This window comes from Staphylococcus sp. HMSC061G12 (genome assembly GCF_001838465.1).
Classification (GTDB): Bacteria; Bacillota; Bacilli; order Staphylococcales; family Staphylococcaceae; genus Staphylococcus; species Staphylococcus simulans.
In genome coordinates this window covers 57,672-112,722 of the sequence record NZ_KV837068.1, presented here as the reverse complement: position 1 = coordinate 112,722, position 55,051 = coordinate 57,672, and the positions used below count along the sequence as shown (strand labels likewise).

At 36.3% G+C, this 55,051-nt stretch carries 52 protein-coding genes and 1 pseudogene (1 of these 53 running past the window's edge); 4 read left to right on the top strand and 49 right to left on the bottom strand.

Annotation, left to right across the window (positions count from 1 at the left end; genetic code table 11):
* Positions 1-25: 25 nt before the first annotated feature.
* The 13 genes from codY to HMPREF2937_RS06810 all read right to left on the bottom strand — a co-directional run bounded on the left by codY (position 26) and on the right by HMPREF2937_RS06810 (position 14,174).
* A complete protein-coding gene (gene codY / locus HMPREF2937_RS06870; RefSeq protein WP_002480693.1) occupies positions 26-799 on the bottom strand; it encodes a GTP-sensing pleiotropic transcriptional regulator CodY in 774 nt (257 codons plus the stop codon).
* A gap of 33 nt (positions 800-832) precedes the next feature.
* Positions 833-2,239: an ATP-dependent protease ATPase subunit HslU gene (gene hslU, locus HMPREF2937_RS06865; protein ID WP_002480692.1), complete on the bottom strand. Its 1,407-nt coding sequence runs from the start codon at positions 2,237-2,239 to the stop codon at positions 833-835.
* A gap of 78 nt (positions 2,240-2,317) precedes the next feature.
* Positions 2,318-2,857 (bottom strand): ATP-dependent protease subunit HslV, encoded by a 540-nt coding sequence (gene hslV, locus HMPREF2937_RS06860; protein ID WP_023015696.1) that lies wholly within the window; start codon positions 2,855-2,857, stop codon positions 2,318-2,320.
* 2 nt (positions 2,858-2,859) lie between these two features.
* On the bottom strand, positions 2,860-3,750 hold the full coding sequence (gene xerC, locus HMPREF2937_RS06855) for a tyrosine recombinase XerC (RefSeq protein WP_070864278.1): 891 nt from the start codon (positions 3,748-3,750) through the stop codon (positions 2,860-2,862).
* Between the two features lie 121 nt (positions 3,751-3,871).
* A complete protein-coding gene (gene trmFO, locus HMPREF2937_RS06850; RefSeq protein WP_070864277.1) occupies positions 3,872-5,179 on the bottom strand; it encodes an FADH(2)-oxidizing methylenetetrahydrofolate--tRNA-(uracil(54)-C(5))-methyltransferase TrmFO in 1,308 nt (435 codons plus the stop codon).
* An 83-nt stretch (positions 5,180-5,262) separates the two neighbouring features.
* The gene (gene topA / locus HMPREF2937_RS06845) at positions 5,263-7,329 is read right to left on the bottom strand and encodes a type I DNA topoisomerase (protein WP_023015697.1); all 2,067 of its coding nucleotides are present in this window, start codon (positions 7,327-7,329) and stop codon (positions 5,263-5,265) included.
* Positions 7,330-7,471: 142 nt separating this feature from the next.
* Entirely contained in the window at positions 7,472-8,362 is an 891-nt protein-coding gene (dprA, locus tag HMPREF2937_RS06840; protein ID WP_070864276.1) for a DNA-processing protein DprA, read from the bottom strand.
* 220 nt (positions 8,363-8,582) lie between these two features.
* Positions 8,583-9,497 (bottom strand): succinate--CoA ligase subunit alpha, encoded by a 915-nt coding sequence (gene sucD, locus HMPREF2937_RS06835; RefSeq protein ID WP_023015699.1) that lies wholly within the window; start codon positions 9,495-9,497, stop codon positions 8,583-8,585.
* 20 nt (positions 9,498-9,517) lie between these two features.
* Positions 9,518-10,684, bottom strand: a complete 1,167-nt coding sequence (gene sucC / locus HMPREF2937_RS06830) for an ADP-forming succinate--CoA ligase subunit beta (RefSeq protein WP_002480685.1) — start codon at positions 10,682-10,684, stop codon at positions 9,518-9,520.
* Positions 10,685-10,912: 228 nt separating this feature from the next.
* A complete protein-coding gene (locus HMPREF2937_RS06825; RefSeq protein WP_070847634.1) occupies positions 10,913-11,683 on the bottom strand; it encodes a ribonuclease HII in 771 nt (256 codons plus the stop codon).
* Positions 11,683-12,552: a ribosome biogenesis GTPase YlqF gene (ylqF, locus tag HMPREF2937_RS06820; protein ID WP_023015701.1), complete on the bottom strand. Its 870-nt coding sequence runs from the start codon at positions 12,550-12,552 to the stop codon at positions 11,683-11,685. The genes HMPREF2937_RS06825 and ylqF overlap by 1 nt, the downstream gene beginning before the upstream one ends.
* 145 nt (positions 12,553-12,697) lie before the next feature.
* Positions 12,698-13,186, bottom strand: coding sequence for a GyrI-like domain-containing protein (locus HMPREF2937_RS06815; protein WP_002480682.1), 489 nt, complete (start codon positions 13,184-13,186; stop codon positions 12,698-12,700).
* 133 nt (positions 13,187-13,319) lie between these two features.
* Entirely contained in the window at positions 13,320-14,174 is an 855-nt protein-coding gene (locus tag HMPREF2937_RS06810; protein ID WP_002480680.1) for an ABC transporter substrate-binding protein, read from the bottom strand.
* Positions 14,175-14,412: 238 nt separating this feature from the next.
* Between HMPREF2937_RS06810 and HMPREF2937_RS06805 the strand changes: the two genes are divergently transcribed.
* The gene (locus HMPREF2937_RS06805) at positions 14,413-17,025 is read left to right on the top strand and encodes a YfhO family protein (protein ID WP_070864275.1); all 2,613 of its coding nucleotides are present in this window, start codon (positions 14,413-14,415) and stop codon (positions 17,023-17,025) included.
* A gap of 192 nt (positions 17,026-17,217) precedes the next feature.
* On the top strand, positions 17,218-18,849 hold the full coding sequence (locus HMPREF2937_RS06800; RefSeq protein WP_070864274.1) for a hypothetical protein: 1,632 nt from the start codon (positions 17,218-17,220) through the stop codon (positions 18,847-18,849).
* Positions 18,850-18,905: 56 nt separating this feature from the next.
* Here HMPREF2937_RS06800 and HMPREF2937_RS06795 read toward each other — a convergent pair whose 3' ends face one another.
* The 20 genes from HMPREF2937_RS06795 to HMPREF2937_RS06700 all read right to left on the bottom strand — a co-directional run bounded on the left by HMPREF2937_RS06795 (position 18,906) and on the right by HMPREF2937_RS06700 (position 38,670).
* Positions 18,906-19,220 carry a YxeA family protein gene (locus HMPREF2937_RS06795; protein WP_070864273.1) on the bottom strand — a complete coding sequence of 105 codons (315 nt, stop codon included), beginning with the start codon at positions 19,218-19,220 and terminating at the stop codon, positions 18,906-18,908.
* Positions 19,221-19,399: 179 nt separating this feature from the next.
* Positions 19,400-19,750, bottom strand: a complete 351-nt coding sequence (gene rplS, locus HMPREF2937_RS06790; RefSeq protein WP_002480676.1) for a 50S ribosomal protein L19 — start codon at positions 19,748-19,750, stop codon at positions 19,400-19,402.
* Positions 19,751-19,855: 105 nt separating this feature from the next.
* Positions 19,856-20,593: a tRNA (guanosine(37)-N1)-methyltransferase TrmD gene (trmD, locus tag HMPREF2937_RS06785; protein ID WP_002480675.1), complete on the bottom strand. Its 738-nt coding sequence runs from the start codon at positions 20,591-20,593 to the stop codon at positions 19,856-19,858.
* Positions 20,590-21,093 carry a ribosome maturation factor RimM gene (gene rimM / locus HMPREF2937_RS06780; RefSeq protein ID WP_002480674.1) on the bottom strand — a complete coding sequence of 168 codons (504 nt, stop codon included), beginning with the start codon at positions 21,091-21,093 and terminating at the stop codon, positions 20,590-20,592. Before rimM ends, trmD begins: the two co-directional genes overlap by 4 nt.
* Positions 21,094-21,205: 112 nt before the next feature.
* Complete coding sequence (gene rpsP, locus HMPREF2937_RS06775) at positions 21,206-21,484, bottom strand: 30S ribosomal protein S16 (protein WP_002480673.1); 279 nt, start codon at positions 21,482-21,484, stop codon at positions 21,206-21,208.
* A gap of 161 nt (positions 21,485-21,645) precedes the next feature.
* Positions 21,646-23,013, bottom strand: coding sequence for a signal recognition particle protein (gene ffh / locus HMPREF2937_RS06770; protein WP_002480672.1), 1,368 nt, complete (start codon positions 23,011-23,013; stop codon positions 21,646-21,648).
* 13 nt (positions 23,014-23,026) lie between these two features.
* The gene (locus HMPREF2937_RS06765; RefSeq protein WP_002480671.1) at positions 23,027-23,359 is read right to left on the bottom strand and encodes a putative DNA-binding protein; all 333 of its coding nucleotides are present in this window, start codon (positions 23,357-23,359) and stop codon (positions 23,027-23,029) included.
* Positions 23,346-24,581, bottom strand: coding sequence for a signal recognition particle-docking protein FtsY (gene ftsY / locus HMPREF2937_RS06760; protein WP_002480670.1), 1,236 nt, complete (start codon positions 24,579-24,581; stop codon positions 23,346-23,348). The genes HMPREF2937_RS06765 and ftsY overlap by 14 nt, the downstream gene beginning before the upstream one ends.
* The gene (gene smc / locus HMPREF2937_RS06755) at positions 24,578-28,147 is read right to left on the bottom strand and encodes a chromosome segregation protein SMC (RefSeq protein WP_070864272.1); all 3,570 of its coding nucleotides are present in this window, start codon (positions 28,145-28,147) and stop codon (positions 24,578-24,580) included. Before smc ends, ftsY begins: the two co-directional genes overlap by 4 nt.
* A 40-nt stretch (positions 28,148-28,187) precedes the next feature.
* Complete coding sequence (gene rnc / locus HMPREF2937_RS06750; protein WP_371106790.1) at positions 28,188-28,895, bottom strand: ribonuclease III; 708 nt, start codon at positions 28,893-28,895, stop codon at positions 28,188-28,190.
* A 159-nt stretch (positions 28,896-29,054) separates the two neighbouring features.
* Positions 29,055-29,288 (bottom strand): acyl carrier protein, encoded by a 234-nt coding sequence (locus tag HMPREF2937_RS06745; RefSeq protein WP_002480667.1) that lies wholly within the window; start codon positions 29,286-29,288, stop codon positions 29,055-29,057.
* A 124-nt stretch (positions 29,289-29,412) separates the two neighbouring features.
* The gene (gene fabG, locus HMPREF2937_RS06740) at positions 29,413-30,150 is read right to left on the bottom strand and encodes a 3-oxoacyl-[acyl-carrier-protein] reductase (RefSeq protein WP_070864271.1); all 738 of its coding nucleotides are present in this window, start codon (positions 30,148-30,150) and stop codon (positions 29,413-29,415) included.
* Complete coding sequence (fabD, locus tag HMPREF2937_RS06735) at positions 30,143-31,069, bottom strand: ACP S-malonyltransferase (protein WP_070864270.1); 927 nt, start codon at positions 31,067-31,069, stop codon at positions 30,143-30,145. The genes fabG and fabD overlap by 8 nt, the downstream gene beginning before the upstream one ends.
* On the bottom strand, positions 31,062-32,048 hold the full coding sequence (gene plsX / locus HMPREF2937_RS06730; protein WP_070864269.1) for a phosphate acyltransferase PlsX: 987 nt from the start codon (positions 32,046-32,048) through the stop codon (positions 31,062-31,064). Before plsX ends, fabD begins: the two co-directional genes overlap by 8 nt.
* 7 nt (positions 32,049-32,055) lie before the next feature.
* Complete coding sequence (gene fapR, locus HMPREF2937_RS06725; RefSeq protein ID WP_002480663.1) at positions 32,056-32,613, bottom strand: transcription factor FapR; 558 nt, start codon at positions 32,611-32,613, stop codon at positions 32,056-32,058.
* Between the two features lie 177 nt (positions 32,614-32,790).
* A complete protein-coding gene (gene recG / locus HMPREF2937_RS06720; protein WP_070864268.1) occupies positions 32,791-34,845 on the bottom strand; it encodes an ATP-dependent DNA helicase RecG in 2,055 nt (684 codons plus the stop codon).
* Position 34,846: 1 nt separating this feature from the next.
* Positions 34,847-35,716, bottom strand: coding sequence for an L-serine ammonia-lyase, iron-sulfur-dependent, subunit alpha (gene sdaAA / locus HMPREF2937_RS06715; RefSeq protein WP_057511041.1), 870 nt, complete (start codon positions 35,714-35,716; stop codon positions 34,847-34,849).
* 19 nt (positions 35,717-35,735) lie between these two features.
* A complete protein-coding gene (sdaAB, locus tag HMPREF2937_RS06710) occupies positions 35,736-36,398 on the bottom strand; it encodes an L-serine ammonia-lyase, iron-sulfur-dependent subunit beta (RefSeq protein ID WP_023015722.1) in 663 nt (220 codons plus the stop codon).
* 238 nt (positions 36,399-36,636) lie between these two features.
* Positions 36,637-38,283: a fatty acid kinase catalytic subunit FakA gene (fakA, locus tag HMPREF2937_RS06705; RefSeq protein ID WP_070864267.1), complete on the bottom strand. Its 1,647-nt coding sequence runs from the start codon at positions 38,281-38,283 to the stop codon at positions 36,637-36,639.
* A 12-nt stretch (positions 38,284-38,295) separates the two neighbouring features.
* A complete protein-coding gene (locus HMPREF2937_RS06700) occupies positions 38,296-38,670 on the bottom strand; it encodes an Asp23/Gls24 family envelope stress response protein (RefSeq protein WP_002480658.1) in 375 nt (124 codons plus the stop codon).
* A gap of 347 nt (positions 38,671-39,017) precedes the next feature.
* Here HMPREF2937_RS06700 and rpmB point away from each other — a divergent pair, with 347 nt between their 5' ends.
* Positions 39,018-39,206, top strand: a complete 189-nt coding sequence (gene rpmB, locus HMPREF2937_RS06695) for a 50S ribosomal protein L28 (protein ID WP_000517908.1) — start codon at positions 39,018-39,020, stop codon at positions 39,204-39,206.
* A 209-nt stretch (positions 39,207-39,415) separates the two neighbouring features.
* On the opposite strand, the gene HMPREF2937_RS06690 is transcribed toward rpmB, so the two are convergent.
* The 9 genes and pseudogenes from HMPREF2937_RS06690 to HMPREF2937_RS06650 all read right to left on the bottom strand — a co-directional run bounded on the left by HMPREF2937_RS06690 (position 39,416) and on the right by HMPREF2937_RS06650 (position 48,312).
* A complete protein-coding gene (locus HMPREF2937_RS06690) occupies positions 39,416-40,066 on the bottom strand; it encodes a thiamine diphosphokinase (RefSeq protein ID WP_023015724.1) in 651 nt (216 codons plus the stop codon).
* A 14-nt stretch (positions 40,067-40,080) separates the two neighbouring features.
* Entirely contained in the window at positions 40,081-40,743 is a 663-nt protein-coding gene (gene rpe, locus HMPREF2937_RS06685; protein WP_023015725.1) for a ribulose-phosphate 3-epimerase, read from the bottom strand.
* The gene (gene rsgA, locus HMPREF2937_RS06680; RefSeq protein WP_002480655.1) at positions 40,743-41,618 is read right to left on the bottom strand and encodes a ribosome small subunit-dependent GTPase A; all 876 of its coding nucleotides are present in this window, start codon (positions 41,616-41,618) and stop codon (positions 40,743-40,745) included. The genes rpe and rsgA overlap by 1 nt, the downstream gene beginning before the upstream one ends.
* Positions 41,619-41,752: 134 nt before the next feature.
* Complete coding sequence (gene pknB / locus HMPREF2937_RS06675; protein WP_031262705.1) at positions 41,753-43,747, bottom strand: Stk1 family PASTA domain-containing Ser/Thr kinase; 1,995 nt, start codon at positions 43,745-43,747, stop codon at positions 41,753-41,755.
* A complete protein-coding gene (locus HMPREF2937_RS06670; protein ID WP_070864266.1) occupies positions 43,747-44,490 on the bottom strand; it encodes a Stp1/IreP family PP2C-type Ser/Thr phosphatase in 744 nt (247 codons plus the stop codon). The genes pknB and HMPREF2937_RS06670 overlap by 1 nt, the downstream gene beginning before the upstream one ends.
* 6 nt (positions 44,491-44,496) lie before the next feature.
* A pseudogene (gene rlmN / locus HMPREF2937_RS06665) lies at positions 44,497-45,591 on the bottom strand (23S rRNA (adenine(2503)-C(2))-methyltransferase RlmN).
* Between the two features lie 3 nt (positions 45,592-45,594).
* On the bottom strand, positions 45,595-46,899 hold the full coding sequence (gene rsmB / locus HMPREF2937_RS06660) for a 16S rRNA (cytosine(967)-C(5))-methyltransferase RsmB (protein ID WP_070864265.1): 1,305 nt from the start codon (positions 46,897-46,899) through the stop codon (positions 45,595-45,597).
* Positions 46,899-47,831, bottom strand: coding sequence for a methionyl-tRNA formyltransferase (gene fmt / locus HMPREF2937_RS06655; protein ID WP_070864264.1), 933 nt, complete (start codon positions 47,829-47,831; stop codon positions 46,899-46,901). Before fmt ends, rsmB begins: the two co-directional genes overlap by 1 nt.
* Complete coding sequence (locus HMPREF2937_RS06650) at positions 47,824-48,312, bottom strand: peptide deformylase (RefSeq protein ID WP_070864263.1); 489 nt, start codon at positions 48,310-48,312, stop codon at positions 47,824-47,826. Before HMPREF2937_RS06650 ends, fmt begins: the two co-directional genes overlap by 8 nt.
* 189 nt (positions 48,313-48,501) lie before the next feature.
* On the opposite strand from HMPREF2937_RS06650, the gene HMPREF2937_RS06645 reads away from it, so the two are divergent.
* A complete protein-coding gene (locus HMPREF2937_RS06645; protein WP_002480648.1) occupies positions 48,502-48,792 on the top strand; it encodes a hypothetical protein in 291 nt (96 codons plus the stop codon).
* A gap of 73 nt (positions 48,793-48,865) precedes the next feature.
* Here HMPREF2937_RS06645 and HMPREF2937_RS06640 read toward each other — a convergent pair whose 3' ends face one another.
* The 7 genes from HMPREF2937_RS06640 to HMPREF2937_RS06610 all read right to left on the bottom strand — a co-directional run.
* Positions 48,866-49,423, bottom strand: a complete 558-nt coding sequence (locus tag HMPREF2937_RS06640) for a sugar transferase (RefSeq protein WP_057511032.1) — start codon at positions 49,421-49,423, stop codon at positions 48,866-48,868.
* Between the two features lies 1 nt (position 49,424).
* The gene (locus tag HMPREF2937_RS06635) at positions 49,425-50,312 is read right to left on the bottom strand and encodes an NAD-dependent epimerase/dehydratase family protein (RefSeq protein ID WP_057511031.1); all 888 of its coding nucleotides are present in this window, start codon (positions 50,310-50,312) and stop codon (positions 49,425-49,427) included.
* Between the two features lie 3 nt (positions 50,313-50,315).
* Positions 50,316-51,470: a glycosyltransferase family 4 protein gene (locus HMPREF2937_RS06630; RefSeq protein ID WP_070864262.1), complete on the bottom strand. Its 1,155-nt coding sequence runs from the start codon at positions 51,468-51,470 to the stop codon at positions 50,316-50,318.
* Positions 51,467-52,435, bottom strand: coding sequence for an ATP-grasp fold amidoligase family protein (locus tag HMPREF2937_RS06625; RefSeq protein WP_070864261.1), 969 nt, complete (start codon positions 52,433-52,435; stop codon positions 51,467-51,469). The genes HMPREF2937_RS06630 and HMPREF2937_RS06625 overlap by 4 nt, the downstream gene beginning before the upstream one ends.
* Position 52,436: 1 nt before the next feature.
* Positions 52,437-53,711: a nucleotide sugar dehydrogenase gene (locus tag HMPREF2937_RS06620; protein WP_070864260.1), complete on the bottom strand. Its 1,275-nt coding sequence runs from the start codon at positions 53,709-53,711 to the stop codon at positions 52,437-52,439.
* A gap of 164 nt (positions 53,712-53,875) precedes the next feature.
* On the bottom strand, positions 53,876-54,889 hold the full coding sequence (locus tag HMPREF2937_RS06615; protein WP_070864259.1) for an NAD-dependent epimerase: 1,014 nt from the start codon (positions 54,887-54,889) through the stop codon (positions 53,876-53,878).
* Positions 54,886-55,051 carry the final stretch of a glycosyltransferase gene (locus HMPREF2937_RS06610; protein WP_070864258.1) on the bottom strand. It continues 893 nt past the right edge of the window, so only the last 166 of its 1,059 coding nucleotides appear in the window; the start codon falls outside the window, past its right edge; it ends in the stop codon at positions 54,886-54,888. Before HMPREF2937_RS06610 ends, HMPREF2937_RS06615 begins: the two co-directional genes overlap by 4 nt.

The window sequence follows — 55,051 nt, the reverse complement described above, 5'->3', positions numbered from 1 at the left end:
TTTAAGTTGTCAGCGTTCTATCGTCTTATTTTGTTTTTTCTAATTCGTCTAAGAATTGTTCTTTTTTAACTTTGATGAAAGTACCTTTCATACCAAGTGAACGTGACTCGATAACACCAGCACTTTCAAGTTTACGTAATGCATTTACGATAACTGAACGCGTGATGCCGACACGGTCAGCAACTTTAGATGCGATTAATAATCCTTCTTTACCGCCTAATTCTTCAAAGATATGCTCGATTGCTTCTCTTTCTGAGTATGATAAAGAATTGATCGCCATGTTGATTGCTGCTTTATCACGTGCTTCTTGTTCTACTTCACTGTGTTTTTCACGTAAGATTTCCATACCTAATACTGTTGCTGCATATTCACCTAGTACTAAGTCGTTTTCATTAAACTCATCAGATACACGGCCAAGTACTAAAGTACCTAAACGTTCTCCACCACCTAATACTGGGAAGATTGTTGTTTTACTATCAATGAACGCATCTCTGTTTTCTGGAGGGAATACAGATAAATCATCATCGATATCAATGTTTGATTCTGTTTGTTTAACGTCCATTAATTTTTCAGTATATTCACTTGGAATATGGCGGTCTTCCAACATTTGATTGATTCGACTGTTTTTCAACAATTCATTCAAGCTTGCTCCTAAGATTTTACCTCTGCGTGAAACGATAAATACATTAGTTACAGTTACCTCACTAATTTTACGCGCTACGTCTTTAAAATCTACAGCAATTCCTTTATGTTTTTGCAACAGTGTATTCAATTCTCTTGTTTTTGAAAGTAAACTCATTTTTCTTCTCCTTTTGTATTTGTAATTATAAGTTTATAAGATAAATGCACTTAAATCTTTGTTTGTAGAAATAGATTTCAATTTATCGTCAACATATTGTGCTGTTATCTCTACCACCGCATTCGGCATTCCAGGTGCTTCGTATGAAAGATCCTCCAGCATTTTTTCTAAAATCGTATGAAGTCGACGTGCACCGATATTATCAGTGTCTTGGTTAACTTGGAAAGCAATTTCAGCTAAGCGCGTAATCGCTTCGTCTGTGAAGTTAACCGTTACTTCTTCTGTTTGTAATAATGCTTCGTATTGTTTAATCAGTGAAAGTTTTGGTTCTTTAAGAATATTCACGAAATCTTCAACTGATAAACTTTCAAGTTCAACACGAATTGGGAAACGTCCTTGTAATTCAGGAATCAAATCACTTGGTTTTGACACATGGAAAGCACCTGCTCCGATAAAGAGCATGTGTTCAGTGTTGACACTACCATATTTCGTTTGAACGACACTGCCTTCGACAATCGGTAAGATGTCACGTTGTACACCTTGTCTTGATACGTCTTGGCCGCCTGCATGATTATTGCTGGCTACTTTATCAATTTCATCGATAAAGATAATGCCCATTTGTTCTGCTAATTCTAGCGCTTCTTGGTTTGCTGTTTCATGATCGATTAATTCATCTGCATAATCATCAGCTAGAATTTTACGTGCAGTTTTCACTGGAACTTCACGCTCCACTTTTTTCTTAGGCATCAATTGATTCATCATGTCTTGAACTTGTTGGTTTTGGTTTGTACCTAACATTCCCATTGCACCTGGGTCTTGTTCAACTTTGATACGAACTTTTTCTTCTTCTAATTCACCATTTAATAATTGACGGCGAATTTCAGAACGTTTTGTTTTAACGTCTTCTGTTGGCGGTTCTTCATCTTCATCATCTTGGTTGCCAAAGTTCGGCATCATTCCGCCGAATAATGATTCAAAAGGATTACCTGCATTTTGGTTCGCTTTTTTCTTCATACTCGGTACGAGCAATTTAACCAATTTTTCATTCGCTTTTTTAATCGCTTCGTCTTTAACTTGTTCTTTTCTAGCTTCTTTAACAAGTCTGACAGCAACATCAACCAAGTCACGTACCATGCTTTCAACATCACGTCCAACATAGCCTACCTCTGTGAACTTAGTTGCTTCAACTTTAATAAATGGTGCGCCGACGATTTTGGCCATTCTTCTTGCGATTTCAGTTTTACCCACACCAGTTGGACCAATCATCAAAATGTTTTTCGGAACGATTTCTTGTTTTAATTCTTCGTCCAACTGACTTCGGCGATATCTGTTTCTCAAAGCAATGGCTACTTTCTTCTTAGCGTCATCTTGACCGACAATGTATTCATTCAAACGCGATACAATGTCTCTTGGGGTAAGTTTGATTGCGCTAGCATCCATTCGTTGATCAACCTCCAATATATAATTTACCTCTTCCAATGTTTTGGAAAAATAATGTTGTCTTAATTTTCGTTGTACTTATAATTCTTCGACAATAATGTTGTCATTTGTGAAAACACAAATTTCTGAAGCGACTTTCAAACTTGCATAAGCCATATCTTTTGCTGACATGTCTGTATGACGTTTTAAAGCACGTCCAGCACTTAAAGCATAATTGCCGCCTGAACCAATCGCAATTAAATCATCATCAGGTGCGATTACTTCACCTGTACCGCTGACGACTAATATTGCGTTTTTGTCCATTACAATCAGCATTGCTTCAAGTTGTCTCAGCTGTTTATCGCCTCTCCACTCTTGTGCAAGTTCAACTGCAGCACGTTCTAAATTACCGCTGAATTCTTGCAACTTAGTTTCGAATTTTTCGAAAAGTGTAAAAGCATCTGCCACACTACCAGCGAAGCCGGCTAAGACTTTGCCATCATACAGTCTACGAACTTTTCTTGCTGTTTGTTTCATGATGACTTGTTGTCCTAATGTCACTTGACCGTCGCCTGCCATTGCAGCATGACCATTTTGTCTGACCGCAAAGATTGTTGTCGCATGAATTGAATTATTCATTCCTATTTCTCCTTTTTAGCTCGAGGATGTGCATTTAAATAGACTTTGCGCAATTGTTGGTTGGAAACATGCGTATATCGCCCTGTTGTTGAAAGATTGACATGACCAAGCAAAGATTGCACTGTTCTTAAATCCGCACCTTCATTCAACATATGTGTCGCAAAAGTATGTCTCAATTTATGCGGGTGAATATCCGTCACGCCCGATGTGCGTTTCACAATATCATTCAACACATAACGAACGCCCCGTTCAGTAATCGGTCGCCCATTCATATTTACAAGCAAATAATCATGAGACGCTTTTTTGAGCGGAGGAAATTCTGAAAGATAACGTTCAATACTCTCTCTGCACATATTTCCAAAAGGAATAAAGCGTTCTTTATTACCTTTCCCAAGCACTTTCACACCTGGTGAATTTAAATCTAAATCCTCTAACTTAATGTTCACTAATTCTGAAACACGAATGCCCGTACCATATAATAATTCTAAAATGACACGATCACGCATGCCTTTATGTTCATCTTCTTCAACTGTTTCAAATAACGCACTCATTTCTTCTACATAGAAAAAATGAGGCAAATATTGCTCTTTCTTTGGATGCACAAGTTGAACAAAAGGATTTACTACTGTGTCATCTTGCGTCATCCAGTATTCATAAAAAGACCGTAACGTTGAAATTTTACGAGAAACTGTTGTTCTTTTCAAGCCTTTTGAATATAAATAAGATAAATAATTTCTTGCATCCTTATATTCAAAAGATTTTAATTGTAAATGCTCCTGTTCTAAAAAAGAATTAAACTGCATCAAATCGTTGTGATATGATTTCAAAGTATGTTTAGAAAAAAAGCGTTCTACCTTTAACATGTATAAAAAAGAATCTTGGATTTTATTCAATAAAAACCCCTCCATCATTTGCATTGTAGCATATAGACAGAGGGAGCTGCAGTGATTTAAGTCTCGAAACCGCAAACGTTTTCTAAACACAAATCTATTTTATCAAAATATTCATAATTTATCACAATGTTTGCTTAAAGTTTTCTAAGTACGTTAAAGCACGATTCGCTTGTTGCTCATAACGTTCTTTTTTATCTTTAATTCTTTTCTCAAGTGACGGCACTAAACCGAAGTTTGCATTCATCGGTTGGAAGTTCTTATTGTTCTTCGCATGTGAAATATAATATGCCATACTGCCGATCATTGTTTCACGCGGGAAAATCACTTCTGCTTTGCCTTGTAGTTTATGCGCCACATTGATACCAGCCACTAAACCGCTGGCAGCACTTTCCACATAACCTTCTACACCAGTCATTTGACCTGCAAAGTAAACTTGATTATGTCCTTTAAGTTGATATGTTTCACTTAAGACATCCGGTGAGTTGATAAATGTATTACGGTGCATAACGCCATAACGTACAATATCAACATTTTCCAAACCAGGGATTAAACGGATAACTTCTTTTTGTGCACCCCATTTTAAATGTGTCTGGAATCCGACAATATTATAAAGTGTACCTGCTGCGTCATCTTGACGTAATTGAACCACCGCAAATGGACGCTTACCTGTTTTAGGGTCTTCTAATCCTACAGGTTTCATTGGCCCAAATAGTAATGTTTTACGACCACGCTCAGCCATTACTTCAAATGGCATACAGCCTTCGAAATATTTTTCTTTTTCAAATTCGTTCACTGGCGCAACTTCCGCTTCCAACACCGCATCATAAAAACGGTCGAACTCTTCTTCTGTCATCGGACAGTTTAAGTAAGCCGCTTCACCTTTATCATAACGTGACTTCAAGTAGACTTTATCCATATCAATCGTATCTTTTTCGATAATCGGTGCTGCCGCATCATAGAAGTAAAGTTGATCTTCACCTGTAATATCCACAATTTCTTTCGCAAGCCCTTCTGTCGTTAATGGACCTGTCGCAATAATTGTATAACCTTCAGGGATTTTCTCAATTTCTTCATTGATAACTGTAATATTCGGATGTGATTTCAAAGTATCAGTAATATAACCTGCAAAGTCATGTCTATCTACTGCTAACGCACCGCCAGCTGGCACACGTGCATTATCAGCCGCTCTAATAATCAATGAATCTAAGCGACGCATTTCTTCTTTTAACACACCTACCGCATTTGTCAGTGAGTTGCCGCGTAATGAGTTCGAACAAACTAATTCCGCGAATTTATCTGTATGGTGGGCTGGTGTTTGTTTTACTGGACGCATTTCAATTAAATTAACTTTAATACCTCGTTGCGCAAGCTGGTATGCAGCTTCTGAACCAGCTAAACCTGCACCGACCACGTTAACTGTCTCTGTCATAAATAAATCCTCCTCATTCAGATGAAAAGAGGCGAGACGCAAGCAGCGTTGTGCTTTTTGTATCCAACCTCTCAGCTCTTACTTTACTTTTGTACTTCTTCTTTATAATCACAGTTCGAACATACGACTTGACTAGAACGTCCTTTTTTACGAACAACTAAATGATGATCACATTTCGGACAATCTCTGCCGACTGGTTTATCCCATGAGATAAAGTCACATTCTGGATAGTTTGAACAGCCGTAGAAGATTCTGCCTTTCTTCGATTTACGTTCTACCACTTCGCCATCCTTACATTTCGGACATTTCACGCCGATTTCTTTAACGATGGCTTTCGTGTTTCTGCAATCTGGGAAGTTTGAACAAGCCATAAACTTGCCGTAACGTCCCATTTTAATCACCATTGGCGAACCGCATTTTTCGCAATCTTCACCAGCAGGCTCATCTTTAATTTCAATTTTTTCCATTTCTTTTTCAGCACGTTCTACATCGTCTTTGAAGCCATTGTAGAAGTTGCCGACAACATTACGCCAGTTTTCATCGCCTTCAGCGATTTTATCCAGCAATGTTTCCATGTTTACTGTAAATTCAACATCGATGATTTCCGGGAAGTATTCTTTGACTTGCTCATAAACAATTTCACCTAATTCAGTAGGTACGAAACGTTTACTTTCTAACTTCACATAATTACGTTTTTGAATCGTATCAATTGTCGGCGCATACGTAGATGGTCTACCGATTTTCAATTCTTCTAACGTTTTAACTAAACGCGCCTCTGTATATCTTGGAGGTGGTTGTGTGAAGTGTTGAGAAGGTTCGATATCTGTTGCGATTACAGTTTCGCCTTCGTCAATAATCGGCAAGCGTTTGTTTTGTTCTTCTTCTTCATCTTTAGATTCAACGTATAATGTCATGAATCCTTTGAATTTGATTGCTTGACCATTCGCACGGAACTTAATATCACCTTGTTCAACATCCATCGCAACTGTGTCAATTACAGCAGGTGCCATTTGACTTGCGACAAAACGTTCCCAAATCAATTTATATAGACGGTGTTGGTCTTTTGTTAAGAATGATTTCATTTCGTCAGGTGTACGCAGTGTCTTTGTAGGACGAATAGCTTCGTGTGCATCTTGGTCCCCTTGCTTACCTGTTTGTTTACGATGAGATACATATTCTTTACCGTACTTTTCAGTGATAAAGTCTTTTGTTTCTGCTTTCGCATCTGCAGAAATACGTGTAGAGTCAGTACGCATATACGTAATCAAACCAACTGTACCTTGACGTTTAAGGTCAATACCTTCATAAAGTTGTTGTGCAACCATCATAGTCTTTCTTGTTTTGAAGCCTAATTTTCTTGAAGCTTCTTGTTGTAAAGTAGACGTTGTAAATGGATTTGCTGGATTACGTTTCTTCTCTTTACGTGTGACTTTAGTCACTTCAAACTCATTACCATTTAATTGATCTGTAATGAATTTAACGTCTTCATTTTTTTGTAGTTTATACGGTTTGTTTTTATAATGAAGGAATTTCGCTGTAAACGTAGATTTTTTATAACGGAATTTCCCTTCTATTTTCCAGTATTCTTCTGGTTTGAAGTTACGGATTTCATTTTCACGATCAATGACTAAACGTAATGCGACAGATTGAACACGTCCTGCTGAAAGTCCTTTTTTAACTTTTTTCCATAATACCGGAGAAATATTATAACCTACTAATCTGTCTACAATACGACGTGCTTGTTGTGCATCCACTAAATTAATTTCAATACTTCTCGGCGTTTTAAAACTTTCTTTAACTGCATCTTTTGTTATTTCGTTAAATACTACTCGGTTTTTCGCATGTTCATCTAATTTCAAAATGTTTGCTAAGTGCCATGCAATTGCTTCACCTTCACGGTCCGGGTCACTTGCTAGGAAGATTTTCTTTGCTTTTTTAGCATGTCTCTTCAACTCTTGAACGACTGGTCCCTTACCACGAATCGTAATATATTTGGGTTCAAAATCATCTTCAACATCAACGCCCATTTGGCTTCTTGGCAAATCTCTGACATGCCCCATTGAAGCGATAACTTTATATCGTTTCCCTAAATATTTTTCAATTGTTTTAGCTTTTGCAGGCGACTCAACTATGACTAAATTATCTGCCAAAGTAGATCCCCCTCTGCTTCAATAAAATGTTCCTTGTTACAAAGATAAATGATAAACGGTTCATTTTACATTTGTCAATATTTTAATTCACCTGAAAATGAACAGACATCATTTCATTTAAGTCTTTATTTCATTTTTTCAATCAATTTAATGTTTCATAATCTTCCATAATATCTTGCGCACTCAAAACGATTTTCGCGCCTTCTTGTGCGCGTTTTAAATTTCCAATGGTCAATTTTTGAAATAAGCTGCCTGGCAACACATAAACATTTCTGTCTTGTTCTAAAGCTAAATCTACTGTGATTTGTGCGCCGCTTCTTTCTCTAGACTCAGTAATCAGTACGCCTTGCGATAAGCCGCTAATGATACGATTGCGTTCCGGAAATTTATATCTGGCAGGTCTATCTGTGGGGATATATTCTGAGAGGGTTAAACCTGTTTGTTCTATTCGATTTCGTAATGCACGCGTTTCTTTAGGATAATGATGATAATGACCAAATGCTAAAACGCCAATCGTTGCCATATTATAGTGTAAAGCCGCTTCATGTGCAAATGCATCTCCGCCTTTAGCTAAACCTGAAACGATAACGAGCTCATGTAATGCTTCATTCTTAAAGAGGTATTCTAATGCATTTTGTGTATACTTTGTCGCTTCTCTAGAACCGACGACACTTAAATAGTGAGGTGCTTTTAAGCAAGTTCTATTGCCTTTACAAAATAATAATAATGGAGGTGCATAAATGTGTTTAAGTAAGTGAGGATAATCAGGATGAAAAATGGAAATTAAGTAGATGTTTCGAGAGACCAACGATTGATAAATATCATTAGGCTCTATCTGACAATATGTTTGATAATGCAGAAGCATAGTTTTAGAGGCAGTATTTTGTGAAAATTGTCGAAGTTTTGTCATTCTTTCTGGTAAATTTAGTTCAAAATAGTCTGGATACCTGAATAAAAGTGCGTATATTTGCTTTGTGGAGTAACCTGCGTAGCGTAATTTGAGGAGTTCTAAATCTAATTCTTTGAGGTTCAATCGTTCACCTGCTTTCTTGTGGTTTTTTCGTTATTATACGACCTTTTATATAATGGAAACAATACTTTTCTATAAAAAAGCTTATTCAGAGTTTCTACTATTATATATGAAAAATCAAGTTATGTTTCAATGACTATGTGAATACTCAACTTTAACATGAAAAAAGGCACAGACTTGTATCTAAGTACAAATCCATGCCTGGTTTATAAAACGCAGTGAATTACGCGTCTTTTTTAACTGTTAATAACTCTTCATAGATACCTGCTTCTTTAGCTGCTTCAATTAATGTTGAACCAATTTCAGAAGGTGTATCTGCAGTTTTAACACCATTGTCATTCAATGTTTTGATTTTTTCTTTAGCAGTACCTTTACCGCCAGAAATAATCGCACCAGCGTGACCCATACGTTTTCCTGGAGGTGCTGTTTGACCACCAATGAATCCTACAACTGGTTTTGTCATATTTTTACTAATCCATTCAGCCGCTTCTTCCTCAGCAGTACCGCCGATTTCACCGATCATTACGACAGCTTTAGTGTCTTCGTCTTTATTGAATGCATCTAATACATCGATAAAGTTTGTACCGTTGACTGGGTCGCCACCGATACCTACCGCTGTAGTTTGACCAATGCCTTCTTCAGTTAATTGATGCACTGCTTCGTAAGTTAATGTACCTGAACGAGATACAACACCTACGTGGCCTTTTTTGTGGATGTAGCCAGGCATAATACCGATTTTACAATCATCTGGTGAAATAACACCTGGGCAGTTTGGTCCGATTAAACGAGTGTGTTTATCTTCTAAGTAACGTTTAACTTTAACCATGTCTAATACAGGAATGTGTTCTGTAATACAGATTGCTAAATCTAATTCAGCATCAGCACATTCTAAAATTGCGTCTGCTGCGAATGGTGCTGGTACATAAATAACTGATACGTTTGCACCTGTTTCTTTTTTCGCTTCTTCTACAGTGTTGAATACTGGTACACCTTCAACAACTTGACCACCTTTACCAGGAGTTACCCCAGCAACGATTTGAGTACCATATTCAAGCATTTGTTTCGTATGGAAAAGGGCTGTAGACCCAGTGATACCTTGTACAATTACTTTTGTGTTCTTATCTACATATACGCTCATCTTAGTGTCTCATCCTTTCCTTAGACTTCTTTGACAAGTTTGACAATTTTTTGAGCGCCTTCAGCCATAGTTGCTGCTGGCTCAATTGCTAAACCTGAATCTTTTAAGATTTGTTTACCGATTTCAACATTTGTACCTTCAAGACGAACTACTAAAGGTAATGTTAAGTCGACTTCTTTAACTGCTGCTACGATACCTTCTGCGATAACATCACAACGCATGATTCCGCCGAAGATATTAACAAAGATACCTTTAACATGATCATCACCTAAGATGATTTTGAATGCTTCAGTAACTTTTTCTTTCGTAGCGCCGCCGCCTACGTCTAAGAAGTTAGCCGGATTTCCGCCAAAATGATTGATTGTATCCATTGTAGCCATCGCTAAACCTGCACCGTTAACCATGCAGCCGATGTCGCCATCTAAAGCGATGTATGATAAATCATATTTAGAAGCTTCGATTTCTTTTGGATCTTCTTCTTCTAAATCACGTAATTCTAAAATGTCTTTGTGTCTGAATAATGCGTTATCGTCAAAGTTGATTTTCGCATCTAATGCTAAAACATCACCGTCACCAGTTGTAACTAATGGGTTGATTTCAACGATTGATGCATCTTTTTCGATAAATACATTGTATAAAGCGATTAAGAATTTAGCCGCTTTGTTGATTGATTCTTTTGGAATATTAATGTTGAATGCAATACGACGTGCTTGGTATGGTGCTAAACCAACAACAGGATCGATTGTTTCTTTGAAGATTTTTTCTGGCGTTTTAGCCGCTACTTCTTCAATTTCAGTACCGCCTTCTTCAGATGCCATTAACGTTACACGATCTGTTGCACGGTCGATAACGAATCCGACATAATATTCTTTTTGAATATCGCAGCCCTCTTCAATGTATAAACGTTTAACTTCTTTACCTTGTGGACCTGTTTGGTGAGTTACAAGTGTTTTACCTAATAATTCATTAGCGTAAGCTTCCACTTCAGATAATGACTTAGCGATTTTAACACCGCCAGCTTTACCTCTACCCCCAGCGTGGATTTGTGCTTTTACAACATAAACATCAGTGTCTAATTCTTTAGCTTTGTCTACTGCTTCTTCAGCAGTGAATGCTACACGTCCTTCTGGAACTGGAACGCCCATTGAACGAAAGATTTGTTTTCCTTGATACTCGTGGATATTCATTCTCCATCCTCCTGTTTCTTAGGTTAAGTACACTGTTAATTATAGAAAATGTAAGCGCTATTGTAAACTGAAAGCGGCTATTTTTGTCAATTTTGTTAACTTTTAGACTTTATCTCGAATCCTCGTGAAGTGTGATATTGCAACTATTCTAGCTTTTTCCAAATTAATCTGAATATTACACAAGGTTGGAAACAAATATTACAATTTGCACCAACCTTATTTTTAAAACTATTTTGTTGTAAGAGATTTAATTGGTTCAAATGATTTACGATGTTCTGGAATCACACCTAATTTATCAATTCCTGCTAAATGTGCTTTTGTGCCATAACCAACATTATGTTCAAAATCATATCCCGGATGCTGTTTTGCGAGTTCACGCATATAAGCATCACGGTATTCTTTTGCCATGATACTGGCTGCTGCTATGGACACACTTTTTGCGTCACCTTTAATGATAGAAGTTTGTTCAATATCTAACGGTAATTCCATCGCATCAATCAATAAATGCGTCGGTTTGATAGATAAAGCTTCAATCGCACGTATCATCGCCACTTGCGTTGCTTGATAAATATTTAAATCATCGATTTCTTCTGGAGTCGCAATTCCGTAAGCATATGTCGCTTCTGCTTCTAGCGCAGATTTCAGCTGTGCACGTTTAGCAGCTGAAACTTTCTTTGAATCATTTAAGCCATAATATGCATGCCCTTCATTTAATACCACAGCACATGCGACTACTGGCCCAGCTAAAGGTCCTCTGCCGACTTCATCTATACCGCAAATAATCGCCTTATTGTCATGCGCTAAAATATCATTTTCATATAACGACATCTCTTGGTATTGTTCAACAAGTGCCGCTTCCTTTTCTAATTGTCTTTTACGACTTAATAAAGCTTGTTGTACACCTTTTCTTTCATCTTGATGCCATTCAAGTGTTTCCAGTTCAGCTAAAGTTTTTACATCTTTTAACGCTTCTTTAATTGCTTTGATTGACTGTCCCATTATTTAATTTCATCTGCCATCTCTTTATAAATATCAAAACTTTGTGTACCAAGTTTCGCATTTCTAATATCATTAATAATTAATTCAATGACTGATTCATAATCCACTTCATTGCCGCGTTGTAATAGACCACGTCGACGTCCAATCGCATCAAACCATTCAATATTTTCAGCTTCTGCATCTAAATCAACATTATAATGTTTTTGTAATGCTTCAAGCGCGTGTGCTTTATAGAACTCTAAACCAAAAATGGCTACGTCATCTAAGTGTACGATACTATCTTTAATCGCACCTGTTAAACTTAATTTCTTACCAACTATTTGATCTTCGAACTTCGGCCATAAAATCCCTGGTGTATCTAATAATTGCAGTGATTTACCTACTTTAATCCATTGTTGTTGTTTCGTTACACCTGGTGTATTACCTGTTTTCGCAATAGCTTTATTCGCAAGTTTATTAATTAACGTAGATTTACCTACATTTGGAATACCTACAATCATGGCACGGATTGCACGTGGTTTTAACCCTTTCGCTTTATCACGTTCGAACTTTTCTTTTGTCGCTTGTACAGCCGCTTGTTCTACTGATTTCAAGCCTTTACCATGCTTCGCATCTACCGATACTGGGAAATAACCTTTACTTCTGAAATAGTCTTCCCATTTGGCTGTTTCATTTAAATTCGCCATATCTTTTTTATTTAAAATAACCACACGTGGTTTATTTTGAATCACTTCATCAATCATCGGGTTTCTTGAACTGTAAGGAATACGTGCGTCTACTAATTCAAAGACCACATCCACTTTCTTTAACTGTTCGGACACTTCACGTTTAGCTTTCGCCATATGCCCTGGATACCATTGAATAACCATGTTTCATCACCTTTCATTCATCGCTTTACTCTATTTTACATTCTCTCTATTATACTATATTTTGGAAGTCTTGAAAAAATGAAAAAAAGAAACCCAAACAACTGATTAAGTGCTTGAGTTTCTTACATCAATAATTAAATTTATATTAGTTGTTTAATTCTTCTTTCTTTACCACCGGCACATACACTTGTGCTTCATAATCTGATGAAGTCACATCTCCATGTGGATAGAATTCAAAAGCTGGTCCTTCAGCCATGTGATAACCTTCGCTTGCTAGGAACTCAGGGTTAAACACTTTTTGACATACTTGCTGGATTGATTCTGGTACAGGTCCTTTAGCATTTACAACCATATAATCGCCTTGAGGTAAAGCATAAGGATGCAAGCCTGATCCAAATTGATTATCAGAAGTTACCGCAATTAAGTAATTCATCCCTGCTTCTGTAGGTACAATCACTCCTAAGTATCCTTCTAATTGGTGGTTGCTTAATTCAGATAAAGTTTGTTCTTCACCTGATTCATGAAATTTTTGCCATGCTTTGGGTAAATTTTGTTGCGCGTCTTGCATCGTCGCATATTTACTCAAATAACCAATAACCTTTAATTCATTTAAATGCTTTACTTCGTATTCCATATACGCCACTCCCGTCATTTCAATTAAACTTGATTAGTGTTTAATACCCTATATTCTCTATAATATGGCATAAAAAAATACAAGCACCGAAAAAGGTAGATGTTTTCGGTACTTGTATTAATCTCACTTAGACTTATTCTTCGAATTTCGCTAAGTCTTCTGCAATGTGTTCAGACGCTACTAAACCACGTGATTTTGCCCATAATTCACGGTTTACAAAATGAATACGTCCGTTTTTCTTCGCATTGATTGAATTATAAACTTCTGATTGACGTAATTCTTCTAATGCATCTGCATTTTCATCATCAACCATTAAAATTAAACGTTCTGGATTTAATGTTTTTAATTGTTCATCCGTTAATTTAAGATATGGTCCATCTTTATATTCTGGATACGTTTTTGAGTCCGCTTGAGTGATTGCCATTTTGAAGCCAAGACGTTTTAAGAATTGACCAACATAACTGTTCGCATCATGCCCTACAATATGATTATCTGTCACTACTGCAGCCAATGTGCCTAAACTTTTATCTAACGTAATACCCTCTTCGATTTGTTTGATCTTTTGTTCATGCACTGCGACACGTGTTTTCGCTTTTTGTTCTTTTGATACAGCTTTACCGATTAACTCGAATGACTCTAAGTTTTGTTTATAATCGCCATCAAAGCTTTCAAGTAAAATTGTCGGTGCAATTTTTTCTAAATCTCTATAGATTTTGTGATGACGTTCACCGTCAGCAATAATTAATTGTGGTTCCGCTTCTCTTAAAGCATCTAAATCAGGATTGTTTCTATCTCCTAAAGAAACATATTCACCAATCTGTGTTCTGACTGCTTCAAATAAATTCTCTTTATTCCCATCATCAGCAATCGCAGCTGGTTTAATATCTAAAGCTAATAAATCATCTACGAATGAAAATTCTAATGCGGCAACTCTGTCCACATTCTCCGCAACTTGAGTGATGCCTGATTCATTTCTTACTTCAACCATATGATTAAGACCTCCAAATTGATTTGTTATTGATAGTACTCCCATATAATTGTTACCGGTAGTTATATTCCCTATATGTTAGACATTATTCATATTAAGTTAATATGATACTTTACAAAATTTTAATATTATTTGATTTATTTCCCTTTATAATCGCGTTACTGCTAAAATTAAAAAGGGTATATGTAGCATATTACCTAATTCTACATATGCATTTTAATTTCAGGAGAGACAAAAAATGAAATTCACCCTAAAACATAACCTAGTGCGTTTTTTAAAAATTGCTGGTATCGGCACATTAATGATGCTGATTATTTTCTATCCTGCAATCCGCGCTTATACGAAACATCAAATTGTATTCAGTGGTGCAGGCGATGGTTTCAGACAAATGATGCCATTTCAAAAATACTTATATGAACACGTCACACACTTTTCAAGTTTCTACGATATTTCTTTCGGTTTAGGCGGAGATTATATCGCAGATTTAGCTTATTATTATTCAACCTCTCCACTTACCTACTTAAACTTTTTATTTGTGTGGTTAGGCGAACATCTCTTACATATGAATCCAAGCAGTATTGAATTTTGGCCAGGAAACCAATTATTCTTTGCGATTGTCAAAGCTATTTTGACATTTATTGCTGCTTACTATATGATGCGCTATTTTAAATTAAAACGTTATACCGCACTGATCGCTACAATTTTATACACCGCTTCTAATGTCATGATGTATTTCAACTTCACTTGGTCATTTTATGGTGATGTATTGATTTACTTACCGTTGACAATATTAGGTGTAGAAAAGTTATTTAGAGAACGTAAAGCTGCTTTATTGATTATCGGTTTAGGCTTAACACTGATGTCGAACTTTTATTTCAGTTACTATGAAGCTATTATTATCGGTGCTTATTTAATTTATAGAACTATCGCAGTTTATAAAGAGGATATCTTAAACCGCATACAAAAGATTTATATTACAGTGGTAACTATACTACTAAGTTTGATGGTCGCTAGTTTTGGATTTTATACAGGTGTCAGCTCATTCTTGCATAATGATCGTAAACAAAATCCATTATTAGAGTATCCATTTTTTGTAGATTTATTGAACACAGATAAACAAACATTTATATCAGGTTTTCATATTTTATTGTCGATTTTAGTTTTGATTGCCCTACTGCAATTTAAACTATACAAACATTATTTCTATCGTTTATTTGCGATTATGACATGGATTTTCTTATTAGGTTCATTTACCAACCCATTTGATAGTTTCTTTAACGGCTTTTCTATCCCGCAACGCAGATGGGTCTATATGCTAGCAATGAGTGCCGCAATATTGGTTGCTTTGATGATTCAATATTTAGCGGAAATGTCTATCATTTCTTTAATTGCCGCAACAATTCCAGCCGTTTTAGTCTTAATCATTTCATCACGTTATGCTGAAGGCGAATGGCATTGGTGGATCAGCACAGCTGTCATCATCGCAGTATTGGCATTGATATTAATTATCTATAAAGGTCAGATGAAGCATTGGATGAAACTTATGTTAGTCGCATTGATTTTAGTCCAACAATTCTGGCAGTTAAAAGAATATAAAGAAAATATCTTGTCTGAGTATGAAGCAGAAGTAAAACAAGTCACAAATTATGATTACTTCAGTCGCCCGCTAAATAAAAAAATCAAAGCCATTCAAAAAGAAAATCAAGATGATTTAATGCGTATTGATTATATGAGTGTTTATGGTTTAAACTCACCATTCATTTACAACTACAACGGCATCTCGCTTTATTCAAGCATCTTTGATGGTGAAATTCTTAATTATTATGATAATGTGATGCAGATTAATATGCCGATTGATAAAAACAGTACTTATCGTTTATTTAATAACCGAGCTAACTTAATGGCTTTATGGGATGTCACAGACCGCTTCAAAATGGAATCAGATAAAAACATACCATACGGTTTCGAACTAAAAGATAAAATCAAACATGATGATAGAATCTTTGTTCATTCAAAAAATCAAATTGATTATCCAAGTGCACATATTACCAACAAAACATTTAATATGGACCAATTAAAATCACCGTTAGATCGTGAACAAGCCATGTTAGAAGGCGTTGTTTGGGATGATAAAAAAGGTAATTCAACATTCAAAACGAACCCTAACTTACTACCAAAGGCAAAGACAACATTACGCGATGCAAAACAAATAGATCAAAAACATATTCAAGTTCAAAAAAACAATGGCGGTTTAACTATGCAGCTGCCTGAATCCGTTGCGAATAAGTATCAAGATATGTATGTAGAAATGGATGTTGAACGTATCGCACCAGCTTCAGAACACTACGTAAAAATCAATGAATATAAACAAAAACGTAATCGCTTAGACTACAAATACCGACGGTTCGTCAGCCCTGTGACTATGCGTATTAAAGCTTCACCAGAACTGAAGTTACAACTACCAAAAGGTAAATACCGTCTACAGCTTAAAGGTATTTATGGTGAAGATTACAGTACTTTAAATCGTACTAAAGATACTTTAACACCTGTCAAAGTTACTAAGAATAACCGTAACTTACACATTCAAAAACCAAAATCAGCACAAGGTTATATTGTCTTACCTGCTGCCTATAGAAATGGAATGTATGCGTTAATCGATGGTAAGAAACACGAAGTTAAACAAGGTAATGGCATTATGACAGTAATTCCAACTAAGAAAGGTCAAACAGATATTTATTTAAAATATGAACCGCCATTATTAAAACCATTAATCGTCATCACAGGAATTGGTTTAGTGTTGAGCGTGGTCTGGTGCCGTTATCTACTCAGACGAAACAAAACGAAACAATAAAACAAACAGTGTGTATCCTTCTATATTTTGGATACGCACTGTTTTTTTAAATCCCCAACACTATTTTTACCAATGACTTACGCTTTTTTTACTGTCTGTGATTATGCATATACAGCCTATTATCTTCTTACTTATACTATTTTTATATCTCTACTCCATTAACATTCGCCTAGAAAGGTTTGATTACACAACATGAAAGAACGTAACTACCAAAGCACCAATCACGAATATCTGAGTCACATACTTCTAAAATTTAACACGTCACTTTCTACTAAAGCACTTCAAAGTAACTCTATTTCCTATCAGACATTAATGAATCATTTCGATTATCTTCTAAATACTTCTGAAAAAGCATTACTTGAGTCTGTTTTAAATTCCACACTTACGATAATCACACTTTCTAGAATAGACTATTATCAACTCACTCATTTGAAAGCGACATACTATATCATCCCTATTGCTAAAGACCGCTACTACCTCTCACCTGAATTTTTAAATGATTATAACCACTATTGTTTAAATGAAAAATATTCCTCCTTACCTTTGCTTGAAGATTGGGTTCATACAAAAATCGAAACTTTAGCTTCAATAGAAGAAAAGCGTAGATTATATGAAACTATGGATTTTGAAACATGTTTAGCTGATCGTTATAGCACAAAAAATTTAGACTTTATATGTGTGATGGCTAATATTAAAAATTATGATAAACTGACTGATTCTGAAAAGTGTACCTTAATCACCAAAAAAGTGATGAGAGATTATGGCCTATTTGAAAAATTAATTCAAATCGTGCCACCTTTACGTATACTTTTTGCGTATATGGTTTATGAGGATAGAAACAGTTTTGTAGGTGCAGAACTCCCTGGTGAAAATATTGCGGTCTTTATTTTGTTTAGCGACATTGAACTCAGTATGATTTATTTACCTTGTGACTTATTTGAACATTTAAAGTGTTATTTTAGTTTACGTGGTCTGCAGCCTGAAGAAATACTTAAACAGTCGATTGAAGATTTTACAGATCAAGCCTTAGATGAAGACCTTCAACAAGCGTTATTAAAAGATTTGTGCCATAATCGATTATCAGTCGGGGAAGCCAAAAAGGTTCTACCAGCTTTGATGCATAATAAAATCCAGGCAAATATTCTTACTGATTTGAACACTGAAGCTAAAATCAAATTCTTTGAAGCACTTGTAAACTTATACGGTTTTATCCCTATTAAAATAGTGGTCAAACTTTATAATTCATACTTTGAAGCACATGAAACCAGCGCATCTATAAAAGATAAGATAAGCACAGATTATAAAAGTCACATGGTTGCTATCAGCGATAATTATCTTACACATACGACGTTAAAAGAAGCTTATCAAACCCTAAATGCATTATATGAAACTGTCCATTACTATTTACCTTCAACACTTATGGCATTGTTTAAAGCCGCTACTTCAGAGGACTGGATAGAAAATAAGAAATTCGAAGACAGTTTACTGTTTCTGAGAAGTAGCATCAACCTTCAAGGAGAATCCTTTGATATTCCTATATATATGGTTGAAATCGCTATTTTTGAAGATGTCATCCTTCCTAATATCAAAATGGTGCCAAAAGAAGATGACTTGAAGGATGCTGTACAAATGTGGAAAGCACAAGGATTGTATAACAATGTAAAATCGAAACATGTTTTAAAACATGTCAAAATTGTTTATTCTAAAGTGAGACTATGGGCATACAGAGGACATAACCAACGAGAATACAATGAAATCATTCATCAATATCACACACATCAAAAGCCAAGTGCAGATGATTGGAACAGTGACAAATCCATCTAAACTATATAAATAAAAGAATCGCCTTCTCTATTAAAATGGCGATTCTTTTATCGTTCTTATTCTTTTACATCTTTAGGCAATGTATCGAGATAATGGATTTCTTTCACATACTTGCCTTTATGAATAATCACGACATTCTCTTTTTGAGGATCAAAACCATTGAATGTCAGCTTATAAGGCACACGTTCTCCATCTTTTGAGTAAGCTTGAACATTTTCATAGTATTGCGTACCTTTTTCAACCTTCGCATATGATTTTTCTATAGTTAGAAACGGATTGACACGATCTGTGAATTCATTCCTGACAATACTGAATGCGACAACCGCAAAGAATAACAATATCGCAATCGTTACTAAAACCTTCTTTTTCATTTACTTTTACTCCTTCTATGATGATTTTCTTGTTGTACTAGTAAAAATAAGGACTTCATTTTATAGAATGCTTTTATTATACCTAATTTTTCAGAATTTTCATACGACAATTTACATAAAAAAAGACTGTTCCATGATTAGGAACAGTCTTGTCTACTCGTATGTCTATCTGTCTAAGATTAGCGAATTTCTTTAATTCTAGCAGCTTTACCACGTAAGTTACGTAAGTAGTAAAGTTTAGCACGTCTAACTTTACCGCGACGAGTCACTTCGATTTTTTCAATTTTTGGTGTGTGTAATGGGAATGTACGTTCCACACCTACACCAGATGAAATTTTACGAACTGTGAAAGTTTCTGAAACTCCGCCACCGCGACGTTTGATTACGACACCTTCGAAGACTTGGATACGTTCACGAGTACCTTCGACGATACGTACGTGTACACGTACAGTGTCACCGGCACGGAAGTTTGGTAAGTCTGTGCGTAATTGTGATTTAGTAACTGCTTCGATTAATTTGTGATTACTCATTTTATTATTCTCTCCTTCAAACTATGTTCTTGCCTCTACAACAAAATAGCAGCGGATCATAGTGATTTTTCGTGCTTAGCACACTTAAATAATATTAGCACACTGCTATTTGGTTTTCAATTGGTTTTTGTAGTTTTCAAGTATTTTTTCATCTTCTGATGTTAATGGATACTTTGTTAGTAAATCGGGTCTTTTGACAAATGTTCTAATTAATTTTTGTTCATGTCGCCATGCATCAATGTTTGCGTGATTACCTGATAATAAGACGTCTGGTACTTTCATACCTTCAAATTCTCTTGGACGTGTGTATTGCGGAAACTCTAATAAACCATCAGAGAATGAGTCATCTTGATGTGACTGTTGATTGCCGAGTACACCTGGAATCAAGCGTACAATCGCATCTGTCATGCTCATCGCAGGCAATTCTCCACCTGTTAATACATAATCTCCAATTGAGATTTCATCAGTCACTAAATGTTCTCTGATACGTTCATCATAGCCTTCATAATGACCACAAATAAACACTAAGTGTTCTGCTTGGCTCAATTCTTCTGCCACTGCTTGTGAGAAGGGTTTGCCTTGTGGGCACATTAATATCACACGTGTATTTTCTGTCGTCTCAAGGTCTTTCATCGCATTAAAGACAGGTTCTGGTTTCAATACCATACCTTGACCGCCGCCGAATGGATAATCATCAACTTGATTATGTTTATTAACCGCATAATCTCTGAAATTGACGGTGTTCACTGTTAGAATCTCTTTCTCTTGTGCACGCTTTAAAATAGAATGATTTAATACGCCATCAAACATTTCTGGAAACAGCGTTAAATAATCAATTTTCACTCGTCGAACATTCCTTCCAATGGCGTAATTTGAATACGGCGCCCAGAGACATCTACTTCTTGGACAACATCTGCGATATAGGGAATCAAGTACTCTTTATCACCTTGAACGACCCATACATCATTGGCACCTGTTTCAAAAATTTCTTTCACACGACCAATCGGTGTTTCACCATCAAAAACTGTGCAGCCGATAATGTCGGAATAGTAAAACTCATGTTCATCAAGTTCAATTGCTTCATGATCACGCTCTTGTGTCAGAATATCACCTTTAAAGTGCTCCACATCATTAATGTTGTTGATACCTTCAAATGTCAACATATGGAACCCTTTGTGCATACGATAAGAAGCAACTGTTAACGCAATTTCTTCGCCTTTGTGATTCAATGTCAAAACTTCACCAGGTTGAAAGCGTGTGTCTGTAAAATCTGAGTTAGATTTCACACGTACCTCACCTTTTATCCCATGTGTATTTACAATTTTACCGACTTCTACTTTCATGCACATTGCCTCCAATATTTGGTCTCGTGAAAAAAGCTCCAATACTTAACAATAACCCTAAGACAAGTGTATTGTCTCAGGGTTATGAGATTAAAGCAACTTATAGCTTAAATTACTTAGATTGACGTTGGTCGTCGAATTTTTTCAAAATACCTTCTTTAGATAAGATATTGTGAACTGTATCAGTTGGTTTCGCACCGTTAGCTAACCATTTAAGTGCTAACTCTTCGTCGATTTTAACTGTTTGTGACGCATCTTTAGTAACCGGATCATAAGTTCCGATTTGTTCGATGATACGACCATCACGTGGCGCACGAGCATCTGCTGCTACGATACGGTAGAATGGATTTCTTTTTGAGCCTAAACGTGTTAAACGAATTTTAACTGCCATGTATAATTCTCTCCTTTGAGTCTTTGTTTTCTTTTCTACAAGAAATAATAATAACAGGTATCAGAAAGTTTGTAAAGAGGTTTCTCTTTACCAATTTTATTTTTTATCTCTAATACACAGTAAAAGGTGTTGTAAGTCGCTGCTCACAACACCTTTTTCGATTAGAACGGCAAGTTCATGCCTTTCATCATATTTTCAATTTGACTGCGTTTGCCTTTTTTACCTTTGCCTCCGCCAGTAAATTGTTTCATCATTTTCTTCATGTCATTGAATTGTTTCATCAAACGGTTAACTTCTTGAAGTGAACGACCTGATCCTTTTGCGATACGTTTCTTACGAGATACGTTTAAGATTTCTGGTCTTTCACGTTCAGCTAAAGTCATAGATTGGATAATTGCTTTGATATGATCGATTTGTTTATCGCTCATATTCAACTTATCCATACCTTTCATTTTGCCCATACCCGGAATCATTTTCATGATTTCATCTAATGGTCCAAGATTTTTAACTTGGTCTAATTGTTCTAAGAAATCATCTAATGTAAATGAAGCAGTACGCATTTTCTTCTCTAAATCTTTTGCTTTAGATTCATCTACATCTTGTTGAGCTTTCTCGATTAAACTTAACACATCACCCATACCTAAGATACGTGACGCCATACGTTCTGGGTGGAACAATTCTAAACCGTCAAGTTTCTCACTGACACCAATAAATTTAATCGGTTTTTGCGTAACAGAACGGATAGATAAAGCTGCACCGCCTCGAGTGTCACCATCAAGTTTTGTTAAAGTAACACCTGTTACACCTAATTGATCATCAAATGATTGCGCAACGTTGACTGCATCTTGACCAGTCATCGCATCTACAACCAACATAATTTCATTTGGTTTAGACAATTCTTTGACTTCAGCTAATTCGTTCATCAGTTTTTCATCAATATGCAGACGACCTGCTGTATCGATAATCACAAAGTCTAAATGTTCTTCTTTAGCATGTTTTAATGCATTGTCAACGATTTGTTGTGGCTGAACTTGGTCGCCTTCACTATAGACTGGAATGTCTAATTGTTTACCGACTGTTTGAAGTTGGTCAATCGCTGCTGGACGATAGATATCGGCTGCAACCAACAATGGTTTCTTATTGTATTTTTTACGCATTAATAATGCTAATTTACCTGCAGTTGTCGTTTTACCTGCACCTTGCAGACCAACCATCATCACAACTGTCGGCGGTTTATTTGCCATATTAACCGTCGCATTTTCGCCGCCCATTAATTGTGTTAATTCATCTTTAACGATTTTGATAACCTGTTGGCCAGGTGTTAAAGATTGCATGACATCTGAACCTAAAGCACGTTCAGAGACAGTTTTGATAAATGATTTTACCACTTTGAAGTTAACATCGGCTTCAAGCAATGCAAGACGCACTTCACGCATCATTGCTTTAATATCCGCTTCAGTCACTTTCCCTTTTCCTCGGATCTTCTGCATGGTCGCTTGTAAACGATCGGATAATCCTTCAAATGCCATCCAAGTGACCTCCTTATTCTAATTCTTCTAGTTTCTCAATATATTGTTTCAAGGCATCCGGATCTTCAATAGATGCTTTCATTTGAGTATAAATTTCACGACGTTGTTCAAATTTTGAATAAAGCGCTAATTTCGCTTCATAATCTTCTACTAAATCACCAGTTCTTCTTATGTTATCATATACTGCTTGGCGACTCACATCAAAAGTATCTGCGATTTCGCTCAAAGAGTAATCTTCAAGATAAAATAATTCCAAATAATTACGTTGTTTTTTCGTCAATAAAGATTGATAAAAATCAAACAAGTAATTCATGCGCAATGTTTTAACTAAATCATTTTTGCTCATCAGGTGTGTCACCGTCGTTTTCTGTTGTTTCTGCTGCTTCTTCTTGATGTTCTTCAACTGTTTGTTCAATCATGTCCGCAAATAAGCCATAAACATAGCTTTCAGGATCGAATGGTTGTAAGTCATCTAATTGCTCACCTAAACCGACATATTTAACTGGAATATGCAGTTCATTACGGATGGCTAATACAATACCACCTTTAGCAGTACCGTCAAGTTTTGTTAATACAATACCTGTGACATTCGTTACATCTTTGAAGTTACGTGCTTGTGATAATGCGTTTTGTCCAGTTGTCGCATCAAGGCAAAGCAATACTTCATGTGGCGCATCTGGAACCGCACGTCCGATGACACGTTTCATTTTTTCTAACTCATTCATCAAGTTCGCTTTGTTTTGTAAACGTCCTGCAGTATCACAGATTAAAATATCGACACCTTGGTGTTTAGCCGCATTAATCGCATCATACATCACAGCTGCTGGGTCTGAACCTTCGCTTTGGCTGATAACATCTACTCCGACACGTTCGCCCCATACTTTTAATTGGTTGATTGCACCAGCTCTGAATGTATCACCTGCCGCAAGCATCACTTTTTTACCTTCTGCTTTATAACGGTGTGCCAATTTACCGATAGTAGTCGTTTTACCTACACCATTGACACCGACCATTAAGATGACATTCAAACGGCCATCTTCTAAGTTCATCACTTCAGAATTATCGTCTTCTTGTTGATAAATTTCTACAATTTTTTCAACGATAACTTCTTTTAAGTCTTCTGTTTCTTTAATGTTACGTCGTTGTGCTTCTGTACGTAGTTCATCAACTAATTCCATCACTGTGTTGAAACCTACGTCAGCAGTAATCAACATTTCTTCTAAGGCTTCGAAGAAATCTTCATCCACAGTACGATAACGTGCAATCAAGTTATTTAATTGCTCTTGGAAGTTTTCACGTGATTTCTCTAAACCTTGTCTGAATTTCGCACCTAATTTTTGTGATTCAATTTCTTCAAATTCTTCAATAGAAATTAAACCGTCATCAAAATCGAAATCATCTTTCGGTTCTTCTTTAGGTTTTGCTTCAGGTAACGTTGATTTTTCTTCTTTTTCAGCCGGTTTCTTGTCTTCTTCTGACGATTCCGTCTGGTCTAAGTCTTGAAGCTCTTTTTCTTCTTCCGTTGGTTTGCCCGCAAACTTATCTTTTAGTCGTTTAAAAAAGCTCATTTTTCTTCCTCCTTCAACACTTCATCTATCGTATTTAAATTCACACTTACCAGTTTAGATACACCAGATTCTTGCATCGTAATGCCATATAGTCTATCAGCCGCTTCCATTGTTCCTTTACGGTGTGTAATCACAATAAACTGTGTCTTCTCAGATAATTGTCTTAAGTAATTCGCATAACGAATTACATTCGCCTCATCTAAAGCTGCTTCTACTTCATCTAGTATAACAAATGGTGCTGAGCGTACTTTCAATAACGCAAATAATAAAGCAATTGCACTTAATGCACGCTCTCCGCCACTAAGTAATGACAAATGCTGCAACTTCTTACCTGGTGGTTGTACGATAATTTCAACACCTGCAGTTAAATAGTCATCATCTGTTAATTTCAGTTCAGCTTGGCCTCCGCCGAATAACGATTTAAACACTTCTGAGAAATGTCCTTGAACCGCATGGAATGTTGTTTTGAATCGATCCATTACCGCTTGGTCCATTTCACGAATGATTTGTTCTAATGTCGCTTCCGCTTCTCTTAAATCAGTACGTTGTTCATCTAAGAAAGTAAAGCGTTCATACACTTCTTCAAACTGTTCAATCGCATTAAGGTTAACTGGACCTAATTCTTCAATCGACATTTTAGTCAATTTCACTTTCTGTCTTAAAGCGTCAATCGGCTCATCTTGTTCATAAAGGTCTTTTGCTGCTTCAAACGTTAAATGATAATCATCATTTAAGTGATCCATACTATGTGAAATCAACACATCCAATTTGGATTGCTCTGCTTTGATATCTTGATAGCTGTTTTCAATTGATAGGATATCGCGATGTGTTTCTTGAAGTTTGTCATCAAATTCTTCTATTGAAGCGTTCGTTTCTTGACGTTTACCTTTTAATACGTCTAAGCGTTCATTTAAATCTGCTTTTTCTTGTTGTTTGATTTCAATATCTTTTTGAATCGTTTCAAAGGCTTTTTGTCCTGTCACTTCATCCGAGTTGAACAGCTCAATATCTTCCGCTAATTTTTCTTGTTGAAGTTGATTTTGTTTGATTTGATTATCAATACGTTCAAGTTGTTGACGTTGTGTTTTACTACGTTCTTTCAACACAGCTAAATCTGATTGTTTTTGATGCAATTGTTGCTGTAATTGTGCAGTACTTTCTTTACCTTCTTTAGATAATTGCGTCAAACTTTCAATTTGTTGCTCTAAATCGGTTAACTTTTTCGCAAGTTGTTCTTTTTGTTGTTGTTTCGCTTCTAAAGTTTCACGGCTCTTTTCACTTTGATAGCCATCATTTTTCTCAAATTCAAACTCTTCATGTTCACTTTTAATATGTGCTTCACTTTTCTTCAAACGGTCTAATTCTAGTTCGATATTATGCACCGCTTGTTTAGCTTCGTTATATTGTTGACTGATTTTTAAATATGTTTCACTCAATTGATTCGCTTCATCTTTGACTGCTTGAACTTCTTTTTCAAATTGAGTTGTCTGCTGTTCAAATTGTTTCAACTGTTCACGCAACTGCGTCAATTCATCACGTTGTGCTAAAATGCTTTTCGTCTGACGTTGACCGCCACCAGTCATAGAGCCGCCTGGATTCACGATATCGCCTTCTAATGTCACAATACGTGTACGATAACGAATCGCTTGTGCTAATTCATTTGCATGTTTTAAATCATCAACAATAATGGTATTGCCGATCAAATTATAAATAATCGCACTATAGGTGTTATCTACACCGATTAAATCCGCAGCCACCCCGACAAAACCTGTTGCTTGTTGGGCAGTGTTCATAATATCGGCTTGTAAACGTCTTGGTTGAATGACATTTAACGGTAGGAATGTTGCTCTGCCTAAACGGTTTTGTTTTAAATAAGCAATCGCTTGGCGTCCATCTTTTTCAGTATCCACAATGATATGCTGCATAGAAGCACCTAATGCTGTTTCAATAGCTGTAGTTAATTCTGAGGGTACATCAATCACTTCTGCTACTGCGCCATGGATACCGTTCAATGGATTGTTTTTCGCTTTCAAGACATGCTTTACACCATTGAAGAAATACGTATAGTCTTCTTCACGACTGGTTAAACTTTCTATTTTAGCTTTCAATTTATCTGTATAACGATACGCTTGGTATAACTTTTCTTCGTATTCGTTTTGTTTATTTTTCGTTTCAGTCAGTTGTGCTTCATTGTCTTTTTGTTGCTGCTCTAAGGAAGCTAATTGTTGTTGTTTTTCTTTTTGTTGGGCTGTGATTTGATTAATTTCAGACTGAATTGATTTTAATTGGTTGAACGCATCTAATAAACGACTATCTAAACGATTTTGTTTGGCTTCGTTTTCTTCGATAGTGCGTTGGAGGAAGCGAATATCGTTATTAACCTCTGATTGTTCAGACATTAAATCATAATAACTGTTTTTAATCTCTTCAAGTTGCTCTTCATGATCTGCATCTGATACATATAATTGGTCTTCAAGTTTTTTTACTTCTGCAGCTAAACTTTGTTGTTTTTCAGTCAGCGCTTGTTTATCTGCTTTAGCCTGTTGTTGATCTTCAATCAGTTGCGCATGTTGTGCTTTCAATGCTTCTTGTTCTTCTTCATAACGCGCATTCGTTTGTGATTGGTTACGCTTACGTTCTTCTAATACATTCAGCTGACCTGATAATTTTTCTGCTGCTTCTGTTGCTTGGACTAACTGATAATTCAAGCGTTCAATTTCATCGTTTTGTTGATTTAATTCCGCTTTATAATTCGCTAGCGTGCGAGAATAGCGATTTTGGTCTGCTTCTTTTTGCGCTTGTTGGCTCTTTAAGATATTTAAGCGTTCATCTGCTTTACTGATAGCTTCGTTATACTCATTAATATCATGAACCGTCACCAATACATCGCTTTTCTTCATTTCTTTAGATAAATGTTGATACTCTTTCGCAATCGCTGCTTCTTCTCTTAAAGGTTCTACACGACCTTCTAAATCATACAAAATATCTTCAACACGATTTAAGTTTTCTTCTGTTTGATCTAACTTTTGAACAGATGCTGCTTTACGTTTTTTATACTTTAATACACCTGCAGATTCTTCAATAATTTGACGTCTGTCAGCGGGTTTCGCATTCAAAATTTCATCTACACGGCCTTGTGAGATAATGCTGAATGCTTCTTTACCTAGTCCTGAATCTAAAAAGAGATCTGTGATATCTCTTAAACGGGCACGTTCGTTATTTAAATAATACGCACTCTCGCCGCTGCGGTACAGCCTGCGTGTAACGATGATTTCGTCTTCTTCAACGTTTAATTGATGTGCATGATTATCTAATTTTAATCGAACTTCCGCATAGTTTTGTGCTTTGCGATGTTCTGCGCCGGAAAAGATAATATCTTCCATTTTCGAACCGCGTAAAGATTTCGCAGATTGTTCACCTAAGACCCATTTGATGGCATCTGTTACGTTACTTTTACCGCTGCCGTTCGGACCTACAATTGCGGTCACACCTTGGTCAAAGTGGACTTCAGTTTGCTGCGCAAACGATTTGAATCCGACTGCATTGATTGATTTTAAATAAACCATACTTCACTCGATCTCCCTATCACTGTTTGACACAGCTTGTTCATTGTTTCTGATTCATCACTTTATAAGCCTTCTCTGCGGCTTTTTGTTCTGATTCTTTCTTCGTTCTGCCTTGGCCTTCTGCCACCGCTTCACCTTCTAATAATACTTCTGAGGTAAATAGACGGTGATGTGCTGGACCTTCTTCATGAATTAAACGATATGTGACACTGCCTTTATTCAAGCGATGAATATATTCTTGGAATTGTGTTTTAAAGTCAATGACACCCATTAGCGCATCATCTTCAACGTATGGGAAGATAACTTCTTGCGCAAATTGCCATACCACATCTAATCCTTGGTCTAAGTATAAAGCGCCTACAAAAGCTTCAAAGGCATCTGATACGAGCGATGGACGTGTACGTCCACCTGTTTTTTCTTCGCCTTTGCCAAGTAGTATTAATTCATTTAATTTGATTTTATTCGCAAATATTACAAGTGAGGGTTCACAAACGATGGTCGCGCGCATTTTTGTCAGATTCCCTTCAGGCAATCCTGGATATTTGTCATATAAATACCGTGAAACCGTCAATTCTAATACCGCATCTCCTAAGAACTCTAAGCGCTCATTATGCGCAAGTCGGTCCATATTAAAATCGTTGATAAAACTAGAGTGTGAAAATGCTTGTTGATATAGAGGTAAATGGTCATACGTGAGATGTAACATCTCCATTTTTTGTGCAAACTTTTGATTAAAAGCCTGCAGCATAGCGTCTTTCTTATGCTTGGTCAAAAGATGACCTCCTTTTAATTTTACAGAATACAACATCGCGCTGTATGCGCTTATGTGTCTCATTTTACGTGAATTTAATGCAAAACAAAAGAAAAATCTGAGTCGCTGATTAAGACGACTCAGATAATATTGTTATTATTTTTCAAGGTTGTTGATGAAGTTTACTGCGTCACCAACTGTATTGATTTTTTCAGCTTCTTCATCTGGAATTTCAGTACCGAACTCGTCTTCTAATTCCATAACTAATTCTGCGATATCAAGTGAGTCAGCGCCTAAATCATCTTTGAAAGATGCATCTTCAGTTACTTTGTCAGCATCTACACCTAAACGGTCAACGATGATATCTTTAACTTTATCGAAGTTTTCCACGTCGATTCACCTCCTTTAAAAAGCCTATACGACTCTATTATTTTCCCATTTTATCATCAAGAATACAAGTAGGATTACCCCACAAAATAGTGTAATCCCACTACTTCTCGTGAATTAATGGTTATTATTCCATAAACATACCGCCATTAACATGGATAGTTTGGCCAGTAATGTATTTTGCTTTGTCAGAAGCTAAGAAAGCTACTGTGTTCGCAATGTCTGTATCTTCACCGAAACGGCCTAATGGAATTTGTGATTTCATTTGATCTTTAAGGTCGTCATTCAACGCATCTGTCATATCAGAAACGATAAAGCCTGGTGCTACTGCGTTAACTGTAATGTTACGTGACGCAAGTTCACGTGCTGCAGTTTTTGTTAAACCGATAACCCCTGCTTTAGTCGCAACGTAGTTTGCTTGACCAGGGTTGCCGACTGCGCCTACCACACTAGATAAGTTGATGATTGCACCGCTTCTTTGTTTCATCATTTGACGTGTTGCTTTTTGAATACAATTGAACACACCTTTTAAGTTTGTGTTGATCACGTCATCCCATTCTTGTTCTTTCATACGCATTAATAAGTTATCACGTGTAATACCTGCGTTGTTGACTAATACGTCTAAAGAACCGAATTGTTTTACGACTTCTTGAATCATGTCTTTAACTTCATCAGGATTTGCGACATTTGCTTGAATCGCAAAGGCTTCAACACCTTTATCCTTGATTTCTGCGACAACTGCTTCTGCTTTGTCTTTATTGCCTGCATAGTTGACTGCGACATTATAACCTTCTTCAGCTAACTGTAACGCAATACTGCGCCCAATACCTCTTGAAGCTCCTGTTACTAATGCACTTTTACTCATGTTCATTCCATCCTTTAACATCTTCGAGTGTTTGAATCGAAGTTAATTTAACGTCTCTGTTGATTTTCTTGATTAAGCCCGATAAAACTTTGCCTGGTCCGATTTCAATAAAGTGGTCGACACCTTGTTCAATTAAATACTCAGTTGATTGAATGAATTGAACTGGTGAATACAATTGTTTGACCATGTTTTGTTTAATCACTTCTGCGTCAGTTTCAGCTTGCGCATGATAGTTTTGAACAACCGGAATTTCAGCATCGTGCCATTCGAATTGATTGATGTAATCTTCGAAGTCTTTTTCAATGACTTGCATCATAGATGAGTGGAAAGGTCCTGACACTTTTAATGGTAAGACACGTTTCGCACCTAAGCCTTTGCCTTCTTTCACAATACGATCAATCGCTGTTTTATGACCTGAAACTACAACTTGACCTGGTGAGTTGATGTTCGCCGGTTCAATAATAGAACCTTCTTCTGATAAATCTTCACAGATTTTTGCGACATCATCATAATCTAAACCAAGTACCGCTGCCATGCTGCCGACACCGCTTGGGAAAGCTTGTGCCATCAATTCGCCTCTTTTACGGACGATTTTAACCGCGTCTTCGAACGCTAAGACTTTTGCTGCGACTAAACTTGAATACTCACCCAAGCTGTGTCCCATTGTATAGTCCGCATCAACATCACCTAATGCGTTTAATAACGCAATACTATGTGTTAACAATGCCGGTTGCGTGTTTTCAGTTTCGCCTAGTTTACTTTCTTCATCTGTAAACATAGTTTCTAATAAATCAAAGCCTGCCGCACCTTGTGCAGCATCTAAAATTTCAGTAGCTTTTGTATCTTGTTGATACAAATCTTGCGCCATACCTACTTTTTGTGCACCTTGTCCTGGAAAAATAATTGCTGTTTTACCCATTTTGTTCACCTACCGTCTCTTTCATTACTTCAACAATATGTTGTTCTCCTGCAATTTTCGCTTGGCGAATCGCAGAATAAAAAGCTCTCGCATTAGAACTGCCATGTGCTTTAACCACAATACCATCTAAGCCAAGTAATACAGATCCGCCATATTCAGCGTAATCCATTTTTTTACTCATGTTGCTTAAGTCTTTTTTCAAGACTAAGGCAGCTAATTTATTTTTAAAGCTTGCCATTAATGTAGACTTTAACATTTTACCGATTGATTTCGCAGTGCCTTCTAAATTCTTTAAGACCATATTGCCTGTAAAGCCATCAGTGACCACGACATCAGCCGCATCTTCCATTAAAGTTTTCGCTTCAACATTTCCTGAGAAATAGAATGATGGATCAGCTTTCATTAAATCATACGTCGCTTTCGTTAAACTGTTACCTTTTTTCGCTTCAGTTCCGATGTTTAATAATGCGACTTTCGGTGCACCGATACCACGGATTTTCTCAGCGTAAATATTGCCGAGTTGCGCATATTGTAATAAATGTTCCGGTTTCGCATCCGCATTCGCACCGACATCTAAGAACACAAAACCTTTACCTGAAACTGTCGGTAAAGTTACAACTAATGCTGGACGTGCGACACCTTTAATACGGCCGACAATAAATAAACCTGCTGACATCAAAGCTCCGGTATTACCAGCTGAGACACAACCAGAAGCTTCACCGTCTTTAACTGCTTGTGCAGCTCTGACCATTGAACTGTCTTTCTTACGTTTTATGGCACGAACCGGCTCATCTTCCATTTCGATTTCTTCAGTCGTATGACGGAAATCCAAACGATCATGTTTTAGTGTGCACTGTGCTTCATCTCCGAATAAAATTATATGTAAATCTGGGAAGTCATTCAACGCTTGCTCTACCGCTACTAACACGATACCCGGTGCGTCATCTCCGCCCATCATATCAATGGCTAATGTCACCATTTCGTGATCACTCCTCGTTATAATAATACATTTTAAATGTACCTTTAAAAACACATTTATCTTTCACATAAGACGAAACCGCAACAGTAATATATTTCGAACCGAAATCAACCACTTGCGCAAAGGCATGGACTGTATCATGCAGTTTCACTTGTTTTAAAAACGTCACTTGGCTTTCTCTTGTCAGCACCATACTCTTTTGGATTAAAGCAACGCATAACGAATTCGCTTGCGCAAAAAGAATATGTCCACGTGCAATGTCATTACGTGTAAAGACTGAATCTTCCGTAATATAAATTAAAGATTCTGCAGTCACATCTGGTTCTACCCGGATTAAATCTCCGATAATCTCATTTCCTTCTATTGCACGAATATGCTTATAGTTATGCTCAGCAACGGTTTTAATACGTTTACGTAATTCTGGAATCTTCAAAAACGTTCTATCTAATCTGATGGTTTGGATACTGACAGAAAATAAATCACTGAGTTCATTATCAGTCATAAAGGGGTTTTCCTGCAGTCGTTGTTTGATAGCTTCACGTCGTTCTTGTTTCTTCAACTTCATCGCTTTACCCCCTAATTAGTACCAAGTCTTAAGACTACCTACATATCATATCATTTTCTCTTAAATTTGCTCAACAAAAAACACAACAGCCTAATTAAGTATAGTGTATCGAAATTAGTCTGTTGTGTCATGTATTGTTAAATCAAAAGGATTTGTCATTATTTAAAGCGTTCATTTTTAATCAAAACTTGTATGCAAGAGATTTTGTTCTACAAAGTTGCGCAAAATCGCGTATTGGTCTGTAAAGAAGACACCTGATTGAATAAGTTCTGCCGCTTCATCTCTTGCGACTTCTAACATACGATAATCTTCGACTATGTTTGCGACTAAGAAATCAGGCAGACCACTTTGTTTTACCCCGAAGAAATCACCAGGTCCACGCATTTCTAAGTCACGCTCACTCAGTTCAAATCCATCTGTCGTTTGCGTCATAATAGTCATACGCTCAATCCCTGTTTCTGTTTTAGGAGAGGCAATCAGCACACAATAACTTTGATGGTCGCTACGACCGACACGACCTCTTAACTGATGGAGTGTAGATAAACCGAAACGATCAGCATCATAAATAATCATAAATGTCGCATTCGGTACGTTTACACCCACTTCAACCACTGTAGTTGAAACTAAAATATCAATGTGATGTTGGTTAAAGCGCTGCATTACATCATCTTTTTCATCTGCAGGCATTTTACCATGCAGTAAGCCGACGCGACCAACACCATAATGTTGTTCGAGTGATTCATATAACTCTACGACGTTTTGTACATCTTCTAAGTGTTCCGAACTCTCAATGAGTGGACTGATCACATAAGCTTGTCTGCCTTTATTTAATTCTGCTGTCATTTGGTTTAGGACCGATTCATAGGCTTCATGTTTTGCCCACATCGTTTTAATTGGTTTACGACCTTTAGGCAATTGTTTAATCGATGACACATCCATTTCACCAAAAACAGAAATGGCTAATGTTCTTGGAATCGGTGTCGCAGTCATAAAGAGCACATTCGTCATAGCTCCCTTTTCACGTAATGCTTGGCGTTGGTTAACACCAAAGCGATGTTGTTCATCGGTTATCACTAGTCCGACATTTTGGAAAGAGACATCATCTTGAATCAAAGCATGTGTACCGATTAGACAATCAATTGTGCCGTTTTCAAGTTGCTCTAGTAAGAGTTTTCGCTTCTTACCTTTAACTGAACCTGTCAGTAACGCAACATTCATGCGGTCGCCAAATAGCTCCGTTAAACTTTCCGCATGTTGTTCCGCTAAGATTTCAGTCGGTACCATTAAGGCAGATTGATAACCTGCTGTCTTTAAGGCATACATACATAAAGCGGCTACGACTGTTTTACCAGAACCTACGTCACCTTGAAGGAGGCGGTGCATGCGAAGCGGTGCTTTCAAGTCTCTAAAGATTTCATTCACTGCAGTTTTTTGCGCATCCGTTAATTCAAACGGTAAACTGTCAATAAAATCTTTGACTTGTGCTAAATCATAATCAATTTCAATCGCTTCATCACTCGATTTTTCTAAACGATTCAACCACTGCATCCGCAATTCAAATAAGAACAATTCAGTAAAAGCGTATGTTCTGCGCGCTTTTAATAACGCCGTTTTATTATCTGCGTAATGCAACGTTCTAATCGTTGACGCTAGCGATTCTAGTTTATATTTTTGACGTAAATCTTCAGATAGCCATTCGTTAATCTCAATATCATCTAACACTTTACGAATGATATCTCGAAGCGTCTTTTGTTTAATGCCTTCTTTAATGCGATAGACGGGTTCTAATTGTTCGCCGTCTTGTGTTTGTTCTGGCTGATTCGTCGTAAAGAGACGCATGCCATTGATTTCTTGTTTCGCACGATTCCATTTACCTTTAATTGTCACATGGTCATGCAAGTTGATTTTCTTTTTTAAATACGGTTGGTTAAAAAACACAGCTTTAACCGCTATATTGTTGACCATTAAATGGACAGTAACTTTAGAACGGTTTCTGCCAAAAAAAGCGACAGTGGGCGTTGTGTAAACTTCGCCGACCACTGTCACAGTTGATTGATCTTCTGCTTCGTTTAAATCTATAACACTATTATCTTCATAGCGTACAGGTAAATAAAGCACTAAATCTTCTACGTTATAAATATTTAATTCATTTAACACCGCTATACGTTTTGGACCTAAACCTTTGATTTGGTCTAACGTATACGGCTGATCAATGAGGTTTACTTTAGACATGTTAATCACCAAATATTTGTTGTTTTAAGCGTTGGCCGGTTGGTGTTCCAGCGAGGCCGCCACGTCCTGTTTCACGCAGTGCAGAAGGCATCGTCTGCCCGATACGATACATTGCTTCTATCACTTCATCTGTCGGAATACGCGACGTCACGCCCGCAAGTGCCATATCCGCTGACACAAGCGCATTCGAAGCACCTGCCGCATTTCTCTTTACGCAAGGCACCTCAACTAATCCCGCTACCGGGTCACATACTAAACCTAGCATATTCTTCATACAAATTGCAAAAGCTTCAGCTGATTGCTGCGGCGTACCACCAGCCATTTCAACCGTTGCGGCTGCAGCCATCGCAGCGGCAGAACCGACTTCTGCCTGACAGCCGCCTGATGCACCAGAAATGGATGCGTTATTCGCAACCACAAAGCCGAATGCACCTGCTGTCAACAAGAAGTTCAACATATCACGTTGCGTAGGATTAAAACGATGCTTAATCGCAAATAATACACCCGGCACAACCCCTGCAGAACCTGCAGTCGGTGTCGCACAAATTTTCCCCATTGCCGCGTTCACTTCATTGGTCGCCACTGCTTTACTCACCGCATCTAATAAAATCGGACCTGATAAAGCTTGTCCGCTTTCTAAATATCTTTTAATCAGTACTGCATCGCCACCCGTTAAACCCGTTGTAGAAGTCACCCCGTTTAATCCTTCTTCTAAGGCATTTTCCATCGTTTTAAAATGATGCGACATCCCCGCATACACTTCCTCAGCCGTCGCACCCGTCACGTCCATTTCTTGCTCTAACATAATTTCATGAATCGCTTTGTCTTCAGTTTCACATCTCTTTACTAATTCTTCTACTGTTTGAAACATCTTATATCCCCCTCTCTTTCTAATCTTCCATTAAGGATACCGCTGTAACATCATTAACCATTCTAATTTGATCTAAGATAGCTTCATCCGGTCTTTCATCTAATTCACAAGTCATCAATGCAGAATCTCCTTTTTCTTTACGCGCAACTTGCATAGAACCGACATTAATACTGGCTTCGCCTAAAATATTCGTGACTCGTCCGATAGTTCCGAAGGTATCTCGATGAAAGACTAATAATGTTGGATAGTTACCTGAGATACTGATTGGGAAACCATTAATAGCGACAATTTCAATTTTGCCTCCACCGATAGAAACACCTTCTACAGATAATGTTTGATCACCTTTCGTCATACTTAATACCGTCGTATTCGGATGCGGTTTATCTTCGTGCATAGAAATAAAGTTAACCGTCATTCCTAATTCTTCTGCCGTCTGTAAACTGGTCTTGATACGGTCATCGTCTGTATCATAACCAAGCAAGCCTCCAACTAATGCAACATCTGTCCCATGACCTTGATAGGTTTCCATAAACGAACCATATAAATAAATATCGACACGGTCTGGCAAATCCCCGAATAATTCACGTGCAACCATTCCGATTCTGACTGCCCCTGCAGTATGAGACGATGAAGGTCCGACCATCGTCGGTCCGATAATTTCAAAGACGCTTTTAAATTTCATGTTAATTCCCCCTCGCATTAATTTTTGATTATTGCAACTATTTTAAATATTATAACAATTATTCTCGTAAATAAGCACTTATTTTCACACTAATCTTACAAAACTTTTGTATTTCATCGTTTTTGTCATGTACAAACTATAAGTTTTCTATATTTATGCTTACACACAGAAAAATCCACTTAGACCGCTTTAGTCTAAGTGAATTTTTTATATACATTACTTTATATGATTTTCAACGTTATTCTACAGAGAATAAATATGGATAAATCGGTTGATCGCCGACTTGTTCATCGACTTCTGCATCAGGATAAGTTTCTTCTAACCATTCTGTTAATGCTTCAGTTGTTTCTGCATCAGCATCTTCACCTGTAATTACTGTAACAATTTCAGTTTCATCATCCATCATATCAGCTAACAATGCTTTCGCTGCTTCTAATTGTGTTTTCTGACTTGAAACAATTTTACCTTCTTTAAGGCCCATAAATTCGCCTTCTTTGATTTCTACACCATCAATTGTAGTATTACGTACAGCGTTTGTAATAGAACCAGAAGTCACATCTTCTAATGCTTGTGTCATATTTGATTGATTATCTTCTAATGACGCATCTGGTAGATATTGGAACATTGCCGCAATCCCTTGCGGAATAGATTTCGTCGGAATAACTACTGTTTCAGCTTCAACAATCTCAGCTGCTTGATCACTCGCCATTTGAATGTTTTTGTTATTCGGCAAGATAATAGCTTTTTTCGCGCCAGATTGTTCAATCACTTTAACGATGTCTTCTGTTGATGGGTTCATTGTTTGACCGCCGTTAATAATAGACGTTGCACCCATTGATTTAAAGATATCTGAAATACCATTACCCATAGAAATCGCAATAATCGCAGTTTCTACTTGTGGTGTCTCATCGTTAGATTTTTGTTTTTCTTTATTGACCACATTGCGGTGTTGTTCACGCATATTTTCAGCTTTGACTTTAATCAATTCACCATACTCTTGGCCATAGTTGAAGACTTCACCTGGATGTTCAGAGTGCACATGTACTTTCACAATTTCATCATCATTGATGACAAGTAAAGAATCTCCGAATTTAGACATGTCTTCGCGGAATTGCTGCTCATTGAATGAACGTTTATGTTTGTCAAAACGTACCATCATTTCCGTACAGTAACCATAGACGATATCTTCTGTATTAATGACACCATGGAAATCATGTTCGTCATTCACAAATGTTTCAGTATCTAGTTTTGGTTTTGTCGCTTCGACTTTTTCACCTTTCATCGCAATTAAGAAACCTTCATAGACACACATTAAACCTTTACCGCCACTGTCGACTACGCCGACTTCTTTAAGTACTGGTAATTGGTTCGGTGTGTTTTCTAAGGCAACTTGACCATATGCGATAATCGCTTCTAAGACTTCTACACAGTCTTCAGTCGATTGTGCTTTCTCAACACCTGCTTTAGCCGCTTCTTTTGCAACCGTTAAAATTGTCCCTTCTACCGGTTTCATCACTGCTTTATAAGCTGTTTCAATACCCGCTTCAAAGCTTTCTGCGAAGGCTTTCGCATCTAGTGTTTCTAAGTCTTCCATATTCTGACAGAAGCCTCTGAAAATTTGTGATAGAATCACGCCTGAGTTCCCGCGGGCACCCATTAATAAACCTTTAGAAAATGTCTTTCCTAAGGCTCCGATGTGATGTGAAGCATTTTGTTCGACTTCTTCTCTCCCAGAAGTCATCGTAAGATTCATGTTCGTCCCTGTGTCGCCATCTGGCACTGGATAAACATTTAATGCATTGACTAGCTCTGCATTATTTGATAAATTTTGTGCCCCTTGGATCACCATGTCGGCAAATAATTTACCATCTATTTTGCTGATCATCATGTCTTCCTCCTAATGTTTCTTGCCATAATTATTCATACGTACACCCTGTACATAAATGTTGATTGAATTGACTTTCAAATTTAAAGTTTTTTCCAAAGTATATTTAACAGTAGATTGTACATTATTCGCTACTTCAGAAATCTTAATGCCATAACTTACTATAATATACATATCAACGTCAATTGCTTTGTCATTTGAACGCACCACAATTCCGCGTGCATAATTTTCATGACCTAAAATTTCCGCAATGCCGTCTCTGACTTGTTGTTTGGATGCCATTCCGACAATACCATAACATTCTACGGCTTTACCACCTACTACTGAAGCGATCACGTCGTTGGAAACGTCGATATTGCCGTATTCATTGGTAATTTCTAATGTCATTATGAGTTCCTCCTTAAATATAGGTCTAATCAGTTATGATTTATGTTTTGGATTCATTACTTACTATTATATAATGAATAACACAATTTTGCCTTTTAAATGCCGGATTTTACTCTTGGCTCATCCTTATAAAATCATTGCGTGGTTATAAGTCCACGTCGCCGCTTTTTAATAAAAACGCATACATAGACATTTACAAATTATAACACAATTTTGTTCCTTGTTTAGAATAACTTAAAATATTCTTGAAAGCTATAATTTTTGGTTGCCAATCTGAAAAATATATGCTAAATTAGGAAAGTATATCATAAGTCAGTGTGTTTATATTTATTAAAGGAGGTACTTTCATGGGTAAACAATGTTTCGTAACAGGTCGTAAAGCTTCGACTGGTAATCGTCGTTCACACGCTTTAAACTCTACTAAACGTAGATGGAATGCTAACCTTCAAAAAGTTAGAATCCTAGTAGACGGAAAACCTAAAAAAGTTTGGGTTTCTGCACGTGCTTTAAAATCTGGTAAAGTAACTAGAGTTTAATAAATATTAAGCACATGACAAAAACGGCTCGTATGTGGCGGGTCGTTTTTTTCTTGTCTTAAAACAGTGATTTAGTCTTTTTAATGATATATTGTACGAAAAAACAGCGGATGATGGTTTGCTTATGCATCATCCGCTGTTTTTTTATTGATGTGACACGCAGTCTTTCTCATAAAAAAGGCTGTGTGTTTATTTGTATTCAACTCATTTTATAATGAATGCTGTGCATCTCTGCTTCTGATGGCTAGGATACCGCCAGATTCTACCTCGATTGTGCCTCGGTAAGCTGCAATTTCGTTTGAAATGGTTAAGGTTGAGCCTTGGTGGAGTGTTTGGTTTTGAAGCGGATATTTAAAGCCTGTCAGTGAAATCACTGTATTAGGTCTTTGCGGCACAAACGATACATAAGGCATATGCTTATCATACGTCATATGATATTCGCCTTTTTCTAAATATGAAATTTCATTATTCGTATCAATAATGCGAATCACAATACCCGCTTCTACATATTCAGGCACTTGCAGCAGTTGTACGGCACCTAAGAAATGATCCAGTCTGCCGCCTGTCGCACCATAAATATCAATTTCGTCAAAACCGCATTCCACTGCTTCTTTGACACCTAACCCTAAATCAGTATCCGCTTTTTCTGCTTTAACTGGGTTAATATCTAGCTTCGTTTTTAATTCAGAACGTTCCTCGTCCGTCACTGAATCAAAATCACCCAATGAAAAAATCGGTTCAATTTCATGTTCTATTAAAATTAAAGCGCCGCGATCAATACCGCCCCACTCTTCTTCAGATTTATCTTCTAATAAATGTTTCGGCAAATGACGATCGCCGCATAATAGATTAATTTTCATAGCGTCACCCTGCCTTATTCTGATGGTTGTGCTGTTGATTTCAATGCTTCTACAACAGATTGATAACTCGCTTGTTTAAAGAAATAAGAACCTGTCACAAGCATTGTCGCACCTGCTTCTACACATTTCTTACCAGTAATCGCGTTAATACCGCCATCCACTTCAATATCGAAGTCTAAATTAAATTTCTCTTTAAATGCTTGTAACGCAGCCACTTTCTCTACACTGTTTGAGATAAACGCTTGGCCGCCAAAGCCTGGATTCACTGTCATAATCAATACATAGTCGACATCATGCAAAATCGGTTCAATTGCGGCAACAGAAGTACCTGGATTAATCACGACACCTGCTTTAGCACCATGTGTATGAATCAGTTGAATAGCACGATGAATGTGCGGTGTTGCTTCGAAATGAACTGAAATCATATCTGCACCTTTAGAAGCGAATTCTGCGATATATGCTTCTGGGTTTTCAATCATCAAATGCACATCAATCGGTAAATCAGTACCCGCATTTACTGCTTCTAAAATAGGAAGACCAATTGAAATATTCGGCACAAATTGACCATCCATCACATCAAAATGTACACCGTCTACACCTGCTGCTTCTAGGTCTTTCAATTCCTGTTGTAAGTTTAAAAAGTCCGCTGATAAAAGGGATGGAAATACTTTAACCATTAATATCTTTCCTTTCGTGCTGCAATCTCTTCAAATAATTGTACATAATGCGCATAACGGAATTCCGCAATATTGCCAGCTTCTACTTGCGCTTTTACATTACATTTCGGTTCTTTCATATGATTACAATTTCTGAACTTGCAGTCTTGTCCGTATTCTTGAATCTCTAAAAAATAATCTTTTACTTCATCTTTTTGAATATGATCAAAATCAAGTGCACTAAATCCAGGCGTATCTGCCACAAAGCCACGCTTACGTTCAAATAACTCCACATGACGTGTTGTATGCTTACCTCGATTTAATGATTTTGAGATTTGATTCGTTTCTAATTGTAAATCAGGACGATAGGCATTTAATAAAGTCGATTTACCTACACCAGATTGACCGCTCAATACTGCTAAACCATCGCCCCACGCATCGAAAATCGCTTCGACATCGTCATCTTTTCCGACAAATTGCGTTTGATAGCCGATTGCTTGATATACAGCTAAATCTTTCTCTATCTGTGCGATTTGAGTCTCTGATGCCATATCTTTTTTCGTTACCACAATACGTGGTCTCAATTCATAGGAATGCGCAATGACTAAAAAGCGATCGACTAATTGTGTTGAAAAATTAGGTTCGACTGCACTCATCACAATAATTAAATGGTCAATATTACTGACAGGTGGTCTTTTCAATTCATTTTGACGTTCATGTACATGATGAATATAGCCTTCTGTCACATTTTCAATTTCAAAATCTACAATATCTCCGACAATCGGAGAAAATTTCTTCTTTCGGAATAGGCCGCGCGGTTTCGTATCAAAAAGCTCACCATCTGAGTCCACACGATACACACCGCTGATCGACTTGATTATACGTCCTGTTCTCACCGAGACACCTCTCTTATTTCGTTCATTTTCTCTAATACATTATACCAAACGTTCCCTTAATAAACGAACGGATTGAAACAAAGAAAATCCCATCTCAATTCAACTGAATGAATGAGATAGGATTTTGAAATGTTTTAGTCATATGCGACGTCTTTATCTGCGACAATTTTATCGTCTACACGTACGGTATAACCAGCAGTTTTGCCTTTTTCAATTTTTAACGGAATTGAAATCGAACGGTTGCTGTTGATATGAAACGTTTGAACTGCTGAAGAACCGTCATGGTCTTTATCTCTGACAAAAACTTCTACTTTCTGACGTTCTTTATCTTCACCAGAATATGGCACTTGAACCGTTTGTGTCACATCTTTGACTGATGGATTGTCGTCAGCTTTATCTTCATCTTTACCATCATCTTTTCCTAATGATACGACAAACGTTACTGTAGAATCCTCATCAATAGATTTACTCTTAGGTGATTGCGAAATAATCTTGCCTTTTTCGACTTTATCACTGTGTACTTCTTTTTCTTTTACTGGTTTCAAGCCTTTATCTTGCAGTTCTTTTTCTGCTTTGTCATAGCTTTCACCTGTATAATCTTTGACATACACTTGTTTCACACCTAAAGATTCAGTCAGTACGATATGTGTATCATTAATCGGTACTTCGGTATCAGCCGCTATATTTTGATTTTCAATCAAACCACGTTCTAATTTAGTCTTAGAGTATGCTTGTTCTACTGAGATATGTTTGAAACCAAGTTCATCTAATAGCTTCAATGCTTCCGTTTTACTTGTACCGTATAAGTTAGGCATTTGTGCTTTTTGCGGACCTTTAGACAACACGATATTGACAGTGCCATGTTCTTCTACACGCTCACCTGGTGCTGGATCTGTTGTGATAATTTGATTTTCTTGATACTTATCACTATAAGCCCGTTTTGTTTTGCCTACTTTAATATGATGTTCTTTTAAAATCTGTTCAGCTTGTGCTTCTGTTTTACCGCGCAAGTCTGGTGTTTCGATATATTTATTTCCTAATAAGCCGTACGCAATGAAGCTGATAAGACTGATTAACAATAACGCAAAAATTAACGCAAAGAAGAACTTTTTCTTTTTAGACCGACGTTTTTTAGGTACTTCGTAAACAGGTCCTTCTGTACTTTGGAAACGTTGTTGATTCACAATTGGAATTTCCATTGTTTGATGAATCGGTTCATTATCTTTAGTTTCTTTTGCGATTGCTGCTTTATCAATCGCGATGGTTTTAGTATCTGCTTCATCTGAAACATAAGGTGTTTCATCTTCACGACATTTTTCTAACGCACTGCTTAAATCACGTTGCATACTTTCAATATCTTGATAGCGTTTGTCTCTATCTTTTTCAGTCGCTTTTAAAATCACGTTGCTGAGCGCTTGTGGGATATTAGAACGGATATCTGTCGGGTTCGGCATTTGGTCTTGAATATGTTTGATGGCGATACTGACAGCTGTTTCTCCAGTGAATGGCGGTTCACCGACTAACATTTCATATAAGACAATTCCGATTGAATAAATATCCGTGCGTTTGTCTGTTGCTTCACCTTTCGCTTGTTCAGGTGAAAGATATTGCACAGTACCGAGCACATGGCTGGTTTGGGTCATGGCTGTTTCACTTAACGCTTTAGCAATACCGAAGTCTAAGATTTTCAATGTCTTATGTCGGTCTACTAAAATATTTTGAGGTTTAATGTCTCTATGTACGATACCCATTTCATGTGCATGTTGAATGCCTTCAAGTATTTGTTGTGCGAAGTTAACCGCTGTTTCAATACTTAAAGGACCATGTGTTTTTATATATTCGGAGAGTGTCGGACCTTCGATATATTCCATCACTAAGTAGAAATATTCGTGGTCTTCTCCGACATCTTTGACACTGACAACATTATCATGAGAGAGACGAGATGTATTATGCACTTCACGTTCAAATCGTCTCACCATGTCTTCTTTTTCATGTGGCGCAATATGAATCATTTTGACCGCAACTTTAGTTTCTAAGATCAAATCTTCAGCGAGGTAGACATTACTCATGCCGCCTCCACCTAAGAATTCTATGATTTTATAACGTTCGCTGATAGTTGAACCAATCATCATACGCGGTCACCTTCTATTTCTGCCAATACGAAGCTGACGTTATCGGTTGAATCATAGGCTTGTGCTAATTCTAATAAGGCTTGACCTTGTGTTTCTAGCGGTAAATCTTGATTCAATTGTTCTTGAATTAAATGCGGACGGACAAAGTCTGTTAAGCCGTCTGAATTTAATAATAAGTAATCATTGAAGTTCAAACGTTTCACATAGATATCTGCGACTACGAATTTATCTGTACCCATCACTTTGGTAATGATATTACGTTGTGGATGCGTAAAGGCTTCTTCTTCGGTAATTTGTCCTGTCATCACGAGATGATTGACAAAGGAATGGTCGCTTGTGATTTGTTCGATTTCACGGCTGTTGATGAGATAGGCACGAGAGTCGCCGATGTTGGCGATGATGACGCGCTTATCGTAAATCAGGGCGACAACTGCAGTGGTGCCCATGCCTCTAAAATCTTCGTTAGCTGCGGCGTAGTTATAGAGCTCTCGGTTGATGAGCTGCAGGGTGCTGCGCAGCCATTCTTCCGCTTGAGATTCTTCGACAAGGTTTTCTTGTTCGAAGAGTTCTTGGAAGCGGTTGACTACAAATTGACTCGCAACTTCGCCTGCTTTATGTCCGCCCATACCGTCGCATAAAACCAACAGCTGTTGATCAGTCATGTTGTAGAAGATGCCGCCAGCATCTTCGTTCTTTTCCCTATGGTGTCCTGTGTCTGTAAAAAATTGTGCATTTAACATAGGTTCCTACCTCGTTTCTACTTGACGTTCCTTCGCTCTTAATTGTCCGCATGCGGCATCGATATCTGAGCCTTGGTTACGTCTGATTGTCGCATTAATACCTAAACGTTTGAGTTCTTTTTCAAACTTAAAGATATCTTCTTTAGATGTCTTCACGTAATTTCTTTCAGGCACATGGTTCACTGGAATCAAGTTGACATGACAGTTCAAGCCTTGAATTAAATGTGCCAGTTCTCTCGCATGTGTAAGCTGATCGTTTACACCGCCGAATAAACCATACTCAAACGTAATACGACGATTCGTTTTTTCTTGATAGTACTGAATAGCTTCCATTAATTTATCAATTGAATATGCACGGTTGATCGGCATTAATTTAGAACGAATTTCATCGTTCGCCGCATGTAAGCTGACCGCAAAATTGATTTGGATTTCTTCATCTGCGAAATCATAAATTTTAGGGATAATGCCTGATGTTGAAACCGTGATATGACGCGCTCCAATATTTAAACCATTGTCGTGGTTTACAATTTTTAAGAAATCCATCATTTCATCATAGTTCTCAAATGGTTCACCAATACCCATAATTACGATTGAAGAGACACGCTCATCTGTCGCATCTAAGGCTTTTTGAACAGTAAGCACTTGGGCTACGATTTCTCCTGCTTCTAGGTTACGTTTCAATCCGCCGAGCGTAGACGCACAGAATGTACAGCCGATACGGCAACCTACTTGTGTTGTTACACAGACAGAATTACCATATTCATGGCGCATCAACACAGTTTCAATTGTATAACCGTCTTGTAATTCAAATAAGAACTTGATTGTCCCATCACGACTTTCTTGTTTAACGGCAGTTTCTAAAGTCGTGATTGTAAAGTTGTCTTTTAATAATGCGCGCAAGTCTTTAGATAAGTTTGTCATTTCGTCGATTGTATCGACACGTTTCTCATAGAGCTATTCAAAGATTTGTTTTGCTCTGAATTTCTGTTGGCCATGTTCGACTAACCACGCTTGCATCTCTTCATAGCGTAGTGAATAAATTGATTGCTTTTCAAAATCAGGAAGAAAACGATTCTTTTTCTTCTTTTGAGGTGTAATCATGAATTAACTTTCCTTTCTTCTAATCTTTGTAATAAAGAAACCATCTGAGTCAAAGTCTTGCGGTAAGATTTGTAAGGTCTTTACTTCCTCTCCTGTTCTAGGATGTGGGAATGGTTCAAATTCAAAGTCTTTGTTTTGTTTTAAAAATGTATAAATCACATTTTCATTTTCCATCTGTTCTATTGTACATGTTGAATAGACAATCACGCCACCCGGTTTTACAGAATCTTTAATATTATTCATAATTTCTAACTGTAAGTCGACTAATCCATCGACCGTTTCCGGATTTTGTGTATATTTAATTTCTGGTTTATGGCGTAACACACCTAAACCGCTACATGGAGCATCCACTAAAATTTTATCATACTTTGCGTCATATGGCTTTGCCGCATCGTGTTGAAACGCTGTGACATTCTTTAAACGCAACTTACGAATGTTATGCTCAATTAAATCAATTTTATGCTCATGGATATCCGTCGCATCGACATGACCGCTGCCTTTTAATAATTCAGCAGTCTGACACGCTTTACCACCTGGAGCACTACAGGCATCTAAAATATTTTCACCTTCAACAGGTGCTAAGATTTCAGCTACAAACATAGAACTTTTATCTTGGATAGATACATAACCATCTTTAAATGCACGGCTTTCTACTACTGGACGTCCTGACACATGTAAACAATAGTGAATATCGTGATCTTGTGATACTTCATAATCTTCTTTTTCTAAGCGTGCTATCGCATCTTCAATCGTTGTTCTATGTGTATTGACACGTACTGTTTGACCTGGTCGTTCAAGCAACGACTGAGCAATTGCTTCAGTTGTTTCTAAACCAAAGTGTGTCACCCAATGTTTAACAATCCACTTAGGCAAGCTGTACATAATCGCAATACGTTGTTGGTCATTTTCAATATCTGCAGGGTTTGGTAAATCACTGCGCATCATATTACGTAAAATACCATTCACAACTTTACTGTTATGCAGCCCACCACGTTGTTTAGTGATTTCAACTGCTTCATTGATAATTGCGTGATCTGGGATTTTATCTAAATATTGATATTGATAGATACTCATCCATAGTAAACGGCGCATCCACCCTTTAATCTTCGTTTTTACGAAAGGCCTCAAATAATAATCAAGTGTATATTGATGTTTCAACGTACCATAGACTAATTCTGTTAATAACCCTTTATCCGCACGGCTCAATTCATTTTCTTTTAAAACTTCATTAATCTTTAAGTTACTGTACGCTTTGTCTTGGATAATTGCTTGTAATGTGTCAAATGCGAGTGTTCTCACTGTCTGCATTAATTTAATTCCTTCCCAACTAAGTCATCTTGGTAGCCGCTTAAGAAGTTCGCAGTCGGCATACGTTTTTTACCTGATAATTGAATATCTGTTAACGCAATCGCATCAGATGAACCTGTTCCGACAATGATTGCTTTCTTTGTCGTTTCAATAATTTCACCTGGTTTGCCTTCTTTTCCTTCTACTATATGTGCTTGATATAACTTCATATTTTTATCATCTAGTTTTGTATATGCCACTGGCCATGGTGATAAACCACGGATATGGTTGTAAATATCTTGTGCAGATTTTGACCAATCGATACGTTCATCTTCACGACTGATATTTGAAGCGAATGTTGCCTCTTCCTCATTTTGTTCAATACGTTCATTTGTACCATTAATAATGTCTGGTAAAGTTTTCGCAAGTAAATCTGCACCTAAGAAGCTTAATTTATCGTGCATAGAACCTACATCATCATTCGCTTCGATGTCAATGGCTTGTTGTGAAATGATGTCGCCTGCATCTAGTTTTGGTGCCATATACATAATCGTAACGCCTGTTTCTTTTTCGCCATCGATAATCGCTTGATGAATCGGGGCACCGCCACGGTATTTTGGTAATAATGAAGCGTGCACATTAATTGCGCCTAAACGTGGCGCATCTAACAATGCTTTCGGTAAAATTTGACCGAATGCTGCTGTCACAATTAAGTCTGGTTTTAAATCAATTAATGCTTGTAAATCTTCTGATTGTGAAATTTTTTCAGGTTGATAGACTTCAATCCCATTTTGTAATGCCACTTCTTTTACTGGCGGCGGTGTCATAACACGCTTACGCCCTACTGGACGATCTGGTTGTGTTACAACCGCAATCACATCTTCTTTCGCGATTAACATTTCTAATACTTTTGTGGAGAAATCTGGTGTTCCCATAAATATAATTCTACTCATCTTCTAAATACGCCTCCAATTCTTCTTCAGTCAATTGTTTTTCCATCTTATCTGTAAAAGGCACGCCATTTAATTGATCTATAATATGAAGAATCATGCGTGCAATATCATCATATGCGGTTAATTCTACTGTATTGCCTTCAACATCATTACTTTGAACGACAATCATTTGACTGCGTGTAACTGTCCCAAAGATATCTGGAAACGATACATCGCCTTCTAGTTCAGTCACTTTCGTTTCTGATTCACTGACAACACGTGGATTGATTAATTGAAGTAATCCGTCCGCTTCCATATCGATAATCGCTGCTTGTTGTGAAACCCCAATTTGTGGTGCACACAAAGCAGATGCTTCTGTTTCATATAAAGTATCCTCTATATCTAATAATAACTGTTTCAACTGACTATCAAACGTTTTAACATCCTCTGCTTGTTGACGCAATATTGCGCTTGATGCAGACACTAAAGGTTTCACTGCCACATTCATCGACTCCTTAAAAAATTCATCTAATCATTATATCGTAAAACACTCAGAAAAGCGATACATCCACAAAAACAAACAACAAATTCCTAATAAAATTAAGATTTAAAACAAAACAAAATGGGTAAAGTATTAATATTGTATAAATTTAGGGTTTATACGCGTATTGATTAAAGGTGGTGAATATTCTTGGATGATATCACACGTGATCAGGCATTCATCGTTGCGGTGTTGTATAAATATTATACAGAAAAACGTAACGCTGACATGACACCTGAACAAGCGAATGATTTCAAGGATTCTTATTCATTACAAGAAAACTATTTCTGTGATAAGGATCGAGACCCATTCTTAGACGATTTGAAAGTCTTATTTGATAAAGGATATGTAGACGGTAAATGGGACGGCACTAAAATTAATGATGTTCGCTTATCAGACAAAGGCTTTGATGAAGTGAACACGAACTTATTAAGTAAATAGAACAAACAGTAAAGCACATCTCAAGCGAGTGAGATGTGCTTTGTTTGTGTTATATATAATTATACTTCATTATTTAATGACTGACATTATCAGAAGTTATAACACCTTTCACTGTTTTGTATAAGATATACATATCTAATACAAATGATTGGTTTTCAACATAAAATTTATCATACTGAACTTTTTGATCATCTGTAATATTATCTCTTCCCATTACTTGTGCTAAACCTGTAATACCTGGTTTTACTGTATGAACATTCGCATTAGTTCGCTTTTCTATCAATTCATATTGATTATATAAAGCAGGTCTAGGTCCTACTACTGACATGTCGCCCTTAAGTATATTGAAAAGTTGTGGCAACTCATCTATTGAAGTTCTTCTAATGAATCTACCAGTTTTTGTGATAAAAACAGTAGCTTCAATTTTATCAGTTGCTAAATCTGGAGTATCAATCCTCATTGAACGGAATTTATAAATGTTGAAAATTTTATTATTAATTCCCGGACGTTTTTGTTTAAATATGACAGGCCCTTTAGACTCTGCTTTGATTAAGATAGAAGTAATGATAAGAACAGGAGATAAAATAATGATGCCCATAAAAGAACTAACATAATCGAACAACTTTTTCACTTTACTTTTCTCCTCTGTATTCTTTAATTTCAATTTCAATTCCCTCATCAAAACTTTCAGGATTATATCTAAAATCTTTTTCTGCTGCTAGATGAGTGAAATCTTTATCTTCCTTCATTCTTAAGATTTGTTCCTCATTCAAAGGAAATTTAGGAATTAACTTCTGAGCTAGTAAAACACTGTAATAAGAAATGAAAATCGGTATTTTTATTAGTGTAACTTTTTTATTCAATTTTTCTGCAATTGTTTTAACCAAGGTTTTATACTTAATTGGATATTTCCCTGATAAGTTATAATTTCTATTCACAGTCGTATTTTTGTTATCAATTACACTCATATATGCTTTAGCTAAATCTCGACCTGTTACAGGTTGCATTAAATTATTACCATTCCCAAAGATTGGAAAGACAGGATATTTATCAATAAATTTAACAAGTCGATACATATTTCTATCTCTTGCTGAACCAAAGATCATCGTAGGTCTTAAAATAGTCATTTTGATTTTATCACGCATAGTCAGTAGTTCATCTTCAATTTCGATATATTCAGCAGAAGCGGATTTAAATTTAGAGTATCGACCTGTTGTGTGAACAGCAATAACCCAGTCTACCTTATTTTTAACTGCAGCATTAAAAATATTTCTACTCATTTGAATACCAGCTATGTGTAATATAGTATCAATATTTCTTGTGATTTTTTCAGCAAATTCTTCACTTTTCAAATCTCCAACATGTTCAATAATATTCAAATTTTTTAAGTGATCAAATTCATTTTGAGATTCATTTCTTGTTACAACATGAACTTCGTTATATTTTTCAGGTTTATTATTTAAGTCTTCCAAAAACAGCTTTCCAGAATGACCTGTTGCACCTGTTACCAATAGGTTCATAATTTACACCTCCTGAGTTCTAATACTTCTCTTAAATATTTCAAGTTGTTTTTCTACAACTTTATTTTCATCATAAAGTGCTCTAGCCCTTGCTAAACCTGCATCTTTCATTTGATTTAACTTATTTGTATTGTTTGCTAATTCTGTAATGTATTTAGCAATATCTTCACTTGAATTAACTGGGAAAAGAAAACCAGTTTCTTCGTGAATAACTTCTTCTCTGGAACCACGAATATTAGTCGCTAAAACGGCATTTTTCATTGCCATAGCCTCAATAATAGAACGCGGCATCCCTTCACGATATGATGGTAAACAGAAAATGTCACTTATAAATAAATGTTCATTTACATTTTTAATTTGACCAGTAAAAATAATGTTTTCATTGCTTTCATACTTCTTAATTAACTCATAGGTCTCAATATCTCTTTCACCTTGTGGCAAGCTTCCTATTATTACAAACTTAACATTTTTTAAATCTAATTTATCATATGCTTCTAATAAATCGATTATTCCTTTTTCTTTAACAAGTCGACCAATAAACGAAACGACTAAATCATCCTTTTTAATACCATATTGTTCTCTTAATTTAATGTTTTGGTCATCATTAAAGTTATCAATATTAAATTTCTCATCAAGATCGATACCATTACTAATATGTACATAGTTCGACTCATTTTTTAGGAATTTATTATTTTTTGCAACCTCGTAATCTTCTAAGCTCTGGGTAAAAATATAATCAGTAAAGTATCTGCCAATATATTTTTCAATATTAAAGAACAACTTATATTTATTTTTAGACATTCCCTCATGGAAATAAAATCCATGAGCTGAGTAAATAATAGTCGGAACTTTAGCTATTTTAGCTGCTATTCTTCCTAAAACTGCAGCAACAGGTGTATGAACATGAACGATGTCGGGTTTAATAATTTTAAACGCCTTAACCATCATCATAATTGATTTTAAATTACTAATCGGATCAATTTTTCTATCTATTTTTATATCATGAAAATAGAAACCATTATTCTTAATTTCTTCTTCATATGGGCCTTTAGAGCAAATACAATGAACTTCATAGCCAGCATCTTTAGAAGCAACATTCAAAGGTGTCAAAAAGTTATTCATTGTCATATCGATTGCTGTTACTTGTGCTATTTTCAAGATTCCCTCTCCTTTTTTAAATGCTTATTATCAATTTTGGATAGATCTAATTTTTCACCATAGAAATACTCTAACTCAAGTGGATAAAGAACCATATTTCCCCCGTTAGGGAAAAACGTTATTTCCCCAAATAATATTTCACTTTCGTTTGATAAAAAATCAACTCTACAGAACGGGAAAGGCGCCGCTAAATCTTCTGCAATACTTATCATTTCGTTTAATCTTTTACTGAAAACATAATTAGAATCATCAAATGTTTGTCTTTTTACATACGTACGCAAATGATTAAATTTAGTATCATAAAGATTGAATTTAGAATTTTTGCTTTGGTTGCCACTAGCATCATTTATGCCTTTTACAACAGCAAAATATTCAACTTTTCCGTCAATCACAAAAAATTTATAATCATCGTAAATTGTCATATCTAAAAGTGGCTCAACCAGAATTCTAGGTTTTACATTTTTATAATTCCATTCTCTTGAGCGATTGTAATAATTGACCTTTTTTCCTTGCTCAAATAATTTTGCTACCCTTTTATAATCTGTGCATCCTTTAATGAAAGTTTGATTTATCCCTGAAGCATGTGTACTTTTCCAAAAAGTTTTTTCTGGTAATAGATTTAAATCAATATCGTCTACATTATCGAAAACACCAATAATCTTTCCTAGAATGTCACCATAACCCTTGTTTCTTACATAATTTCTAACTTCATATTTATCTGTACAAGTTGTCATTAAAGGGTTTCTATACATATATTTAATCCACAATATTTTTTCACAAAGCATTTTAGGATTATCCAAATCAACATTCAATCCAGTTTTTTGTTTTATATTCTTTTTCAGAAACTCCTTGTCAGATAATCTACTATAATATTTCATTCTTAAATAACTGAGGAATTCATATGCTTTTTTAGTCGGACCGCTATGCAGCTTTTTTTTCACTTTATTTTTAAAATTTACAAACATATTATAGTCTCCAAATACTTTGGTTTTCTTTTAATTCATCTTCTTGAATAATTCCTTTAATATCGAAAACAATACCATTATCTGAAAGTAAATCGAGATACTCAGATTTATTTTCAAGATAATCTCTATGAGGTACTGCAAAAATTAATGCATCAGTTTCTGGTAAATTTTCTTTAGAAACTAAATCAATATCATATAAAGCTTTAGCAGTTTCATTATCCGCTTCGACATCATTCACATTAATTTTCAATCCATAATCTTCTAATTCTCTTACAATATCAATGACTTTGGTATTTCTTAAGTCAGGACAGTTCTCTTTGAATGTAAGACCTAATAAATTAATAGATGCATTTTGAACATTGATGCCTTTTTTCAATAATTCTTTGATGATGTTAGAAGCAACATGTTTTGACATATTGTCATTAATTCTTCTACCTGCAAGAATAATTTCAGGATGGTGACCTAATTCTTGAGCTTTATGAGTTAAGTAGTAAGGATCTACACCAATACAGTGTCCACCTACTAAGCCTGGTTTAAAGTTTAAGAAGTTCCATTTCGTACCTGAAGCTGCAAGTACAGCGTTTGTATCAATACCTACTTTGTCGAAGATAACCGCAAATTCATTCATTAAAGCGATATTAACGTCACGTTGTGTGTTTTCAATAACTTTCGCTGCTTCTGCAACCTTGATAGATGGTGCTTTATGAACACCAGCTTTAACAACTGATCCATAAACATCAGCAACAATATCTAATACCTCAGGTGTTTGTCCAGAAACAACTTTAGTGATTGTTTCAAATGTATGTTCTTTATCTCCTGGGTTAATACGTTCTGGTGAATAACCCACAAAGAAGTCTTCTCCAGCTTTCAAACCTGAATTCTCTTCAAGAACTGGTACACATTCTTCTTCAGTTGCGCCAGGATATACTGTAGATTCAAACACAACTATCGTACCTTTTTTCAATGCTTTACCTACAGTTTTACTTGCGCTGATTAATGGCGTTAAGTCAGGTTGATTATGTTTATTGATTGGAGTTGGTACCGCTACAATAATAAAATCAGCTTGACTTAAAGTATCAATACTATCTGTAAATTCAACATCTGATTCTTTCAAATCTTCAGTTGTTACTTCGTTTGTTCTATCGTGATTTTCTTTTAACTCTTTAATTCTTTTCGGATTAATATCAAAACCGATTACTGAATTCTTTTTTCCAAATGCTACCGCTACCGGTAAGCCTACATATCCTAATCCAACAACTGCTATCTTTCTATCCAAAACAATTCCCCTTTTCTATTTCTCTGAGTTATTTTAAGTTTATTCTAAGTGTAATTTTACAATATATAAAAATATATGGACTTTACATATAAAAATGGTAGTCTTTTTAAAGATTAATAAAAAACCACAAAAAACCCAATGATTTCAATTAAGATACTCTTCTTCTATCCTTTATTAACAGAATAATAATCTAAATACCAATCAATAAAGTTATTTACACCATCTTGAATAGTTGTTTCTGGTTTGAAATCAATATCACGGAATAAATCATCTACATTTGCATAAGTTTCTGGAACATCACCTGGTTGTAAATCCATATAGTTTTTCTTAGCTGTTTTGTTGAGTTTATTTTCTATCGCCTCAACAAATTCCATTAATCTTACCGGGCTGTTGTTACCAATATTGTAAATTTTGTACGGTGCATATGACGAACTTGGATCTGGATTAGCTCCACTCCATTTTGGATTTGGTTGAGCTGGACGTTTAACCAATCGACTGATTGCTTCGACAATATCGTCTACATAAGTAAAATCTCTCATCATATTGCCATGATTATAAACATCAATTGTTTCGTCATTAACAATTGCTTTTGTGAATTTGAAAAGGGCCATATCCGGTCTTCCCCATGGGCCATAAACTGTGAAGAATCTTAATCCCGTTGTAGGTAAATTGTATAAATGGCTGTATGTGTGTGCCATTAATTCATTGGATTTCTTTGTTGCGGCATATAAACTTAGAGGATGATCTATGTTGTCTGAAGTTGAAAATGGCTTAGAAGTATTAGCACCATAAACTGAACTAGATGAAGCATAAATTAAATGTTTAATATTGTAGTGTCTGCAACATTCAAGAATGTTAACAAACCCTACAATATTTGAATCAATGTAAGCTCTTGGATTTTCTAGGCTATATCTTACACCTGCTTGTGCAGCTAGGTTAACAACAACATCAGGATGTTGTTGCTTGAAAATTTCTTCTAACTTATCTGCATCTTCTAAAGTTACTTTGTAAAATGTGAAATTATTATCTCCGATTGATTCCAATCTATCTTCTTTTAATTTTGGATCATAATAATCATTGATGTTATCAACACCGATAATTTCATGACCTTGTGAAATCAATTTTTTAGATAAGTGTGAGCCTATAAAACCGGCTGCACCTGTAATTAAAATTTTCATTGTTTATCCTCCAATTTTTGTTTGTAATATTCCAGATATTTATTAACTATAACGTTCATAGAAAAATTATCATTAATTCTTTTATATGCTTTTTGTGATTTTAAATTCAAGTCATTTTGGTGAGCATAGATATAATTCAGCGTCCTTAGAAGCGAGTTAATG

What these genes read in the sequence shown, in the direction of transcription:
- codY (WP_002480693.1), bottom strand. Translation starts at nt 799, where the DNA reads ATGAGTTTACTTTCAAAAACAAGAGAATTGAATACACTGTTGCAAAAA.
- hslU (WP_002480692.1), bottom strand. Translation starts at nt 2,239, where the DNA reads ATGGATGCTAGCGCAATCAAACTTACCCCAAGAGACATTGTATCGCGT.
- hslV (WP_023015696.1), bottom strand. Translation starts at nt 2,857, where the DNA reads ATGAATAATTCAATTCATGCGACAACAATCTTTGCGGTCAGACAAAAT.
- trmFO (WP_070864277.1), bottom strand. Translation starts at nt 5,179, where the DNA reads ATGACAGAGACAGTTAACGTGGTCGGTGCAGGTTTAGCTGGTTCAGAA.
- sucD (WP_023015699.1), bottom strand. Translation starts at nt 9,497, where the DNA reads ATGAGCGTATATGTAGATAAGAACACAAAAGTAATTGTACAAGGTATC.
- sucC (WP_002480685.1), bottom strand. Translation starts at nt 10,684, where the DNA reads ATGAATATCCACGAGTATCAAGGAAAACAAATCTTTCGTTCAATGGGC.
- HMPREF2937_RS06825 (WP_070847634.1), bottom strand. Translation starts at nt 11,683, where the DNA reads ATGGGACAGTCAATCAAAGCAATTAAAGAAGCGTTAAAAGATGTAAAA.
- ylqF (WP_023015701.1), bottom strand. Translation starts at nt 12,552, where the DNA reads ATGGTTATTCAATGGTATCCAGGGCATATGGCGAAAGCTAAACGTGAA.
- HMPREF2937_RS06815 (WP_002480682.1), bottom strand. Translation starts at nt 13,186, where the DNA reads ATGGAATACGAAGTAAAGCATTTAAATGAATTAAAGGTTATTGGTTAT.
- HMPREF2937_RS06810 (WP_002480680.1), bottom strand. Translation starts at nt 14,174, where the DNA reads ATGGTTGAAGTAAGAAATGAATCAGGCATCACTCAAGTTGCGGAGAAT.
- HMPREF2937_RS06805 (WP_070864275.1), top strand. Translation starts at nt 14,413, where the DNA reads ATGAAATTCACCCTAAAACATAACCTAGTGCGTTTTTTAAAAATTGCT.
- HMPREF2937_RS06800 (WP_070864274.1), top strand. Translation starts at nt 17,218, where the DNA reads ATGAAAGAACGTAACTACCAAAGCACCAATCACGAATATCTGAGTCAC.
- HMPREF2937_RS06795 (WP_070864273.1), bottom strand. Translation starts at nt 19,220, where the DNA reads ATGAAAAAGAAGGTTTTAGTAACGATTGCGATATTGTTATTCTTTGCG.
- rplS (WP_002480676.1), bottom strand. Translation starts at nt 19,750, where the DNA reads ATGAGTAATCACAAATTAATCGAAGCAGTTACTAAATCACAATTACGC.
- rimM (WP_002480674.1), bottom strand. Translation starts at nt 21,093, where the DNA reads ATGAAAGTAGAAGTCGGTAAAATTGTAAATACACATGGGATAAAAGGT.
- rpsP (WP_002480673.1), bottom strand. Translation starts at nt 21,484, where the DNA reads ATGGCAGTTAAAATTCGTTTAACACGTTTAGGCTCAAAAAGAAATCCA.
- ffh (WP_002480672.1), bottom strand. Translation starts at nt 23,013, where the DNA reads ATGGCATTTGAAGGATTATCCGATCGTTTACAAGCGACCATGCAGAAG.
- HMPREF2937_RS06765 (WP_002480671.1), bottom strand. Translation starts at nt 23,359, where the DNA reads ATGAGCAAAAATGATTTAGTTAAAACATTGCGCATGAATTACTTGTTT.
- ftsY (WP_002480670.1), bottom strand. Translation starts at nt 24,581, where the DNA reads ATGAGCTTTTTTAAACGACTAAAAGATAAGTTTGCGGGCAAACCAACG.
- smc (WP_070864272.1), bottom strand. Translation starts at nt 28,147, where the DNA reads ATGGTTTATTTAAAATCAATCAATGCAGTCGGATTCAAATCGTTTGCG.
- rnc (WP_371106790.1), bottom strand. Translation starts at nt 28,895, where the DNA reads ATGCTGCAGGCTTTTAATCAAAAGTTTGCACAAAAAATGGAGATGTTA.
- fabG (WP_070864271.1), bottom strand. Translation starts at nt 30,150, where the DNA reads ATGAGTAAAAGTGCATTAGTAACAGGAGCTTCAAGAGGTATTGGGCGC.
- fabD (WP_070864270.1), bottom strand. Translation starts at nt 31,069, where the DNA reads ATGGGTAAAACAGCAATTATTTTTCCAGGACAAGGTGCACAAAAAGTA.
- plsX (WP_070864269.1), bottom strand. Translation starts at nt 32,048, where the DNA reads ATGGTGACATTAGCCATTGATATGATGGGCGGAGATGACGCACCGGGT.
- fapR (WP_002480663.1), bottom strand. Translation starts at nt 32,613, where the DNA reads ATGAAGTTGAAGAAACAAGAACGACGTGAAGCTATCAAACAACGACTG.
- recG (WP_070864268.1), bottom strand. Translation starts at nt 34,845, where the DNA reads ATGTCTAAAGTAAACCTCATTGATCAGCCGTATACGTTAGACCAAATC.
- sdaAA (WP_057511041.1), bottom strand. Translation starts at nt 35,716, where the DNA reads ATGTTTCAAACAGTAGAAGAATTAGTAAAGAGATGTGAAACTGAAGAC.
- sdaAB (WP_023015722.1), bottom strand. Translation starts at nt 36,398, where the DNA reads ATGAAATTTAAAAGCGTCTTTGAAATTATCGGACCGACGATGGTCGGA.
- fakA (WP_070864267.1), bottom strand. Translation starts at nt 38,283, where the DNA reads ATGATCAGCAAAATAGATGGTAAATTATTTGCCGACATGGTGATCCAA.
- HMPREF2937_RS06700 (WP_002480658.1), bottom strand. Translation starts at nt 38,670, where the DNA reads ATGACATTAGAAATTACCAATGAATACGGCAATATCGACGTTTCCAAC.
- rpmB (WP_000517908.1), top strand. Translation starts at nt 39,018, where the DNA reads ATGGGTAAACAATGTTTCGTAACAGGTCGTAAAGCTTCGACTGGTAAT.
- HMPREF2937_RS06690 (WP_023015724.1), bottom strand. Translation starts at nt 40,066, where the DNA reads ATGAAAATTAATCTATTATGCGGCGATCGTCATTTGCCGAAACATTTA.
- rpe (WP_023015725.1), bottom strand. Translation starts at nt 40,743, where the DNA reads ATGGTTAAAGTATTTCCATCCCTTTTATCAGCGGACTTTTTAAACTTA.
- pknB (WP_031262705.1), bottom strand. Translation starts at nt 43,747, where the DNA reads ATGATTGGTTCAACTATCAGCGAACGTTATAAAATCATAGAATTCTTA.
- HMPREF2937_RS06670 (WP_070864266.1), bottom strand. Translation starts at nt 44,490, where the DNA reads ATGTTAAATGCACAATTTTTTACAGACACAGGACACCATAGGGAAAAG.
- rsmB (WP_070864265.1), bottom strand. Translation starts at nt 46,899, where the DNA reads ATGCAGACAGTGAGAACACTCGCATTTGACACATTACAAGCAATTATC.
- fmt (WP_070864264.1), bottom strand. Translation starts at nt 47,831, where the DNA reads ATGAGTAGAATTATATTTATGGGAACACCAGATTTCTCCACAAAAGTA.
- HMPREF2937_RS06635 (WP_057511031.1), bottom strand. Translation starts at nt 50,312, where the DNA reads ATGAACCTATTGGTAACAGGTGCAACAGGTCATTCTGGAAAGCTGTTT.
- HMPREF2937_RS06625 (WP_070864261.1), bottom strand. Translation starts at nt 52,435, where the DNA reads ATGTTTGTAAATTTTAAAAATAAAGTGAAAAAAAAGCTGCATAGCGGT.
- HMPREF2937_RS06615 (WP_070864259.1), bottom strand. Translation starts at nt 54,889, where the DNA reads ATGAAAATTTTAATTACAGGTGCAGCCGGTTTTATAGGCTCACACTTA.